Below are 57,671 nucleotides of genomic sequence, written 5' to 3'. Positions count from 1 at the left end.
CGGATATTCCATGATGTGCATTCCGGTCGGAGGAGACCATTGGGGATGCGGCAAGGAATCGAACGGCCAGATCGTGGAATCAAGTCCATCGCCGTCATCAGCCGCAAAGGAGAATCCCGTAATAGGAGACCTTGATCGAGATGGATTAGATGATGTTATGATAGGAGATCCGGATTTTGATCTTTTACGCATAAAACCTCAACCCAGTTTGCCGCCCGGCGATCCGGATTTTGATCTCCTGCGAATACAAGGGGGTGACGGCGGTGTGGGAGAAACAAGCGATAAGATCCGATCGGGAAGCGCGGAAAGAGACTCAATGTTCCAGGGACTGGAGTACACCGAAGGCGATTTGGAAGCATTCCGCGCCCGTTTGAATGCCTTGGAACAGGCAGGAAGGGTTGGGGTGCGCGGCTGGGACCCCAAGAAAAAAGAAGAGATACTCTCCCGTTCCGGAGACGTGAAAACCCCTTCGGACCTGGAAGTGTATACCGGCGCGGTCGTACTGAATGATCCGGCCATCAAAGGCATCAAGATAAAGGAGCATGTGGTGGAGCTCTCCTACCAGATGCCCGCGAAATTCCTCGGGATATTCAATTCGTCTCTTACGGCGGAGATTGGGGTTGATGCGGACCGCGTGAAGGTGCGTTTTCCCTGGCTCTCGTTTTTCTTCAGCAAGCCCGTGACGGCGGCCGACATCCAGACGGAAGTTGAGAAGGGCCTGGGCGGCGTGAAACAGACGATGCAAACGCAGGTGCGGGAAGCGGGTTCGGGGAGTGCCCAGGACGATACCCAGCTTGCGGATATCGACCTTCAAAACATGCTGCAGAAACAGTCGCGGACCCTGCAGATGCTCAGCACTATTTCCAAAATGATGCACGAGACAGCCAAGAGCATCATAGGCAACATCAGGGCGTAGAAAAAGCCACAGAGCCAGACGCAACATTGCGAGGGTGCATTATCCCTCGGATACTTTAGGCGGAATGGCTGTTGGGGTGCTTACGAGCTTGATTATTCGCAGGATACGTGTATGATGGGTACAGAAGCAAAAGATTCAAAATCGGCAATTCCCTATGACAAACAAGGAGCAATTTTTAGCAGACCATAACAGGCTATCGCCGCCAAATTTGCAGACAACCATGGTTGCGCTATCTTCCTTCCGGATAGAAAAAGCGTCATTGTTCAAAAATGACCTGTGGCCTACCGACAGGCTTCGCAGACCTTTTCTTCTGTGGCTTACCTCGCTTTCCGCGGAGAAGCTAAAAAGCATGGCCGCCTAACACTACTTTGTATTTAAAACCGCCCTTCGGGCGGTTTTTGAAGGACCCATCCAAAAAACAAACCTATGCTCATTGACGATGTCAAAGTTAAAGTGAAGGCCGGCAATGGCGGAAAGGGCGCTGTTGCGTTCAACAAAAATCTTATGAGCTTGGGTCCAGCCGGCGGGTCTGGTGGCAGAGGCGGCAGTATTTATTTTGAAGGCGTGTCGGACCTGAACGCATTGGGCCAATTCCGATACGCGAAAGATGTGGTAACGGAACATGGCGGCACCGGTATGCCGCAATTCCGCGATGGTTCCAACGGAGACGACCTGATATTGAAAGTTCCCATCGGAACGGTTATCCGAGAAATTGGAACGGACAGAGCCCAAGAGGTGTTGAAAATAGGGCAGAAGATACTCGTTGCCAAGGGAGGCATTGGCGGAAAGGGAAATTTTCATTTCCGTTCGGCACGCAACACCACGCCCACCCAGTACCAAGAAGGCCGGCCCGGCGAACATTTTACTCTGCGCCTGGAACTTAAGTTTATTGCCGATGTGGGATTGATCGGCCTGCCCAATGCCGGAAAATCAAGCCTGCTTAACGAACTTACGCGGGCAAAAAGCAAGGTTGCGAATTATCCGTTCACGACCCTGGAACCAAATCTGGGGGCCTACTGGGAGCTTATCTTGGCGGACGTTCCGGGGCTCATCGAAGGGGCGTCGGATGGGAAGGGTCTCGGCACAAAATTTCTGCGCCACATTGAGCGAACAAAGGTCCTTTTTCATCTGCTGTCGGCGGAATCTTCTAACGTAGTACGGGATTATAAAACAATAAAAAAAGAACTTGCCGCTCATAACAAAATGTTGGCAAAGAAAACCGAATTCCTCTTCCTCTCCAAAAGCGACACGATAGGCGCAGCAGAAATGAAAAAGAAAATAGCTTTGCTCAAAAAAATACAAAAAAACGTGTTACCGCTCTCTATTTATGATTGGGATAGCGTGGAAAAAGTAAAAAAGATACTTAACAAGATAAAGTCGGAAAAATAAAAGTATGTATTCCGTCTATCTTATTCGATGCAAAGACGGCAGTATTTACACCGGTATCGCCACCGACGTCAGGCGGAGATTTGCCGAGCATAAAGAGGGCAAAGGGGGACGCTATACCAGGTCGCATGGGGTTAAAAAAATTTTATATGCCGAGCGTTGCGGTTCTCGAAGCACGGCGTTAAAAAAAGAAGCCCGGCTAAAAAGTTTAAGACGGGATAAGAAATTGGAATTCATCCATTCCAAGAGAACGAAATAGACTTCATCCGCGACCATGCGCATTATTAAAGCCAAGAATCGACATTATACCGACCTGGAGTGGCTCAGAACCTACTGGCTTTTTTCTTTTGATACGTACCATGACCCGGAGAACATGAACTTCGGGAACCTGCGCGTGTTCAATGATGACATTGTCGCAGCAAAAACGGGTTTCCCGCCGCATCCGCACGCAAACATGGAGATAGTGACCGTCGTTCTTGAAGGAGAGCTCGCGCACGAGGATAATGCCGGGAACAAAGGGATTGTGCGTCCGGGTGATGTTCAGCACATGTCGGCAGGCAAAGGGGTTGTCCATTCGGAATTCAACCATGGGAAAACCTCGGTGCATCTGTATCAGATATGGCTCGGACCAAGAAAACAGCAAATTACTCCCGCATATCATCAGCAAACGTTCTTACCGAGTAAAGAAGAGAGTGGGCTTCTGCCGGTGGCCTCGGGCGAGAGTCTTCCCGGCGCAATTCCCATTACAGCCGATGCAACCGTGTATCTTGGAACACTTAAGAAAGCCGGCTTGGCTACCTTCAATGTCCGGCCTTCGCACGGCGCCTTCGTGTATGTTACACAAGGGACACTTGAGATCCATGGAAGCGAACTCTTACCGGGTGACCAGGCAAGAATATCCGAGGAAGGCATGCTGAACATCAAAGCAAAAGAAGCTTCTCGTTTTATTCTTATAGAAGTTGATCTTACATCTTAACTTGCGTAGTTACCGGAGATAAACTCGTCCAAATACCCTGAATGGCTCCCTGTGGGCTGTTTTTGTTTATCTTAACACGCATAAAAAGACATGAGTTCTAGACGGGATATCATCGAACGGTTAAAATGAGGGTTGGAGCCCCCGCGTGCAAAGAATCTTTTTTATGCTAAAATTTTTCAAAAAAAAGAAAACGAATCGAGGACCTATCGTGGCGATCTTTTTATTTGTGGTTTTTGGCGGAGCGGTTCTGACTTTTCAGCACAACCGGCTACTCAAAGAATTTTCGTCATCGGAACCGTATATCCGCCCCACCCCGCCTCCCATGCCGACAGAACTGAACGCGAACTTTATAACCCAAGTGAACGAATGTTTTATTCCTGTCGCCGCCGTTTACGGATATACCCTGCGCATCACATCCGGTTTTCGTACCATAAAGGAACAAGCCGAATTATATCAACAAGGACGGACCGTAGATGGGCATATTGTAAGCTGGGCTGAAGCGGGCAAGAGCATTCATAACTACGGATATGCGGTGGATGTGGTGGACCGGTGGAAGGGGTTTGATATCAATTGGAAGCGGCTTGCAAAGATCGGTCAATATTGCGCCCTGGAGCAGGTTGACGACCCCCATTTTGAACATCGAGGAGGGCTTTCGACCCAGCAATTTGAGATGGGGTTCACCCCATCACCCCTTGCGCTCCCCTGCTCGCTCATGAGTGAGCGGGCAAGACTCGGCCAGCCGCTTACGCGAGAAGACCTGCAAGACTGCTCCACGCCGGTATTCTGAAGGATATAAGCACCCTATGGGTTATATTCTTGTTCCAAGCATGTCGAGGAAGTTTGTGGTATGCTAATTAAGGTAGTTTTTACCGCTCCGTCGAGCATTTTATTACTAGGGCCATTCATATGAACTCATCTGAAAAATTTATTAGTGAGCCGATGCCGGGCATCCCCTGGCGTACAATCATCGTATCTCCCGATGAACGGTTTAAGGACTTCGCCAAGGCAGAGGGATACCATAAGCTCGATATAGAGGATTGTTATCATAAGCGGCAGATCGCCAAAGTCGTTGAGCGCAAAAATTACGTTTTCGTAGTGGCTAAAATTGCCCGTTTTGAGGTAAAAATCAATCAGCTCCATTTTGACGATTTCAACATGTTCATTAAACCAGAATCGCTGGTGACGGTTGAGGAACGTTCCGGAGCATTGGCCGAGCACGTTCGCGAACGTTTTTCCCAGTCCGCCGATGTTGACGCGACCGATACGCATCATCTTGTATATGCGATCCTCGACGAGATTATCGATAACTATCTGATAACACTTGATAGGATTGGAGAGGGCATCCAGGCCGTTGAGTCTGACGCATGGAAGAATCCCACACCGCAAACGCTTGAGCGAATATTCAAGATTAGGCGCACCCTTATTGACTTTCGCCGCAATGCCGGAGGTATGCGCGAGGTAGTGAGTACGCTTATCAGGCATCCGCGCGTTAAAACCGATGGCGATCTTGAGAATTATTACCGCGATCTCTATGAACACGTTATCCGCGTCATTGAATTCGTTGAAACATACCGCGACGTGCTTAACGGTTCGCTTGAAGTTTATGCCTCTACCATGGCACAACGCACCAACGAGATATCAAAGGTGCTGACGGTCTATGGCACGATTGCTCTTCCCTTCATCATTGTAACCGGAATGTATGGCATGAATATCCCGCTTCCGTTCCAACAATCTGCCCATTCGTTCTTTATCGTATTTGCATTGATGTCCGCATTGGCCGCAATCTCCCTTATATTCTTCAAAAGAAAGAACTGGTTTTAAAACAAGGATCAAAAATGCTGGGAGTTTCGGAGTATTGCAAGTGCCTTTTGGTCCTATTTCTTGGCAAAAATCACAGTTAAAACATCTAATGTTCTTATGGACGAACAAGGATTCAGAAAGAAATTGAATCCCGAACAATATAGGGTCATGCGCGAGAAAGGAGAGGAGCGGCCCTATACCGGCAAGTATTGGGATAGCGAAGCGAAGGGGACATACGTGTGCGCTGCCTGTAACAGCGTGCTTTTTTCTTCCGATGCCAAATTTGATTCGAACACCGGCTGGCCGAGTTTCAAGGAGCCCGTGGATATCAAGCGCCTTACGCTAACCCCTGTGATGCCTGCGGGCAAGATACAAAAAGAGGTGTCGTGTAAAGAGTGCGGCAGTCATTTGGGCTATGTGGTGAAGGACCCGGCCAAAGAAGGCCGGGTACAGTATCGCATCAATTCGGCAAGCCTTGATTTTGAAGAACCGATAGAGCTTGAGCTTGAGGAAGAGAGTGAAAAGAAAGAGGATGAAGAGAAAAAGAAGAAAGAGGCCGCGTCACAAAAGCGTCTCCAGGATATCTTAAAAAACATATTGGCTTTGCTTGCGGTAGCGGGAGTGGCCGGGGCGGCGGGGCTTGGGTATTGTAAAATGACCTGCGGCACCGCCAATGTGGATTCGGAAAATATAGGTTCCTCCCCTGCCGTAATCGGAGTGGAAGAATTGCCAAGCATCTCGCCGATTTCCTCTCCGATCCCATCCCCACAGCCAACCGCAGAACCATCAAAGGGACCGTCCCCCACGCCATCCAAAACGCAGACCTTAAATCCGGCAGACCCTGTAATTACAACGCCAAGGGCAATGACCGCAAGCTCTTCTGCGGCGTTACCCAATCCGCCTGAAGAATCACCGCCTCCAACAGGAATGCCCGTTTCAACACCCAGCCAGGGTACAGGGAGTTCAGACGGGACCTTATAAAGAATTCTTGTGCCACAATATAAGTATTAAAAAATCGCAGAACGTATGTTTTTTCATAAAGATACAAAACACGCAATTATCATAAACGCCTTGCTCAACGCGCTAGGGGCGGCTCTCTATGTTATCGCCGTGGCCTCGTTCATGTTCTATGCGCCGAAAAATTTTGGACCTCAAAAAACAGTTCTTGTTCCTATCGCAATGCTCCTATTGCTTGTGTTTTCGGCGGCTTTCATGGGTCTTGCGCTCTTTGGCAGGCCGATTTTGTGGTACCTTGACGGCAATAAAAAAGAAGCGCTTTCCCTTCTTTTCTCAACCCTCGCGATCTTTTTTGCGTTCACCGTTATGACGCTTTTCGTGCTTTTGCTTAGTTTGAACTGATTGGGAAACGGATTGGTAAATTCTTAGGAATATGAAAATATTTGTGAGAGCGAAACCGAACGCGAAAAATGAGCGGGTGGAACAGGCCGACAAGACCCACTTCAAGGTTTTGGTGAAAGAGCCTCCGAAAGAAGACCGGGCAAATAATGCGATCGCGCGGGCGCTTGCCCGGCATTTTGGGATTGCTTCCTCGCGCGTGAAGCTTGTCTCCGGCTTTGCCTCGCGGCAGAAAATATTTGAGATACCTGGCTTAAGTATCCGTGCTAACTAGGCGTGTGCGGGGACATCTTGGCAAGAACGTATCGTAGAACCGAAAGGGGTCGGCGATGCAGGAGAAAAGTTATTTGGGCGCTTCTTCGGAGTGCGCATGGCAGAGTTGTTGTAAGAGAATTTCAGCATCCATGGACTATAAGATTATTCTTGGCGCTATCGCGACTCTCGTAGCGTTTGTAAGCTACATTCCCTACTTCCGAGATGTTTTTCTCGGTACTACAAAACCGCATGCTTTTACGTGGCTTGTGTGGGGAACGTTGTCATCCATCGGGTGCGCCGGCCAGTTGGCGGGTGGCGGGGGACCTGGCGCATGGGTAACCGGATTTTCTGCTTTCGTAAATTTCATTATTTTTTTCTTTGCGCTGAAACAAAGCAAAAAGAACATTCTGCCGATAGACTGGGCAAGTTTGCTCGGCGCGGCTATGGCGTTAGTCTTGTGGTTTATCACGAAGAGCCCTCTGCTTTCGATCGTTCTGGTCACCATCATTGACGCACTTGGGTTTGTTCCGACGTTCCGCAAATCATTTACAAAACCCCATGAGGAAACATTACTCACCTTCTTCCTTAGCGTGGTCAAATTTGCCATCGGCTTGGTTGCCTTGAAACAATTTTCTCTTGTTACGGCTCTTTACCCCTCCTACCTGGTGCTTGCCAATGCGATTTTCGTGCTGATGCTGGTCATACGGCGTTCCCGGCTGGCCCACTGACCGTTCAAAGAATGGTTCCTCTCCAAGTAGCTTCTGCGACCAGTTTTATTTGTTCGATCCTGGCTGGCACGACGGTGCGCCGTATTTCTTACTGGGATACATCGTGTACGTTTTTTTAAAATGATGTATTATATATGTAGAATTCACGTTTATAATCCTTAAGGTCAAATTATGCCAAATCAAAAATTGTTAGACTATATTAAGCAGGCAAAAAACTCAGGTACTGCGGATGAAGCAATCCGCCAGGATCTTTTAGGTGCGGGCTGGCCGGAAGCGGATATCAAAGACGCTCTGGCAACTTATGACGTATCCGGCACACAGGAGGGTGCTTCCTCGGCGCAAGCCCCCCGGGAATACTCGGGACAAGTAAACCGAGCAACGATTGTGCCGGCGGTACAGTCGTACGAAACCGCATCCTCGTCGGTCTCCATGAAGCTTCTACTCACCGGCTTTGGCGTGGCGATCGTGCTTGCCGGAGGATATGCTACGTCCGCAAAATTTTACCTTCACACCTGGCCGTTTTCAATGGCTCCCCAAGTTTCTCCCTCGGCAAGCGCCGATCCTTCTCAATCTCAAACTCCTGGTGTTTCACCGGTTTTTCAAAAGGCAGGACTTAAAAAATTTGCCTCCGACGAAGAGTTCAAATCCTATATTTTGGATGCTATAGAACAACAAGGATTTGGAATGAAATCATTTTTGAGCGCAGGAAGAATGGTAGGCGCAACAGATGCACTCATGCCAGCCGCGATGCCGCTTAGCGAGGGCGGCGGGGGTGGACAAGCCGAACGCGTATCTCAAACTAACGTACAAGTACAGGGCATAGACGAGCCCGATATCGTAAAAACGAACGGCAAAGAAATATATTATTCCCAGCAATTTTCCCGGTATTATCCGATGCCTATGATACGCGAAACTCTCGAGATGCCACCGACCGATGTTCAGGGAATGCCGGCTCCAGACGCCAAAATGATTTCCCCGGAAATAGGGATGCCTATTCCTTATCCGACTCCCGCGCCGGCTCACACGAAAATCATCAAAGCTTTTCCGCCAAGCGAACTTGTAACTTACGCAAAAATTGAAAAAAACGGCACCTTGCTGGTTTCTAAAAATGTTCTTGTTGTTCTGCCGCAGTCGCATGGGCAGTATTATGGCTATGGGTATCAAAAATCGGAAGATATCCGGGGTTACGACATTTCAAATCCCTCAAGTCCCAAAGAAGTCTGGAAACTTGAATTCAAGGAAAGCACCGGCATGGTGGATGCCCGTCTCTATAAAGATAAACTCTACGTAATAACCCGCACCGGTATCGCATACGATAACCCCTGTCCCGTCGTACCGATGATTGTAAAAGGCAGTCCCCTTTCCATCCCGTGTTTTGAAATCTGGCGGCCTGTGGGTCCCGCGCCTGCGGATGTTACCTTCACGGCGATGGCCGTAAATCCCGCCGACGGAAACATAGAAGGCCGTATTTCTGTCGTGGGCTCAAGCGCTCAAACTATTCTTTCCATGTCGCCAAATGCACTGTATCTCACCCATCCTCTGGAGACAGATTTCGTGGAGATTGTCTATAATTTTTTCAACGAAAAAGGGAAAGATCTTATTCCAGGAGAAGTTCTCGAAAAAATTAGGAAGCTCAAAGATTACGACATCAGCCAGACCTCGAAAATGACCGAGCTTGCGCTTATTCTGCAGCGGCTGGAAAGCTCCGATAAGGATATACGGCTCAAGCTCGAAAACGAACTTCAGAATCGCGCTAAAGATTACTTCAAAGAACACGCTCGCGATTTGAGTAAAACCGCTGTTGTAAAAATCGATATCGCGGAATTTTCGGTCGTCGCATCGGGAGAGATTCCGGGCCAGCTTCTGAATCAATTCTCTCTTGATGAATATAAAGGCAATCTTCGGGTGGCAATCACTGTTGAAGGGAACAATTCCTTCGGTCTGGGATTCGGTTCCGGAATTGAAAGCATAAACGACGTCTATGTACTTGATGGGAGTCTTAATATCATCGGGTCGGTGAAAGACATGGGTCTTGGCGAGCGCATTTACTCCGCGCGGTTCGTAGAAGACAGGGGGTACGTAGTCACGTTCCGGCAGATAGACCCGTTCTACGTGCTGGACCTTTCCGATCCTAAAAATCCAAAGAAGGCCGGAGAGCTGAAAATTCCCGGATTTTCCTCTTACCTCCATCCGCTTGCACCCGCAAGGGTGCTTGGCGTTGGGCAGGAGCAATCACAGGTAAAAGTTTCGCTGTTCGATGTGTCGGATCCGGCAAACCCTGTGGAGAAAGCGAAGTACAATCTTAACGAATACTGGTCCGGCGTATCGCAAACGCATCATGCGTTCCTTGCCGACCAAAAACACAAGGTGTTCTTCCTGCCCGGGTCGCGCGGCGGGTACGTGTTCTCCTACGACAACGATGAACTCAAACTTGTTGCCACGCTTGCCGAGGTTCAAGCCGAGCGGGCAGTGTACCTGGACGATTATCTCTACATCCTTTCACCCCAGCGTATTACGGTATTCGACGAGAAAACCTGGCAGAAGGTAAAACAGCTTGATTTGCAGTAAGCGGAATACAAGACATAAAAAAAGAAGGCCGCTTCCTGTATGGAGCGGTTTTCTAGTCCTTTAAAATAGTGAAGCCCGGAGCATCGCGTGATAGCGAGTCCGGGCTTTATGCCTTGGCTTTCCCCTTGCACCGAAGCGCCAGAAGAAAAACCACGAGATTAAAAATCGTGCTCGATACTGGCTGTACCCACATCGTCAGACTGTGCCAGTTAGTGATGGCTATGACCGTCAGGCCAAAACCCAGAGCGAACATTCCCCAAGCCAGCCTGCTCTCATTTTGCGGGTTCTGCCACGCATTTCTCACCGTCGATGCTCCTGCGATAAATAGCGATGCGAGAAATGCGATCTGTGCCGTTGCTGGTCCAGACACTGCCCAGGCAACCACGCCCAGAGCTGATAGAAGCAAGCAACGCGTATCAAACGCGGTCCATTTTCTCTCCCCGTAGAACAGAAGAAGAATGAAGACCACGATTGTTCCTGTGGCCGCCGCGAGCATTCCCCAAACATCTTTTTTACCCGCCGCTATCTGGCTGGCTACCATGGCGCTGGCCAGAACAGACCACATGCCCCACGTGGCCAAACTTGGCCTAACTGTTTTGCGCACTATCGCTACATAGAGCGGAAAGTGCGCGCAAAAAACGACGAAACCGCCGATTTTGCCTATGTATTCCTGCAAGGCGCACCTCCGAGTTGTCAAAGTATACTACAAAGATAATATAGCACATAGTTATGCTTTTTGTCAAGTTTACCTGTTAACGAAACCGAATAGGGACTCTTAATTCATCCGCGTGTTCCGGAAGGCCGGAGGGGTTATCGCGCTCAAGCACAAGCGTTCCTGTTTCGGTTTCAGGGGTTTCAAACTCCAGGGTTACGCGGAAAGGAACAAAATTTTCTGTCATCCATTCTTCTTGGGCTTGCGCAGGCAGTACGACAAGAAGTTTTCCGTTGCCATCGAGGAGCTTTACGGGAAATGATGCTTCAAAAAACCAATAGCCTCGCGCTTCACCTGAAACTGTAAGGGGATTTTTCACGATACTGCCGGAAAGAGGATTATCAAGGCGAATAAGGCTCGATTTATCAGAAGCATCTCCGGGCTCTTCATTGCGAAGATAGCTAAGCTTATATATCACGCCTGCCTTATCGTCTGAAATGTATGCAATACCGCCGGGCACTGTAAGTATATCAACGGGACGGCCAAGCGCTTCGTTGTCGGCTGTAAGCCAGCCCGTAATAAAATCTTCCGTTCCCAGGTACGCTCCCTTCGCATCGAGTTTTATGCGCGCCACTTTGTATCCGGTGGGCTGGGTGCGGTTCCATGAGCCGTGGTAGGCGACAAGAAGGTTATACCAATACTCTTCCGGCCAGCCTTCTTCCGGGACGAATGCAAGACCCAATGGCGCAGAATGTGCCGGTAGATCGACAACTGAAGGCATTTCAAACGGATCCATACAGGGATTCCGGATATACGTATTTTTGTCGAATTCGGTGTCGTGGATGTTTTTGCCGTAACAGGTCGGCCAGCCGTAGTTTTTATCCTGCTCTACGATGTTTATCTCATCCGGCGGCAGATTGTCTCCCAGCCCGTCCCGGCCCATCTCGGTTGCCCACATCTTTCCGTCGACATAGCTCCAGGTGAAAAAGACGGCGTTCCGCAAACCACGCGCGAACTCTTTGAAATCGCTTCCGTCGCGGTTAAGAGAAAAAATTTTTGCATTTCGAGGATCTTCTTCGTGGCACACATTGCAGGTGGAGCCGATGGAAACATATAGCTTATTGTCGGGTCCGAAGCCGAGCGTGCGCGTGAAATGTCTGCCGCCCGAAGGGAGGTCAATGACTTTTTCCAAGTGGCCATCGGAGTATGTCGGCAGGCGCGAGATCTTGTCCTCTTCGGCGATGTAGAGCATCGTGCCGTTCTCGGGATCGAATGCAAGCCCGTGGGGACTCTTAAGCCCTTTTAACATTTCGGCGACTCTTACCACTTTCCCTTCGGCAACTTCTAGAAAAGAAATTTTTCCTTTCCCCGTTTGGCTTACCCAAAAATTCCCGAAACGGTCTTGCGCCATCACGCGCGCTCCGGGAAGGTTCTTTGCAAAAATAGAAATGGAAAATCCGGCAGGAATTGTAAGCGGCATTCCCGTGAGGTTTTGCGGTTCTTTCGCAGCTTTCTCGATAAGCTCCGCAATGTCCTTGGAGGGATTTTTGAAAGCGGGCAGAGCACCACGAATATATTTATGATATAGGATAATTCCTGCCACGCCGGTTATTGCAAGAACGACAACCAATATGCCGAAAAACAGTACTTTTTTCATAGCTCGTATTGTACCTCATTGTGTGCGCAGATAACATGGATTTGTCACTTCTCCTTAGAAAAGCGCCAGACCTTGACAATTATTATAAAGTAGATTATACTAGTAAATAAGAATTGCTCTCATTTTGCCCTGAAAGGAGATCGGACATGGGAAGAAAGGTAGGAAGAATCATCGATTCTGTCAGCTCCGGTGAGTCCATTTGCCGCTGTGGCACGCCAATGATCCCTGTGAGACTGATATGTGGGGGGAAGGGGCGAATGGTGTGGCGCCACAAGGAGTCATACTCGCCATCCGAAAAGGAGTGTTTGCTTGCCGGACAGAGGTTATTCGAATCTCTGGTCGCAGCAAGCGAGGCCGCAGATGTCGGGAAGATCGAGTCTGCCATCACGGCTTTGAAGGCCGAGGTTGGAGCGCTTGAGAAATCCTTGGCGGAGAAAATCTTTGGGGACTCCCTCACCGCAGGAGTGTACATTCAAAAATTTCGCATCGGCCTCGCCGAGGCGCACAATCGGATGGTTTTTCTTCGAGTGGCGCAAACGACCGAGACCAGTTGACTGTGGGCCAAAGGGCTACACCAGACGAACGGTGTAGCCCATATTTTTTAATACCAAAACCGCTCCTCGGCTTACCGATGGGCGGTTTTGACAATCTTCAAACCACTTTCTTCGTGCGGAACACTATGAATTTGTATCCGGAAAAGTTCCAGGCAAGGCTGATGAAAATAGACATTACTTTCACGGCATTAGCCCACTGGCGGATGTTGAGCCCGTAGGGCGGTTCGATAAACTTAGTCATTACCGTGAGAAATCCGCTCACCAGAACAAGCCCGACAAGCGCCACAACCACGAATTGCGCGAACTCACCAACCCGCGCAGGACCTTTTGAGCGGAATGTCCAGTATTTATTCCAGAGATATGAGTTTATGACCGCTATCGTAAATGAAATCGTGGTAAGAAGCCCCGCACGTGCGCCCCTTGGTTCGATATTCGTTAAGAGCACCAAGGAATTAAAAATCGCAAAATCAAGCGCCGTGTTAAAAAAACCGATTGCCGCATATTTGCCGAGCTGGAAGAGCGTCGGCCGTCTTCGCCCCAGGATTGCCATAACCCACAAACACCCAAGTGCCACAAGCGGCATCACGATGGGCAGGGAATACATGATGGCCTGCGGCACAGCAAGTTCCGCGCCCTTGCGCACCACCATAAGAAGCCAGGCGAATAATTCTCCTATAACAAGAATTGCAATGGTGTCCGAAAGCTTAAGCCCCCGGGATGCAACAGGCTGCCCCGCGCCTACGGGCGTCACCGGAATCGATGAAGCATTTTCCATAAAAACGTTCTCTTAATTAATAAAAAGGAGTTTTATTTATTACTTTCCCCGGGAGTCATCGCCGATGGCGCAGCAACAGGGCGGGCAAGCTGGGAACGCTCCAGGATCTCTTTTTGCACCACCTCTCGCGCTCTGCCGTACGTGAGACGCGAGAATTCTTTGAGTGCCTGGGCGGCTTGTAGATCCGGCTTCACACCCCGCTCCCATGGTTTATGTACAAGCGTGTTGAAGGGGCGGGAGGTCTGTCCGCGTATCATGAGCTTTACCACCGCATTGAAGTTGTCAAGATTCAAAAGGTCCTGCTGCGAAAAAGCCGGCTCAAATTGTTTGGCCAGATACTCACCATCATCCGCGCCGACGCGCAGCGCACACAGCGACCCGACATTGCCAAAAGCCGCGTTCTTAATATTCTCCGGAAGTTGCGCGATGAACTGGTGAGCCATAATAAGATTGAGGCGATATTTCCGCGCTTCGGAAAGAATAGTTGCAATGGAATCGGTCGTAAAATTCTGAAATTCGTCAATATACAAATAGAAGTCGGCGCGGCCTTCCTGGGTTATATCGCCCCTGGCCATAGCGGCCATCTGAAGTTTGGAAACAAGTATCATGCCTAAAAGCGAGGAATTCACTTCCCCCATTTTGCCCTTGGAGAGATTCGCAATGAGTATCTTGCGATTATCCATAATATCACGGATATTGAAGCCGCTTCGGGGTTGCCCAATGATATTGCGCATCATTTCATTCTCCACAAACCTACCGACCTTCGAGACCAAATACCCGAGCATCTCGGATTTATGGAATTCGCTGGTCTTGGCCATCTCTTTTTCCCAGAATGCCCGAACAACAGGGTCCTGAACTTTTGGCAGAAGCGAACGCACATAAGCCTCGTCCGTAAATATGCGCGGAATTTCCACGATAGTGCCGGGATTTTCCGGGTCGGCCATGAGCGTGAGCATGGCATTGCGCATGTTGTGCTCGAACATGGGACCCACAACCTCGGGTGGAAAAAGCTTCATGAATATCGCTATCATTTCCTGAACCGCAAAATCCCGCTGGTCTTCTCCTTTAGCTTCCAGCATATTAAGCCCGACGGGCCGCTCCATATCTCCCGGGTTGAAGTACACCACGTCCTTTATGCGCTCACGAGGCACAAGGCTAAGCGCAAGCTCCGCAAGATCTCCGTGCGGGTCAATAATGCCCACGCCCTCCCCTTTTTCAATGTCCTGCCGTATCATCTCGGAAAGTAGCGTTGATTTTCCGGTGCCGGTCTGTCCCACAACGTAGAGATGCCTCCGCCGGTCTTCTCGCAGCATGCGCACCGCGCGCGCCTGGCCGCGAAAAAGACTATCGCCGATGGTAACGCCGTCTCCCTCCTCCGCCTCGGGAAGATTTTCTGGCGGAGGAGCGGTCTTTGCCTTAAGCCACCCGATTCGGGGAGTCTGCAGCGTTGAGATAGGAAAGTGATAGAGACTCGAGATCTCTTCGGTATTGAGCAACATCGCCTCATCTTCGGAAAACACACGGAAAGAAAAGTTATAAAGAAGATTTCTAAGCGCACGGCCTTTGACGCGTCTGGGCTTAAAACCGTTCCATGCCGGATGAGAGAATTGCGCAAATGCATTCTCAAGTTGTTCAAGAATGCGTTCTGCCCGAAGTGCGTCCGGAGCGGAAGCGATAAGCCGAACATTGACCGAAAATCCCGCCTTGCTCGCTTTCCCTTCTATACCCTTAATGGTCTCCTGAGCCAGAGGCGTAAGCGAGGTTTTTGCTTTCTCGTCGGCCTCTTTCTTCTTTTTATCTTCCCCGCCTACGCCACCGGATAGTTCCTTCAAAAATCCTAAAAATCCTCCGGCCGCTTCGGACACGGCAGCTTCATACGACTTGCCCCGCTGCATGAGACGCGCGACCGCAAAAGCCTTCTTGTTCCAGCTATTACCCGCATGCTGCATGACCACTTGTATCGCGGCCCCCTCGCCTTCCCGTTCCAGTTTCGAAAGAGCGTTGGAGATATTGTTCAGCGGATCGCTTTCCAGCGTGACATAGGAACGCAGAGGCAGAAAATATCTCTTTGCAAGCGTAAGAACGGAACCCGCGTGCGTGCCGTGCGGATTGAAAATATTATAATCCTGTACCCGTTCCACCGAAGCGGCAGAGTAAAACCCATGTACGGTCCTCTGAATAAGCTCGGCCGAACGCACGGGTCCTGCGATATAAAAATGTATCTCTTCCCCAATGTGATGCACGGCCATCTCGAGCACTACGGCAGGCTGTCCGGATACGACGCCCTTCCATCCACCCTCATGCATCGTCGCAAATGACGAGATAAGCTGTTCCATCACCGCGATACGTTCCTTGTCCTGTTTGCGCTCTTCTCCCGAAATATCTTCCTTGGGCAGACGCACCAGGAACAGCGCCATGTTGAGAGATTTTATGAGACGTGCTTTCTCGCGCTTCATCTCCAGCAACATAAAAAGTATAAGCCCGATGATAACGAGCACGATGATAACGATAAAGATGGTAAGAAAAAATGCGGTCATAATTCCTTTAATTTCCCTCGTTCGACGAGTTGCCTATTCAGTTCCGTATCGTCACAAAGCACATCGTGGAACGCATCAAGCAAATATGCATCGTCCAGGCGCCTGGCAATGTCAACAGCATCCCCTAGGCTCCGCTCAAGAGCTACTTCAACAAGTGCTTTGAGTTGCCTATCGGTCTCGTATCCCTTCAATTCTTCCGCTTTCACATCATGAAAATGCACATCCATAGAAGATGGTGCGGGTATTGCGGTTGGTGGCGGAGGCACTCCCCCGGGACCCTTTCCCTGCGAAGATCCTTCAAGAATTTCTCCGGCCTCTTTGGCCTCCTTTACGCTCTCTGCGGAACCGGGCGGACGTAATCCTTCTCGTAAAAGCTGAAGTCGCTTTTCCAATATTTTGATTTCCTCTTCGTCGGCGAAGGGCTGTTGTTCTTGTGGTTTCCCGTTTACTGCATCCATACTGGATTATTAATTCGTTAAAAAAGCCTGGTCGTGCTGCGTGTGAACGTGGAACTGTTCTTCCTGCAATTCAATGGTAGAGTGCACGATGTGATAGTTTTCTAATTTCTTCCGAATGGCCCCCTGCAACACCGCGCAATCCTTCATGGCGCCGGGCTTAACAATTACTTTGAGCGCGCAGAGATGTTGTTTGCCATCCAGCGACCATACATGAATATCACAAATTTCCCGCACGTCCGTAATCGTTCCTAATTCCCGAAGAAGCTCTTTAAGCGAAACATTCGAGGGCACTCCTTCAAGAAATACATTCAGAAGCTCTTTGGAATTCCGCCATACGCCCCAAAGCACAAATACGGTAAATCCTATGGTGATGACGGGGTCAATTCTGTAAAATCCAGTAAAGTGCATAATAATTCCCGCAAGCAGAATGCCCACCCACCCCAAAACATCTTCAAGGAGATGCCACGATATCATCCGCTCATTCAGGCTCCCGCCTTTTTTCAATTTTAGACTTCCTGCAGTGTTTACAACGATACCCAGAACGGCAAGCCATATAATACCAACCGCATGCACCGGCTGAGGGTTTACAAGGCGTCCGATGACTTGAAAGAAAATGATTACCGAACCCCCCAGAAGCACTACAGCGTTTAAAAATGCCGCAAGAAGCGACATCCGCCGGTATCCGAACGTACGTTTCCAATCCGGCGAACGCTGCGAGAGGCTTTCAATCTTCCAGGATGAGAGCAGTACCATGCTGTCGCCAAGGTCGTGGAGCGCATCGGCCATTACCGCAAGACTGTTTGTCAAAGCTCCTCCGATAAATTCGACGACCGTAAAAGCGATATTAAGAATCGCCGCTATCTTCACCCCGTTAGAAGTCACGGACGCTCTTGCCCCGTCAGAGAGAGCTTTATCTTCGGCAGATATAGGATCCTCCGGAACCGGATCTCTGGTGAGGCGAGTCCGCATCCTACTTCTAACGGGGTTCACATTGCCGCTTCCTTCACCCGCATGATGAGAATGTTCGTGCGACACAGATGTTCTGCTTTAATGCCGTTTTTTATCGATCTTTTCAATCCTCTTAGACAGCAGGTTCGATATTGCAAAAAGAAGGACCATGAAACCGTACTCAAACAGTTTTCCAAGTTTACCTTTCTTTACAACCGCGCCAATTCCACCTTCTGCTTTTACATCTTTTTTGAAGGTCTCATCTTTCGACTTTAGCCAGTTTCTCATCCGTTCCCACCGCGACGGATCCTTTTGCACTGCCTTTATTTCTTTCTTTGCTGCTTCCGCCAATCTTTTCACTTCAGGACTCGATGCTTCCAATACTTCCACTGTCTGTTCAACTTTGGTAACCTGTCCCGGTGTTAATTCTTTGCCGCTCACTATAATTTTTCCGACTTCTTCTGCGGCTTTTTCTACTTCTGCCGTAACGCCTTCCTGATTGGCACTTGCCGGCCGTGCTTCCGAGGCGATGCTTCGCGATTGTCCACCTTCTTCGTTTTCAAATGAAGCTTCCTCTGCCGGAACGTTTTCTGTGGAGTCGGCTATACCTTGCTCCTTGTCAGATAACTCCCGCGATTCTCTTTTCGCGCGTTCATCCATCTCTTCAATGCGCTCCGCCCGTTGGCCTTCTCGTTCCATCCACCAAGCTATAAGTTCTTTAGCTCCGGGATCTGTGGTCAGTCCCTGCCTTTTCAGTTCATCACTAAGCTCGCCAAGACTATTTTCTGCCGCTTCACGCGTAATCCTATACCCCTCCGGGTTATGTTCGCGAAGAAGGCTTTCTGCATAATCCAAACTGGCGTCTGCCAGTGCAAAGGAATTTTCGATGCGTGCTCGCCATGTGGCATACGCCTCGGCGTCGCTTGCCGAGGTTTCTGGTGTTTTCTGTGACGGTATAATGTCGTTGTACTCCCGAGGCGCTTCCCTATTTGAGCCTTCTTTATCGAATGGCGGATCGAATTCAACCATATTATCTTATTATAGCATACTTTTGCGCTTTATCCCATGCATGTTGTGGAGGGAAATACTATACTATGTATGTGCAAAAAAACGTAAAAATTACACTACTTGCCATCGTTGTATTTGCGGCCATATTGCGATTTGCCGCGCTCGACCGCATCCCGCCAGGCATATACCCGGATGAGGCCATTAAGGGTATTGAGGGACTTGAGGCCGTTGAAACCGGGAATTTCAAATTGTTCTACGAAACGAATAACGGCCGTGAAGGACTTTGGATAAACCTCATCGGCCTTGCGGTGCGTTCATTCGGCACAAACCAGTTTTCTTTGAGGTTTTGGCCGGCGTTATTTGGAACACTGACCGTTCTTGGCCTATTTTTACTTACCCGGGAACTCTTCCGGGAAAAAGAGCATCCTGACCGCATCGCGCTGCTTGCCGCCTTTTTTCTTGCGACATCTTTTTGGCATCTCAATTTCTCCCGCATTGCCTTCCGCGCCATCATGGTGCCCATGCTCATGGTGTGGAGTTTTTATTTTCTGCTCCTGGCCTGGCGCAGAGCGCATGCATGGCGCTCTGCCATATTTGCCGTCATTGGCGGAGCACTCTTCGGCCTCGGCTTTCATACCTATATAGCGTTCCGCTTTGCTCCCTTTGTGGCACTGGTGTTGTTCGCTATAGAATACTTGCGCATACGCACAGCGCGCATCGGCCTCCGTTCGTTCCTTACCCGTACCGCATGGTGGCTAATAGCCGCGTTTCTTACAGCGCTCCCCATTGGACTTTACTTCCTCGCTCACCCGCAGGATTTTATTGGAAGGGCGGGCGGTGTTTCCATTTTTGCAACTGATTCCCCCATCCGCACATTCGGAAAAGTTCTTGTGCAGACGCTGGGCATGTTCAACATCCGCGGTGACTGTAACTGGCGGCACAATATGGCTTGCTCTCCGCAATTGCTCTTTCCGGTCGGCATCTTTTTCCTTATTGGTCTTTGGATTCTAATAAAAAATATTCGCCAAAAAATACCGGCATCTACCGCCTCTTGGCTGCTTATCGCATGGCTCGGCTTTCTTTTGGGTCCGGAACTCCTCACCTGGGAGGGCATTCCGCACGCATTGCGTTCCATCGGCATCATTCCCCCAGTGTTCATGCTCACGGCTCTCGGTGTAAACTATTTGCTAGAAAAGTTTTCAAATAAAAAGGTGGTTCCTGTCATGGTTATTGTCATCGTTATGGTCAGTGGGATTATAGAGCCTTATCGCTATTTTGGCGTTTGGGCCCATCACATCAACACTCCATATGCGTTCGCAAAACCCTACGTAGAGATTGTGCGCTATTTGAATTCCCTTCCGCCTTCTGCTACAAAGTATGTTATAGTGAACGAAGGAGGCACGCTTGTGCCGCATATAAATCCAAACGGGGAGAGAAAACTCATCCCTATGCCCGCCCAGACCGTGATGTACCTTTCGCTGAAGCAAGCTCCTATCACCTACCTTTTGCCGAAAGAGATAGAAAATTACACATTCCCCGTGGGGAGTGTTATCGCGCCGCTCAAGAAAGACGAAAAACTTTTTGAAAACCTCCGGAAGCGTGGCACTGAAGTTTCCGTCCTGAAATTCCAGTATTTTGAGGTAGGAATCGTGGAATGAGTAATATAAAAACTCCGCAAGTTTGCGGAGCCGGAATATCAGTTGCGCTTCCGGTCAGAAAGCCAGTTCCTTTCCGGAAAGACGCAGGGTGATCGTAGCTACGAATATGCCGAACAGTTCTCTTTCCGCCATGGTCAGATCGTGCCGATAAAGAAGATGGTAATTGCCGTGACGGCGCACTTCATAATGAAGCGCCTCATTCTGCCGCTCCAGAAAGAGCGTGCAGTGATCGTCATCAAACGCAATCTCGCTGTTCCGGGATTCTGCGGAAATAAAATTCGCCAGCGTCCGGAGTTCATTGGCGGAGAGGCGGAACATCTCCGTCGTAACAAGCGGATCTCGGACTTGTAATATAACTTCCGGCTTCCCAGGATGCATGTTGTAAACAGCCACAAGATGCAAAGAACCGACGGAAAATCCCAAACGGTGAAAAGGAACTTGTTTTTCTTCCACGTAGCCTCCTTAGAGATTCATCTAATCAGAATCATATGCTACCAAGAAAAAAGTTAATCGTCAATGGTATAGCCCTTGCCATGCTCGCGGTCATGGGTGGCTTGATGTTTTTGAGCATCGAGGATGATGCCATCATTATCGACGAGGATCCGCACATTGGCGCAGGCTATAGCTACTTGCGCACAGGAGATTTTAGATTAAACCCCGAACATCCTCCGCTCATGAAGGACCTTGGGGCCTTGCCGCTCCTCTGGATGAACCTGAAAGAACCCTGGGGCCACAAAAGCTGGGTAAGCGATATCAACGGGCAGTGGGAATTTGGACGGGCTCTTATATTCGGGTCGGGCAATGATGCCGACGCCATCACCCAGGCAGTTAAGATACCGATGATGCTTTTCACGCTGTTTCTGGGTCTTATCATCTTTTTGTGGACAAAAAAAGAATTCGGAGAAAAAACTGCGTTGCTGGCCACGTTCTTCTATGCCTTCTCCCCCACGTTCCTTGCGCACGGAAGATTCGTCACCACCGACGTTGGCGCCAGCGCCGGTTTTTTTGTAGCGACTATCGCCTTCCTGAGATTTTTGAAAAACCCAACCGACGGAAACGTGCTTTGGGCGGGACTTGCGCTGGGGTTTGCGTTCCTGGTCAAATTCAACACGTTCATGCTCCTTCCCATTTTTTTCATTATGATGGTGCTTTGGGTTATCGCCTATAAAAAGCGGCATGTCTCGCACATACCGCCCTCCCAGCATGCACACCTGCCATTCAGTGGACGCGGAGAAACACATGCTGAAGAGCACTTCGAGGACGAAGCGGAACGCCATGCGCATTTCTGGCCGATGCTTTTTAAGTTTATTGCCGTGGTCATCGTGGCGTACATTGCCATATACCCGCTTTATTGGCATCACACGCGCAACTACCCCAACGAGCGCCAGAAAGCGGATACCACGCAGATACTCACCACATATTCAGTTGGCGCCATGCGAGGACTCGCCGCCCTCATGCAAGAAAAGGATATCTACCCTCAATATGCTCCATATGTCCTTGATTTTCCGAAAAATCTTGTCATATGGGGTTCGGATAAACTGCTTCTTAAGCCCTACGCCGAATATTTCCTGGGGCTTCTCATGGTGTTCCAGCGCGTTGCGGGCGGAAATACTACCTATTTTCTTGGAGAGGTTTCCAAATATGGATCACCTTGGTATTTCCCCGTCGTCTATGCGCTAAAAGAACCTTTAACAATCCATCTGCTCACGATTATAGCGCTTATCTTCGCGCTCACGGGCGTGCGAGGCCTTCTGAAGGGAAGAGCGTGGTTACGAGCGCACTTTACCGAGATCGCCTTTTTGTTGGTTGCGGCATTCTACTGGTGGACGAGCGTGCGGGCCATTCTCAACATCGGCGTACGGCATATTCTTCCGGCCTTCCCTTTTATCTATATAGTGGTAAGTCAGCAAATAATCACGCTTTATAAAAAAATCGCATCCCCACCGAAAACCGACCCTGCCATAGGGGCAATTCCAGCAACAATGCCGGTGCCAAAAAACAGCATGGTTCTAATACGGTGGGGATTGCACATGATTCTGGGAGCGCTCATGCTCTGGCAGGCGCTTTCGGTCTTACGAGTCCATCCGTTCTATCTTGCCTACTTCAATGAGATGGCCGGCGGACCTGATGGCGGAGCCGAATATGTTACGGACTCCAATCTTGACTGGGGTCAAGATTTAAAGCGTCTCGCACAGTTCGTCGAGGAACGAGACATTAAAGAAATTTGGTTCGACTATTTCGGCTGGGCAGATCCCTATTACTACCTGAAAGAAAAACGCAAGTGGCTTTCGAGCAGCGACGGACCCAAAAAGGGGTGGGTAGCCGTTTCCGCGTCGTTCTACCAGGGAAGCCGACAAAATCCGAAGGAGGACTACCGATTATGGCTTACTCCCGATAAACTTGTTGCCACCATCGGGCACTCTATCTATGTGTTTTACGTTGAATAGTCATAAAATCTAAAAAGCAAAAAATCGGCGTTCCTGCCGATTTTTTATTTCAAATATGTTCCATGAACAAGCCTCTCAAATGGTCATGATGTCCCCTTCCTTTCTTACGACCGTCTCCTCTATTTTCTTGTTGAATTCATCAACGAGTTTTTGCACGTCATCTTTCGCCCTGAACTTCTCGTCTTCCCCGAGTTTCTTTTCATCAAAAAGCCGAGAAACCACGCGCAAGGTATCTTCGCGTTCTTTGCGGAGCCCGATGCGCGCCTCCTCCGCTTTCTCCTTCAATAATTTCACCAGTTGCTCCCGGCGCTCCTGTGAAAGTTTCGGGAGGCTTAACCGGATGCCATCGGCATTCACGATGGGATTGATGCCGAGCTTCGATTTTTGGATAGCCTCTTCAATGGGCTTCAACGCGGCCTTGTCCCAGGGCTGTATGAGAATTTCTGTAGGACCCGAAACATTGATAGCGGCCATGTGCTTGATAGGGGTTTTTGTGCCGTAATAATCCGCCTCAATATCCTCTACGAGCGCAGGGCTTGCCCTTCCCGTGCGCAAAGAAGCAATATCTTTCACAAAGATATCCAGCACATGTTCAAACTTCTTTTTGCAATCGGTGAGGAATTGATTTTCCATAAGAAAATTGGACATTAAGTGACTTATTCCGAATGGCGCTATCCGTTTGAAGATTATATCTACTCACGATACTACACATTCCTGGCCCATTAACATCCCGTTGATCTCATATTCGCCGCAGTGCGCATGACCGCAAGACGAAGTACTTACAATATCATAAATTTTGGGTATTCTATTTGAATTAGCATCGAGAAGAGTAGCTTCCCCTTTAGACATACGTGTTAGAAAATAAAAATATGTACTTGGGCTAAACTTTGTTACGTCAACCACCCCTCTTGCCACAGCCTCAACCCTCTTCTCTTCTAAGAAGGTTACATTAAAATCGAGTGTTTTTTTAATTTCTTGTTCATATTCGTTAAATGGAATGAGAATAGAAAATCCAGTTTCTTCCCAATCATTCGATCCAGAACTCCCAGGTTTAAGAATATTTGATTTTGCGTAAGGACCAGGTAAGTCCGTTTTAAGACGTATTTCTCTTTTTTCTACCTTATCCGAAGGACACCCATAATCATGTGGTGGCCTTGATAAGAAGGAAATCCCCACTGCTATAACAATAGAAGGAATGAGCAAAGAAATAAGCCAAAAAGAAATTGATTTCTCGTGTGAATGCTCCATAAATCTTATATTCTATTTGAAGCCCGGAGAACGAGCAGACACCCCTTACTTTCTTAACCCTGCCCACAGAATATCGCTGGACACGGGCGAGAACACGAGCACACGCACGTTCTTGGTCGTAGGCACCCTATGCACTTCCCAGCTTACGCCGCTATCCCTGCTTTTGTATATTTGCGAGGTGGCCGCAACATAAACGTTTTCCGGATTTTTCAGATCTACCAAAACCGAAAAAACGGGTAAAAGTGAAGGAGGAATAATAAGCGGAAACTCCTGCCAGGTCGCCCCGGCATCCGGGGTCTTAAACACCCCCGCAGATGTTGCCAAGTACAGCACATTGGCGTCCGTAGGATGGAATGTGAGCCCAAAAATGCCCGTGAGGCGCTGTCCTTTCGGGGGATTCACTTTAAGCTCTCCCCACGTTCCGCCGTGGTCGTAGGAGCGCTGGATTTTGGGAAGGTCCTTGCCCAGGAACGTAAGATACATGAAGTTCGCATCCTGCGGATGAATATTGATACGCCGAACTGGGCTGGGGAACCACTTTACTACGCTCCAACTTTCTCCCCGGTTTTGGCTCACAAATAAGCCACCTTCCGCGGTGCCAATATAAAGACGCTCCGAAACATCGGGATCCACAGAAACGGCGTAGACGGCCGATTTTGATTTTGGCGTCTGGTATACTTCTTTGAACGATTTCCCTCCGTCCTCGGTCCTCAAAACCCTACCTACCTCCCCGCGCGCAACCGCAAGATAAAAATACTGCGGGTCTTTGGGGTCAAACGCGATCTGATGGACCGTGGTGTCTTGCGTAAGAACGTTCTTTTCATCGGTTACCCGAACCCAGGGTTCCGAACCGCTTGTGGAGGTAAAAAGACCGTTTCCCGTTGAGGCAAGAAATATTTTTGTCTTATTTTGTGGATGAAAAACGATATCATTGACATCAATACTGCCAATGTTAGATTTTTCGCTGAATTTCACCCGTTGCTTCCAATTGACTCCGCCGTCTTCCGTTACAAATACGCCGCCATCGGCTCCGGTCTTGCCGAGGTTCAATGTCATGCCTGCGTCCGCTGGAGCGCCATTTTTCGAGCGCCCGAAAAGCAACGTAAGGCCGACAATGGCTCCAACGACCACAATACCAATGGTAATTACGATGACGATAGTGGCCTTCATCCCGTTAGAGGCAGGTCGCGGTCTTTTGAGACCGTGATACCTTGATAAATTAGTAAGAATTCACTAAAAAGTTTGTTTCATTTAAATCCTCGCTAGCGACCGCGGCCTCTAACGGGATTCATACCGCTACTATAAATTCATAAGAAAAACATCCAACAACAATCTGGGGTTCGCGTTCGTATGCATAAGCAATGCATCGGTGCGAATAAGTGCTCGGACGCGCGCACAGCATTTCCTGGCCACTATAGACTCGCGAGCGCACTCAAGCAGTTCTGTATGGAACAACAGGGCGGCGTATCGCAAGAGAGCTTGACGATCCCCGGCGCTTTTAGCATAACGCTCGCTTGCCTTGAAGCGCAATGCATACGGTATGTGCGAGACCTCGCTGAAAAACTTTTTAAATTCCACGGTCTGTTCTTCGGAGAACTCTTTCTTTTCTGACGCGGCGCCCGGCGGTGGAAACGAGACGCGGACTGCGCGCGAACGTATGGTCGGCAGCACAGCGCCATATCGTTCCGCAATAAGCACAATAACAGTTTTCCCCGTCGGCGATTCCAAAACCTTAAGAAGCGCAGAAGCCGCTTCCTTTGAGAGCAGTTCCGCTCCCTCGAGAATAGCTACTTTCCATCCTCCCATCCCCGCGGTGAACGAAAGCCGTTGCTTGAGCGTGCGTACTTCGTTAATACTGATTTCTTTGTGCTCGTCTGTATCGCAAGAGCGTTCTAACACTAACATGTCGGGATGCAGAGAAAGGCGCTCTCTTGGAGTATTAAGCAGGGTACCGGCTAGATCCATTGCAACATCCATTTTCCCAGCTCCCCTGGGTCCCGTAAAAAGATAACAATGCGCAACTCTCCCCTTTTCATGTGTCTTGAGAAGCCGCTCATATAATTGAGAAGGGGTGTTCATGATACCATGGTATCAAAAAACGGACACTTTCGCCACATATTCCTCGAGAGCCTATCTCAAAAATTCTTCTTGCCTGCAACCCCAGATTTTGGGCTGCGAGCCGCTTCTCGAAGACTCACCGTATTACTCTGTAATACGCCTCGCTTCTGTGGCGCGGCTCTCGCCTCAAAATCTGTAATTTCGCCTAAAAAGTATTTTTGAGATAGGCTCTGAACTCCTTTTGGAAACGCTCCGTGCGAAATTCTTCCGCTCGCTTCCGTATGAGCGCATGATCGTAACTTTGCAGATTCTCGCGAAGACGGCGAACGCCATCCGCAAGCGCCTCGGGAGCCGGGTCATCAAAGAACTCTCCCGTCACTCCTTCAATAACCGTCTCGCAAACACCTCCTTTGCGATACGCAAGTACCGGCTTTCCGGCCGCCATAGCCTCCACTGCCGTAATGCCGAAATCGTCTTCGCCGGGGAAAATAAATGCCCTGCATCGTTCCATCAATTCACTTTTTTTCTCCTCAGAAACAGGACCAAGAAATTGTACGGTAGGTCCTGCGATACGTTCGAGGTTCTTGCGCTCCACCCCATCTCCCGCTACCACCAGTGGAAGTTGGAGCTTGTTGAACGCCTGAACGGCCAAATCAACGCGTTTATAAGGAACGAGGCGGGATACGATGAGAAAATAACCGTCATGTGCTTCTGTCGGGCGGTACGCGTCAACGGCAACGGGAGGGTATATGACCGCAGCATCTCTACGATAATATTTTTTTATGCGGGCGGAGACCGTTTTTGAATTGGCAATGAAATAATGTACGCGGTCTGCGGCTGTGCGGTCCCAGAGCCGCAGATAGTGCTGTATAAGTCTTACCGGAAAACGGATTGTTCGTTTCTCACGCGTGTCGGTCTGGTATTCGTGCGTAAAATCCCACGCGTAGCGCATGGGGCTGTGGCAGTAGCAGATATGTGTCGTTCTTGCGCGCGTCACAACGCCTTTTGCAAATGCGCTTGAAGAGGAAATGACCAACTCGTAATCACGCAAATCAAACGATTCTGCGGCAATGGGAAGAAGCGGTGCAAGATACTTTGGTCGATTTTGAAAAAATTTTGGAAAGCGCTGAAGAAATGATATTATCACGCGTTCCTTCGGAAAAAGATGCCCGATCTTTTCCTCATCATACAATAGAGCATGAATCGGTGCTTCAGGAAAAACTCCTGCCATCGCGCCTAAAACCCGCTCTGCTCCGCCGGGATTGAGCAGGTAGTCGTGGACGAATGCGATGTTTCTATTAGAAAGTTCGGATGCCATACACGATAAGACTCATTACAATCCTCTAGCGTGGTTCTTCTTTGTATCTGACGTGGTAACGTTTCATATACTCTTCCCGGAGCTCCGTAAGTTTTTTGAGATCCAGTCCGAGAGTTTCTCCTGTTTTTTGACGATCGGCACTGTCAAAAATAACCACGTTTGAGTAACTTTTTATCCGTCATGCCTCCCGCTACCATTGCCGACGCGAAGTATAGCTCCACTCGTTGACCAAAATAAACAAGGTTGTCGTCGGCTATAGCAGGAACTGTGTATTTTTTATTCATAGTTTTTTTAAAATCCTCACCACTCCCCTGTCCGTCCCGCTGGGCGGGACTTCGCTTGGCTTCTTCTCTAAAATACGAACGACGCCGCGCTCCGCATCCACTTCCACCAAGTCGCCGTCTTTCAGTAATTTGGTGGCGACGCGCGTTCCGATGATGCAGGGCTTCCCAAGCTCGCGAGATACTATGGCCGCGTGGCTTGTGATACCGCCTTCGTCAGTTACAATCGCCTTTGCTTTTTTCATTAACGGCACAAATTCAGGCCGGGTCATTGCCGCAACGAGGATCTCTCCGTCCCGAAACATATAGAAATCCTTCTTTTTTATAATCACGCGTACTCTTCCCCGCGCCAGGCCCGTCGAAGCCGACTCGCCCCTCAACACTGAGGCGTCTTTAGGCGCATGCTGACGCTGGTAAGCTGCTTCTATCTCCTCTGCAGCTTCCTCCATGCTCTCTTTATAGTTTTTCCCATCCGTCGTGAATAGTACCGTTTTATTTAATCTGGCCGTGAGAGTGGGTACAAGAGCCCTTATGCGTTCCCTCCCCTTGAGGACGTCGCTCACCAGTGACACGGGAACCAGCTCCTTGCGTATGCCCCAAAGCTTGTAAAGATCTGATGTGAGGTTAAACAAAAGCACATCGCACTTCGTAATAAGCGTCTTACGGTCATCGCGCAAATAGCCGGCTAGATCCACAAAGACTAATATCTTCCGCTCGAATGGCGAGAGTTTTGAAACTTCTTTCCGCTTTGCCACTAAATTTTCTTTGGCTTCTTTTTTATTTTTTTCAAGCTCGCCTTTCAACGCGGAGATATCGAGCAGGCGCACCTTCTTTCGAACCTCGCTTGGTGAACATATGTGCACGTAATTAGAGTAGACGTACTGAAGTGACTCTGGTCTTTTCTTGTAGGACGCCAAAATATCATCCTTATTCTTGGTATGGAAGGAATACGAGTCGAGTATGTGCGATACCCGCCATACTTTAGCTAAATCAATCTCTATGCTTCTTTCCTTTAACACTTCTTCTATGGCCCGCTGGTCGAGCGCATCTAAAAAGAGTGTCTGCAGGTCTATCTCCCGCAAGAAAGTGTGTGTGCGACCAAGTTTGGCAAGCAATGCCGACTCATCAGTGTGGCCGCTGATATAATATGCGTGATAAAAATCATCTATCTCATGCTTGAGCACATGATACTTTTCATGAAAATCCTTTAGGTCTAGTTTTTTGTCCAGATACATCCGAAACATCATTTTAGAAACTTCCCGATACTTGCTAAGACTCCAATAAATGTTGAGGGTGGAACCGCTCTTAAGGCACAGCGCCGGATACACATTTTTCACCTTCCCTTTTTCATCATAGTAGTTAAACCAGTCAATCGCCACCAGTAACAACAAAAAATCCCCCTCTACTTTAAAGAGCTCGTCTTCTCCCAGAGCATTAAGAAACCTCTTTTCCAAAGATTCTTCTATGCCAACCGATTGCGACGTCGTAATCGGCCGTGATTGCTCGAGATCTCGCACGGCTCTTTTTAATATCTTGACTATTCCATGATTCGCATCCACTTCTACCAAGTCGCCGTCTTTTAACACCTGGGTGGCGATCTTTGTGCCAATAATGCAGGGTTTTCCCAGCTCTCTTGCGACTATGGCAGCATGGCAAGTAATGCCTCCTTCATCGGTAATAAATGCCACTGCATTACGCATGGCAGGCAAATAATCAGGGGTTGTCATTGCGGTTGCCAAGATCTCTCCCTTTTGGAGAAAAGGTATTTCTGATTTTTTCCGCAAAATACGAACTCGCCCCTGCGCTTTACCGCCCATAGCAGTTTGACCTGCAAACTCCGTAGCGCCCATAGGAACTTTTTCTTCCTCAATAACAATGGCATTTTCTCGCACAAATTCATGAACATTTTTATTAGTATACAGCCTGAATCCAAAATAAATATAATGGCGCTGACGTTCTTGCAATGTCTCTACTGAGGGTAGGGCATTTTCTTTTACTTCTTCTATCGCAAGATACTTCACCAGGTCTCCAAGGTCGGGATATAAACCGTGCAGGGTATTTTGTATTGTGTGATCCGTAAGCTCAAGAAAATCTGCTGACCGTTCTCGTAACGCCATGCCCAGGTTTTGCGATTTTTTGGATACATTTGTAAGAGAGGGCAAGAAGTAAGAGATGGAGAGTCCTACCCAAGCCCACGATGCAAGATCAAACAGGTCTGCGAGCTCTTGAACGGATAATACCCTTCCTCGTTTCCAAATAGCTTCCAGTTTATCCAAGTGCTTTCCATACCATTTCATTATTTCGGGCACAAACGCCGGGTCGCTATTGGCTTTGTTAGATATGAGCTCTCCCCATATATCGAAAATCTTTTCGTCGTAGTAGATGCCCACTACTCCCTCGTGTGCATCAAAGACAGAAAAAGGCACCACAGAATCAAGTTTCTCCTTTAGGAGCTCGCACTGCTGCTTTTCCCAGATCTGAATAGCTATAAGACAGTTTTCACGCGTGTATGTTTTTTTATATTGCTTCGCTCCGCGGGTTGATTTTAGAGTCGTAATTGGCCGTGATTGCACGATATAAAACTTGCCTTTCTCTCGCGCCCATTCAATATCGCACGGAAAGCCGTAATGTTCCTCGATGCGAAGTATAAGCGCGGTAAGTTGCAAAATTTCTTTGTCCGAAAGAGCCTGCTGCGCGCCTTTTGATTCGGGAATATCTATCCAATCGGTTTTTGTTTTTGTCCTTACAATGGCACGGGTCTGCACGGCAATGTTCTTGTCGATGATTCTTCGGGGCTCTTTTTCGACCACGTAACTATCGGGAGTAATTTGCCCGGAGACAATCGCCTCTCCCAAGCCGAACCCGGCTTCAATAATGAGCTGGTTGCGGTCCTCGGTGACGGGATGCACCGAAAAAGCAATACCCGAAACCTCGCTCTGCACCATTTTTTGCACCACCACGGCAACAGAAATGTGAGAACCATGAAGTCCTTTTTCGAAACGATAAAATATGGCTCTTGGCGTAAAGAGTGACGCCCAGCATTTTTGTACGTTTTGCAATAAATCCTTCTCGGTCGTATTGAGATAGCTTTCAAGCTGTCCCGCCCACGCGGCAGAAGCGCTGTCTTCGGCGGTTGCTGAAGAGCGCACGGCAACATAAATTGCATCAAGCTTCTTGAATTCTTTCTTGATTGCCGAGGCGATGTCTCCCGGCATCTTTGCGTTCAGAATCAACGCCTTGATATTTTCCGATGCGTCTTCCACCGTGTTGATACGCTTGTGGTCCACCTTGTGCAAAATAGAATCTATCTCGATGCCAAGATCGGTCTCGGCGCAGAACCTGTCGAATACCGAGGCGAGCACCACAAATCCCGGCGGCACTAAAATCCCCGCTTGCGTCATCTCTCCTAACGACGCCCCCTTGCCCCCTGCCAAGGAGACGTCAAGTTTAGAAAGTTGTTTGAAAGATTTTGTGAGTGTAGACATTTTCCAAGACTATGGTTTTATCAATATGTTGAGCGTTTCCTGTGCGCACTTCTCCCATGAAAAACGCTGCGCATTCTTATAGCCGGCAGCGATAAGATTCTCGCGCAATTTTCTATCTTCGGAAATGCGATGCATGGCTTCGGCAATGGATTCGGGGCTTGAAGGATCAATGAAGAGCCCTCCAGGGCCTGCCACTTCCGGCATCGCGGAGATGTTTGAAGTGATGACCGGCACACCCGCTTGCTGTGCTTCCAGAATAGGCAACCCGAATCCTTCGCACCATGAAGGGAATACGAATGCCTCTGCGTTGCGTAATAGCTCCCACTTCGCCTCTTCGGAAATATAACCGAGAAATTCAATCTGATTTTTCAGCTTATAGCTTATAGCTGATAGCTTCTTAGAACTAAATCCAAAGCCGATGCTACCAGCAAGTATCAACTTATGCGGTAATTTGTATTTTTCTTTTGCAATCGTGAAGGCCCGAATGAGACCGTCAACATTCTTTTTTTTCTCAATCCTCCCGATATAAAGAAAATAAGGCGTATCCATTCTTTTATTTGATATTGGATATTTGATATTGGATATTCTTTGTGGTGCTCCGTGATGCACAACCGTTATCTTCTCTTCCGGCAAGCGATAAAATTCCATAAGGTCTTGTTTTGTCGCGTTCGACACCGCAATGATGCAAGAGGCGCGCTTCACGGCATCCCTTGTCACCCATCTCAAGTACATGCGCTCTTGCCATGCGTAGTGATCCGGAAATCGCTCAAATTCAAGTCCGTGGATAGTCACTGCGGAATTTTTCGGCGCGGTTTTTGGTAACACATGCTGGGGAACAAAAAACACATCTGGTTTGTGTAGTAAAAGTTCTATGGCAAGACGACTCTGGGTCCAAAGAAACGGAGAGGAAAGAATTTTCTTGGTGATGTTTGCCGGATATTGATCGGCTCCGTTCTTGGCAAGATATAATAAAAAGCGGTGCGTGCCCGCTTCAGGAAGACCCAAAAGGTATTGCAAGAGATACCGTGTGTAGAACCCTACGCCCGTCGGATACGTTTCAGATAAGGCTTTGGCATGGATACCGATAAGCACACGGATTTCTAGGCTTTTGTTTTTGAGCGGAGTTCGAGGCGACCTGCGAGGAGCAGAGTAAGCTGTACTTAGAAAGTACAGCGTCGAGCACCGAAGCAGTCAACGAAGAAATCCGCCAAAAACAAAAGTCTAGCGTTTGGTCATCACCGCACGTTTGTAGAGTTCAAGGTTATTCAGTACATGTCCCGTGCCCTTGGCTACGCAAAAAAGAGGTTCAGGGGCCACCGTTGCAGAGATTCCCGTACCGTGTGATAAAAATTCACCTATGCCGCGAAGCAACGCTCCGCCTCCCGAAAGCATCATGCCTTTGTCGAGAATATCGGCGGAAAGTTCCGGGGGTGTTTGCGCAAGAACTTGCTTCACCGTCCGTAAAATGTCATGCAATTCATCGGAAATGGCATGTACAATATCGTTCGTGGTAACCTCTATGGTTTTAGGAAGGCCGTCAACAAGATCCCTTCCGCGAATCTCGGCAACACTATTCTCCGAACTCTCAACGGCAGCCCCGATGAGTATTTTTACCTCTTCGGCCGTCCGCTCACCGATTGCGACATTGTGGCTGTGTTTGATATAGTCCACGATGGCGCGGTCGATTTTATCCCCCGCAACACGCACCGATGCCCAGGTAACAATGCCGGAAAGCGCTATGACTGCGACCTCGCTTGTTCCGCCACCGATGTTCACCACCAGATGTCCGGAGGAATTCTGTACCGGAAGTCCCGCCCCGATGGCCGCAAGCAGAGGCTCTTTTACAATATATGCGGCCTTTGCTCCTGCTGATATAGCAGCCTCAATAACAGCCCTTCGTTCCGTAGACGTAATGCCCGCCGGCACCGATATGATCACTTCCGGCTTGAAAAAGCTTATGGGACCCGATGCTTTGCGGATAAAATAACGTAGCATGGCCTCGGTAACCCGATAATTTGCAATAACTCCATCGCGCATAGGGCGCGTAACCACGATAAAATCTGGAGATCTGCCGAGCATCTCTTTGGCTTCATTCCCCACCGCAAGTATGCGATTGTCGTCTCGGGAAACCGCAACAACGGAAGGCTCATTGATAATCACGCCTTTTTTGGGCACGAATACCAGCGTGTTTGCGGTTCCAAGATCAATACCGAGTTTTTTTGGCATAAAAAAGTTCAAAGTGTAAATCTCAAAATGGAAAATGACAATGTAAAATGCAAAACGGTGAAGGCGTGAAAGTTTTGATAAACTGAAACTTTCACAAGACTCAAAAATTTTTATTTTTGAATTTTGATTTTTGAATTTTTAAGCGTTCACTCGCTGTATATCCGCCCCTATCCCTCGTAGCCGCTCTTCTATTTTTTCGTATCCGCGGTCAATTTGGTAAATATTATGGACCGTGGTTTCTCCCTCCGCGATAAGTCCGGCTATGATCAATGCCATGCCTGCGCGGATATCGGGGCTGGTAATCTCCCGCCCGCGGAGCTGTGCCGGACCATTGACGAAAATTCGGTGCGGGTCGGCGACCGTGATCCGCGCTCCCATGCGTACCAGTTCTTGGGTCCAGTTGAGCCGTCCTTCAAAAATAGTCTCGAATACCCGGCTCTCTCCTTCCAGTTGTGTGAGAAATACCGCGGCAGGCGCCTGCAGGTCCGTGACAAAACCAGGATATTCGTGTGTAATAATTGACCTTGCTTTTAAGTTCTTGCGCCCCGTGGCATCTACCGTTAAGCTCGATTCCGTCTTCTCCACTTCTACTCCCGTATCTTGCAGTAAGGAGATGAGAGCGTCAAGATGCGCCGGATTGCAATCGGCAACGGTAAGGCGGCTCCGGGTTGCCCCCGCCATAAGCGCAAAAGAGCCGGCTTCTATTCGGTCAGGAATGACCTGAAACGTTCCGCCGCCAAGTTCCGAAACGCCTTCTATGGCGATGTGGGGCGTGCCGTGCCCCGAAATACGAGCGCCGCACGCATTCAAGAAATCCGCTAACGCCGCCACTTCCGGTTCCATTGCGGCATTTTTCAGCATGGTCGTGCCGCGGGCAAGAACGGCAGCCATCATGAGCGTTTCCGTGGCAGTCACGGAAACGACCGGAAAAAAAATGGATGATCCTCGAAGGCCGTTTTTTGCCCGGAGATGATAGAATCCCTTCGACAACTCTACCGAAGCGCCAAGCGCTTCATAACCTTTTAAAAAAATGTCTATCGGACGCTCGCCGATGACGCACCCGCCCGGGTGCGGAAACACGACTTCACCCATCCGCGCAAGGAGCGGACCGGTAAGCACCATGGAGGCGCGGATTCGTTTGGAAACTTCTGTATCGAGCGTTGTTGAGATAATGTTTTTCGCCCGGAGCGTTACAATATCTCCTCCCGACAACGTGTCGCTTACCTCAACGCCGAGCGCCCGCAAAAGCTCCAAAGTCCGCAAGACGTCTTCCACGAAAGGCACGCGCGTAATCGTCCACAGCTCTTTGCTCAATAGGGATGCGGCTAAAACTTTGAGGGCGTTATTTTTCGCCCCCTTGACCCTGATAGTTCCGGAAAGGTTTTTGCCTCCCCGAATGACGAATTTCTCTTGCGGCATGGTTTTAGTGTATCATAGGGTATAATGACACGAAAGACCCGACAAATATTATTTTGGAGCTGTTTTATCGTATTTGCCGTGACATCCCCCGCACTCGTGCTTTTTGCGCGCGGATATCGGTTTGATTTTGTCAAAAAAAAGTTCGTTGCCACCGGAGCGATCTTTATAAAATCAGATCCGGAAGGCGCAATTATTTCGGTTAATGGCATAAAACGCGGCTATACGCCAGGTGTTTTTGGAGATGTGCTCACAAAACCCAGTCTCATTTCCAATATCTTACCGGGCGAGTATGACGTCCGCGTGGAAAAACTCGGCTATGTGCCGTGGGTCAAAAAACTCACCGTGCGTCCCCGCCAGGTGACCGAAGCCCGCTCTATTTTCCTTTTTGCCGAGTCCAAACCAAAAACCCTGTACTTCACAAGTATTGCCGATTCGCTCGTCTCTCCGGATGCCAAAGAAGCTGTCGTGGTAAGCGAGGGAAGTATTACCTCTTGGATAGTACTTATCAATACTAAGAAGCCTTCGGAACAAAATACGGTTTATGCCGAAAAAAAACAGACGCGCGCCTCCCTAAACCCAAAAACTACACTGGAGTCATTCTCTCCGGATGACCGAACGCTCATGTTCAAAAAGGAACGGAAGGGAACATTACCTTCTCTTTTTACGGTATCACTCGACAAACCCTATGATCTGCGCGCCATGCCGAAGTTCCCCAGTCCGTCCGACAAACTGCAAAAAGCGGCTTTCACAGATAAAGAGCACGTAGTATTCCTTGATGCCCATCAGACGCTCTGGCGATGGAAAAACCTCTCAAGTGAGATCCCAACGCGCGCAAGCGCGTCGGCATGGGGTTTTGCCGTTCACAATGACAGGCTTTACACATTAGAGGGATATCCGCCAATGCTCTTTGCGTATACCGCCGATGGTACTGCAAAAACCCAGATATCCACTATGCCTGTTGATGGACGCACCGTCCCCGCGAAACTTTTTATTGAAACGCTACCGGATAACGCTTTGGCATTTCTCGTCATTCCCGAGGGCAGCAAAGACGGAACGGTTCGGCTCGCAGATAGGGACGGCAAGCTTCGGGATGTACAAAAAGGCGTAGAATCCTTCAGAATATCTCCGGACGGGAAAAAGATGCTTACGAAAACATGGAATGAGCTATGGGTGCATTATTTTGACGATATACTCACTCAACCGATTCATAAAAACGGCGAAGTGATGCTTGTTGGGCGATTCGGGACGGGCGTAAAAGAAGCACAGTGGCACCCAACATCCGGAGACTATATTCTTTACACCGTGCCTGACGGCCTTTTTGCAATTGAATTGGACGATCGGGGAGGTAAGCGAAACACTATTGAACTTGTGCGCAATGGGGATATCGCGCTTCGTTCCATCACGCGTGAAGGCCTTTTCTTCACGGCCCAGGAACATCTTGCATTCTTCTCCTGGAGACCGGAAGAGAAGTAAGGTTTTATTGTTTGTTGTTCGCATGGTTACACCGAAAAGTCGCGGTCGTTTTGTCCTGCGACAAAACACTGCTCGGCTCTCGCGCCGCGATTCCCGTCTTTGGCGGGAAGCCATGCTCACGGCGCTCCGAGACGCTTTTCTTATATAACCATGCTCACATACAACAAAACCTAAAAAGAAAGAAAATATTTTTAAGTAGGAGTTCCGCTGACTCGTCCACATATTGCGGAATCGCTTCGCGATTGAGCCAGTAATTTAATAATTTGACAGAAATGAAACACCGTGCTATGTTTCATATGCTGATAGAAAGGAGAATGCCTTGACAATCTTCACAATCTTGGTGTTTTTGTTTGGTCTTTACGTCGGCGGTCTTGCGGTTTACATTATCGCCATACCACACATTGCCGCATCTCTTTTCACGCAGGGAAAGCCCTGGCCATCCGGAAAAAGAGCGACAGTTTTCTATCCTTTCACTCTCTTCCTGCTATGGCTTTCATCTAACGAAAGACGTTGGAAGAAGATCCAGACCATGGCTAAGTCCTAACTACTCTCGAAAAAGAGAGCGCGGCACATCCATTGTGCCGCACTTTTGTTTTCAAACAAAAAATCGGCAGTTGGGAAACTAAAAAAACGACTGTAAATACTAAAATCGCTGGCTCAATCGGCAAAGCCGATCTGCCCGAAGGGCAGTGAGCTAGCGGAACTCCTTATAAAACATACCTCTCTCTTTAGTTTTTATTGCCTCCGAGCCTATCCATAAACGAAAAATGTCGCGGAGGCATTGCGGGCATGGTGTCCCGGTACTCCGGGACGAGTAATGCCGAGCGCCAAACAACAAAGCGCCCGCTGGGGCGCTTTGATTGTGTTTTTTCGTATGGATGGGCGAAGACGGGGCAATAAAAACTACTCTACCTCTTTGCCCACTGCGGACGACGCCGAGCCTTCTTCAGTCCGTATTTCTTGCGCTCTTTCTCGCGAGGATCGCGCTTCAAAAATCCGGCACGCTTCAGACGCTTGCGGAAGTTTTGATCAAAAAGAGTAAGTGCGCGCGAAAGGCCGTGCCGGACGGCTTCGGCTTGCGCATGAGTGCCTCCGCCAGCAACACGCACCGTCGCGCGGAAACGGTTCATTGACTTCAGTTTCTTGAGTGGATCTTCAACAATGAGGAAAAGCCGTTCGCCTGGAAAGTATGTTTTATACGGTTTGCCTTCTACCTCAATATTTCCCGCTTCTGCGGAATTCTGCGGATTTGAAGTGTAGAGCCGGACCCGGGCCGTTGCCCGTTTGCGGCGTCCCAATCCCTCAAAATACTTCTCGGGCTTCGGTTTTAATCCTACAGAAGGCTTTTGAGCAACCGACACAACCTCCTTTTTCACCGTAGAGCTTGCCGCCGGAATTTGCGAAAGATCCGATCCTTCAGCAGATTTTTTTTCTGCTGTTTTTTTTGAAGCAGCCGTTTTTTTAGGCAAAGCCTTTTTGGACTCTTTCCCTAGGCCTGGTTTTTTAGATATTTTGATCTGCGCTTTTTTCATATGTGATTTCCTCAATTACGGGTTCTTATCAAATTTTTTGTCCTGGGATTTTTCCAAAGACCCCCTCAAAAGCGTGAGCCTTCTCATGAGTCGAGAACGTAGACGATTATGCGCGAGCATGCCGTGTACCGCCCGTCTCAGTAATATGCGGGGATCTTTTTCGAGAATTTTTTTTACCGAAATACGCTTAAGGCCACCGGGATAACCGCTATGATGTATGCGCACGCCGTAGGCGGCTTTCTTTCCGCTCAAGCCCACCTGATCCACGTTATAGACAGTGAGCATTGCGCTTTCTCTTCTTTCGGGCCGGTATGCGGGAAGGTTTTTGCCCTGCAGGAGATATGCAACCCGGCTTGCGAGCCGTCCAAGCATTTTCCCTTGAGCGTTTATAGTAGTTTGAGAGGATTCCGAATTCATGAATAATGATTTAAACAAATTCGATAATAGCGAGCTTTGCCCCATCGCTCTTACGCGACTCTTGTTTTATGATACGTGTGTAGCCGCCATTCCTTGTTGAAAACTTTTTTTCCGTCTCATCAATGAATTTTTTCGCAACATCTTTGCCGAGAGCCGCAACGAGATACCTCCGGCTCGCAAGCGTTTCTTTCTTGGCGTGCGTTACCAGCCTTTCCACAATTCTTCTTAGCTCCCTTGCGCGCGCATCGGTTGTCTGTATTCTTCCATGCAAAACCATGGAGCGCGAAAGATCGCGCAAGAAAGCCTTGCGTACGTCTCGTTTTCTTGAAAATGTCCGTCCAACTTTACGTTTATTCATCCCGTTAGAGGCAGGTCGCGGTCTTTTACAACCGAAACACCTTGATAAACTATTAAAAATTCGTTAAAAATCTTATTTCATGCAGACCCTCGTTAGCGACCGCGGCCTCTAACGGGATTCGTTCCGCTGTTTACTTCTTCTCCGCTAACGTCAACCCCATTTTCCCGATGGCTTTCTTAATCTCTTTCACCGCTTTTTCTCCAAGGCCTTCGGTCGCAAGCAATTCGTCTTCCGTCTTCGCCGTTATATCCTGAATGGTTCTTAGATGCGCAGTCTCAAGAGCATGAGCTATTCTTGTTTTCAGCTTCAAATCCGCAATTCCTCCTTCCTCAGTCGATGAACTTACCCCTTGGAGTTTTTCCGTTTCTCCTTTCGGCCCCATGCCTTCCTGAGAAGATTCTGCACCCGCTACATCGATAAGCGCATCTGCTCCCCGAAGCTCTCTGAGCCGTTCAAAATGTTCGACAAGGATCTCCACTGCACGGCTGAACGCGGCTTCCGGGCTCATGGTGCCATCGGTTTCAATATCGAAGCGAATGCGGTTGAAATCCGTTCGATCGCCGATTCGCATGTTTTCAACCTCATAATTAACCCTCTTAATGGGCGAGAAAAGCGCGTCCAGTGCGATAAGACCCACTTCTACCTTCTCTCTCCGGTGTTCTTCAACAGGAACGTATCCGAGCCCCTTCTCCACTTCGAGTTCCATTTCCAGCTCCGCATCGCCAGAGGTAAGGGTTGCAAGATGTAGCTCGGGATTGGCGACTTCAAGATCCGAGGAAGTCTGGATATCTCCCGCCTTCACCTCTCCTTTGCCCTTCTTTGAGAGAGTAACGCGAAAAGTCCCCTCTTCTGCATGCATCAAAAATCGAACCTGTTTTAGGTTAAGCATGAGAATGGTTGCGTCTTCCATAACTCCCGGGATCGCTACAAATTCATGCGAAACACCCTTTATTTTAATACCGGTGATGGCTGCCCCGGGAAGCGATGAAAGTAAAACTCTCCGCAGGGCATTTCCCAGCGTCATGCCGTAACCGGGAGAACATCCCGTAATATGTATCTGTGCCCGATTCCCTTTCTTTTTAACAATTTTTGGAGGCTCGGGAAGAAGAATGATTTGCATATCTCAAACAGCAAATAACAAGTAGCAAATAGCAGGAAGCAGATTTGTTTTTTGTTATTTGTTTTTTGTTATTTGTTATCTAGAGTAAAACTCAATAATCTTCTGAATATCCGCGGGAATGGCCGCATCCGCAATTGTGGGAGCCCCGCTGACCGTTCCTTCAAGCTTTTCTTTGTCCAGAGATAGCCATGACGGCGGTGCATATTTCTTCAAACGAAGTGTAAGCTCGCCAAAAATCTTCTTTGGCCGGCTTAGTGTGCGGATGCCGACAACGTCGCCCATACGAACTTCGAAGGAAGGTATGGAAACCTTTTTGCCGTTCACCGTAATATGGCCATGGCTCACCAATTGACGCGCTGCGTTCCTTGAGGGCGCAAATCCCGTACGATAGATAACATTATCAAGACGATGCTCGAGCCTCTGCACAAGCATCTCTCCGGTTATGCCTTTGTGCCGCGTTGCTTCTTCCACATAACGCCGGAACTGGCGTTCTAAAATTCCATATACCCATTTTACTTTTTGCTTTTCCAGAAGTTGCGTTCCGAATTCGGACTTCGGACGTTTCCTTTTAGATCCGTGCATGCCGGGCGGATAAGGGCGGCGGGTAAAACCCGATTTAGGCGAAAAATCCCGCTCTCCGCGAAGGAAGAGCTTTGTTTGAGCTGCGCGCGATTTTTTATCTTTTGGACCGGTATAGCGAGCCATACTTAGCAAGTTCAAAATGCAAAATTCAAAATGCAAAACTTTGGAATATCGTGAAAGTTTTTCTCGCAAGAAAAACTTTCACTCCTTAATTTTGACTTTTGATTTTTGACTTTTGATTTATACCCTTCTGGGTCTTGGCGGTTTGCATCCGTTATGCGGCAAAGGCGTTGTATCTTCAATGGAAAGAATATTGTATCCGGCAGCAGCAAGCCCTCTCAAAGCCGCCTCCCGTCCAGCTCCAATGCCACTGACCTCCACTCGAATATCCCGCAATCCTAATTTCATGGTTTTTGAAGCAAGCGCATCGGCAACGCGCATAGCGCTATACGGCGTTGCTTTCTTCGGACCCTTAAACCCGAGCGCGCCACTTGAAGCCCACGCCAGAACGTTGCCATCCGTGTCCGTCAAAGAAATAATGGTATTGTTGTAGCTCGCGTGAACGTGAGCAATTCCTTGCGAGTACGACCGTCGGACCGAAGACGTCCGCTCCTTTACGCTTGCGGCCTTCGCCTCAAGCGCCTCGCCTTCTTTCAGCGATTCTTCCGTTGTCGGCGCAAAAATTTTTTTCTTTCCCATATATCAAAAATTTAGAAAAACATGAGATCGAGTCTGTCTGATTTTTCGGAACTCAAGAGGGAGTCTTACACTTTTAATTTAGGGGTGTTGAAACGGTCTCCCTCTTGGTGGAGAAAAATCGGACAGACGAGCATTTTAGGTTTTTTCGGAGGCCGACTTCCTGCCGCTTCCCATTGTGCGGCGCACATTACCCCGTCGTGTTCGGGAATTTGTTTTCGTCCGCTGTCCGCGGACCGGAAGCCCCTTGGAGTGCCTTAGACCTCGGTATGAACCAATATCCTTAAGCCGTTTAATGTTCATCATAATCCTTCGGTGAAGCTCTCCTTCAACCGGATATTTCTTTTCGATAATCTCGCGCAACGCGCTGACTTGGGCGTTATCCAGCGCATCAGTTTTGACATTAAAAGGAATATTAAGCGAACGAAGAATCTGCTGGGCCAGAGGCCTGCCGACACCGTATAGCGTCGCGAGTGCGACATCGATATGTTTTTGGGGAGGAAGCGTTGCTCCCGAGATGCGAACGACAGCCACGTTGTATAGCTTTTAGCTTTTAGCTTTTAGCCGATAGGAATTAAGAAACTTTCCTATAAGCTAGGAACCGGAAGCCATAAGCTGTCTTAGCCCTGTCTCTGTTTATGCTTGGGGTTTGCGCAAACTACACGCAATGTTTTTTTGCGACGAATGACCTTACACTTGGAACAGATCTTTTTTATAGACGGACGAACTTTCATGCTTGCGCTAATCACGAATGATGCGAATACCACGCGAATAACGCGAATTCGCGAATATTCGTGAATCTGTACATTCGTGTAGTATCTGTAAATTCGTGATTCTCTAGTTTCTTCTCACGATCCTCCCCCTCTTCGGGTCATACGGCGAGAACTCAACATCAACCTTGTCCCCGGGCAACACTCGGATATGGTTCATGCGCATGCGCCCCGAGAGATATCCTAAGGCCTCTGCCCCGTCTTCAAAACGCACTTTAAAAAGATCCCCCGGAAGGGCCTCTAAAACTAATCCTTCTTTTCGAGTCAGTGCGTTTTCGGGCATTAAAAATACAGGGGGAAGTATAGCAATATTCTCTTTTTCCGTCAACCGGCAAAAAAACAAAGAAAACGAGCTTTCTTGCTACCTAAGAAAGCCCACATTTCGCTTTTCAAGTCCGCTACTATCCCATTGTCGTTAATTAATATGTTAACAGCCTGGCCTTAAAAAAGCAAGTACACGTTGCTCTTGACGTTCAACTTATGTTTTGTTATGATGCAAGGCTCTTTTACAAGAGTTATATTCCGAAAGACTGAAAAGGAGATTGGGAAATGGAAAACGAGCATAGGGCTTTTCTCGAGAAACTTATCCGTAGCGGCCTCATCGCTCTTATTGTGGCAGTGCTCTGCTTTGGAATTTACGCCTTTAAATTTTTTGTAGATGCATCCTCAATCAGAGATCGTAACGATTTCTATAAGGAACTGGTAGCGCCGACAGCGCAAACAAAGAATAGTGATGCATACAACGTGGCGGCTATCCTTCGAACGCTTCCTCAAGAGATTTCCGCAAATGAGCTTGCCCTCATTCTGGACAAATCTCTTGTGCATGAAACTACCGCATACGGCAAAATAGTCCGCGAAGAGACCCAGACCGTTATCGCTGTCATGCGCGGACGCCTGCCGTATGAAAAAGCGTTTCGTGCCGAACCGTCTTGGGACTCATACTGGAAAAATGTCGACTGGTGGCTTTTGTGGATTTTCTATCCGCTATTTTCGCTTATTGTGGTCCTGGCGTATATTTTCGATGATGGCCCCGAACCTGATGTTCTTAAGAAACCTTGGCCGTACGCATGGGGATTAGTGCTTTTCCCCGGCACCATAGGAGCCATAATCGTGTTCGCTGTCATAATCGGCGCGGGGTGGACATGGGGGCACGTAGAAGGATGGTTCGTGAATTTCAGGCGCACATTCCGGCATGTACTCGCTAATGGCAGAATTCTCTCTATCCCGGAAGTCGAACCAGTGCCGCCTCTTCAGGACTTGCCTCGCCCGAGATGGCTTGCAAACTCAAAAAAACCCGAGACGATCCTGGAAACATCGTCCCTTGCGCGCACCGACACAAAGAGGCGTGAAAAAATAATTTCATCCGACGCGCGCGTTTCACAACTTCGCGCAAGGCGCGATGCGATACGGGAGCAGTGGATAAGAATTCTGGGATGGTATGATATTGACCTGCAGAAAATGCTTGCGGCAAACCGCGTCCAGGAGGCCCGGAGAACGACTGTGAGCCTTGAGGAGAATATACGCAGCGTCAGAGGCGACCTTCAGTCGCTTGGCACAAAGCTAGCGGGGGCGCAACGTAACGAAGCAGTTGCGCAACGCGACCAGGAGGAGCTGGAGAAGCTTCCTCCGAAACCCGACCCAGAGAAACTTTCTCGCTTCGAAGAAGCATTCCGGCTCCTGGAGGATTTTCCTGATGTTATGGCAATAAACGTGGAAGGCGAATGCATATCGGTTTTTACCGATACGCTCTACATCATGTACGACTCACGCCTCTTTGAGATAGGGAACTTCCGCATCGACTTTATCCGGAACGTTGGCGAGGGGTTTGGCATTTACATCCGCAATCTGGCAAAAGGAGATGGAGAAGTAGATTACCCTTATGGAAGTGACGGCGGTTTCTGCTTCGGCAATCTCACGGGCGATATCAATAATCTTCTTGCCGAGCGCGATATCCCCTCGGCGGTGGTGCACATACTCAAGAGCATCACGCACCTCAACAAAAATGATAAAAATAAATTACGTGATTTTAAGGAGGTTCCATGGAAATTGAATCCGGCGAAAGGGTAACGCGAGCTGCGCTTGTTGAAGCACCGGTTCCTTCGGGAGAAGACCTGATACTTACGGGTTTCCCCCGGGCAGTCATCACACTCGAAGCGCTGCAAAAGATCAAGTGCTACGTAGATCTTATGCCGCTCGAGATAAACGGGTTTGGCATCGTGGAAGTTGAAGGAAGCACCCTCTATATCACAAACCCTTTCATCCTTGACCAGCGCGTCTCCGGAGGACACGCCGAAACAGACTCTATGGCGTACAACTGCCTGGTGAGCCGCATGATACGCGAGGGCAAGGACCCTTCGCACATACGCCTTCAATGGCATTCGCACGTTTCCATGCCGGCATATTTCTCGCATACGGACCTCGGAACGATTGCCGACTACGAAGGATACTACGACTGGATGGTAAGCCTTGTACTTAACAAGCAAGGCGACTACCGATGCCGACTCGACGTGTACCGTCCCCTGCGCATTGCCCTAGCTCTGCCGCTTTTTGTCCGGATGAACGTAGCAGATGAAACCCTGACCGAACAGTGCCGAGACGACATCAATCAACATGTGCGGGAGGGATGGCGCGTAGCCGGCCTTCACATTCCTTCTCCAAAAAGCATTCTGGGTAAAAACACTCACCGAATGCCGGAGGGAGACCCAGTCATCTTACCGGTCGAACAGATTCTTGGCGAAAGAACGGAGGAAAAGACATGAACCACTTCAGACAAGAGCGCATCCTGCCTATAGACGCCATCGTATTTCCCGTAACCGTCATCGGCGCAGGAGGCATCGGAAGTCCGACAACATTGATGCTTGCCAAGATCGGGTTTGAGAATATCACGCTCATCGATTCGGATGCCATAGAGGACCATAACGTGCCAAACCATCTCCTGTGGGGACCGACGGACGCGGGCAGACCGAAGGTTGACACGGCGCATGAACGCGTGCTATGCTTGACCGGAATTGCTATAAAGAAACACGCCTGCTCATTTCCAAACGAATCGCTCCCGACACTTAGCGGCATCGTCATCTCGGGCGTCGATTCCATGGAATCCCGCAAAGCCATCTGGAGCAAGGTAGCCTGGAACAGCAAAATTCCAGTTTATCTCGACGCACGAACCGGCGTGGGTACAAAAGGCCAATGGATGGAAATACATACTGTCCGTCCCTCCTGCCTCGAGGATGTTGAGTTCTACGAAAAACATCTTCACGAGGCGCAAGACATCGACCCGGACCTTGCTTGCGACGCATTCCTGCCGGTGAACATGGCAATCGCCTCGCTCATCGGCTCGCAACTTACGCATTGGCTCATGCAAGAGCCTTACTGGCAACGTCTGGTTTTCAACCTCAAGAATTTGACGCTCATCCGCCAGGAAGAGCGTCAAAAATCCTAACCACAAAAAAGGAGAAACCCTTATGAGATCGGCACTATTGGAAGAACCGAAAACTGCAACCCCCATAATCCCCCTCGCCACTGCCGTCGCTCCTCCGCATTCGAATGCGGTAACGGTCACTATCGGCGACAAATCACATGCCCTCCCCTTTACCCCGGGAATGACCGTTGAAGACGCGCTCAAGACCGTGGGCGGCGCCAAAAAGGCGGACGGAAGCGCTACGGTGAACGAACGCGCATCCAATGGCGACACCGTGCTTCAGGCGGGAGACCTCGTCGTGCTTACGCCGAAGTTTGAAAACGGCGGAAGATAACAGACCCCGCGAAATACCGCAAAAACCGAAAGGACCCCAAAAAGGGTCCTTTTTTAAATTCACTGGGATGAGACCTTATACTATTTCTTCCCCGTAATAACCTTGATACGGCTTGAATCTGCCGGAAGCTGTCGTGACCAGAAAGGCCAGAGCGAGAGATTAACCCGGTCAATATGATTCTGCTCGGCAAAAAAGGCTTTTGCCTGATCAATGTCGGAATTTATAAGCCGCAAACGAAGATCGCCCTCATCGATGACTGCCTGTCTTCGCACGCTTATCAGTGCGGTAAGCGCAAGACGGCCAAGAGCGGCATCAAGCTGCCGAACCGTATAGGAAATTTTGCGGGTATCGGGCAGGGTGCGGTACTTTCCGCCAAGGTTTTCGGTAATATTCGGCTCAACGATCGCCAACACATCCTGCTCTCTAAAAAGATATGCTTGAGCGATTGTATGAACCGTGAGCGTAAATTTCTCACCCGGCTCTCCTTCCTTTGGAGAGACGCTTACTTCAGTGCTTGCAACAAGGAGCGCGCCTTCGCTATAGACAAGATCCGGAGGGAATTTCTTGCGCAATACCTCTTTCATACGATCTGATTCTCCGGAGATAAGGCTTGAGCGCGCCGCTTCAATATCCTTTTTCTCGACCACGCGCCCGGAACCCTTGAACCCTCCCGTCAGAGACTCATGGGATTCTCCATAAAATTTTCCATCCTTGGGCGTCCCGCTAAATCCGGGAATGGAAAACCGAGAAGGAGCAATGTTGTACTCGGCTCCTGCCTGGTCCGCCACAACCTCGATCTCTATGGACCCCGGCGTCAATTTTCCGCCCTCTACCTTTGCACCGGGAATAACAACGGCTTTGGGCGTGCGGAAGAGCTTTCCCGATTCTGAAAGAAACCGGGTCGTGGCGACAATAGGCTGCGGAGAGGAACTGAATGCGTTGTATACGGTAAGTTTGCCATGAGCCTTACTTACCACCTCGCGATCGCCGCTTGAAGGAAATTCTTTTGCGGTCGTCTCCTCAACCAGAAATCGTTCAAGAGGCAAAACAGCTTTTGCGATGTCGACTGAAGAAATTTCTGTGCGGCCCGAAAGGTCCATTTCAAATTCTACGGCATCCTCCTTGGGATAGATGGTAACGGTAGCCGAAGGCTTTATATATCTGATCCCCGCTCCTAAAATCCCAAGCACCAAAAGAACGCTTAAGGTCCAAATAAAGAATTTTTTTCCAATGCGCCGCGGCGTACGCCCGGAAGATTCTTCTTGATAAATCTCTTCCTTTATAGGTTTTTCTTCGGAAGCACCGTGTGCCAAAGGAGCAGATGGCATTTGGACAGATCTTCGCGGCGCAGCATCAGTAGCTCTTGTCGACGGCATGACGTCCATCGCCCGGCCTCGCCCGCCTCGCCGAGACAAGTCGAGGCTGGGTTTTTGCACATAGGAATTAAACTGGTCCGGAGAAGGTTTGGTAGTCATAGAAGGTGAGGAGTTAACTGATATGGGTATCTGCTGGCCTTTGACAATTTGTGGAACTTCTGAAGGCTGTGAAACCAGAGACCCCCCTTTTCCGCTTCCTCTCTGGGTGGGCCATTCTTCAAAGAATTTTTCTCCTTCGGAGATAACCTCAACAGCGATACCAGCTTTTTTTGCAAGACCCGCGCCAGAGGGGTCCTGGGTGGAAATCGTGAGTTTTTTATTGAGCTTTTCGCATTCGCGTTTGAGAAGTTTGAGATTCAGAAGATCGCGGAACAACAACGCCTCCCGAGGAACTACAAGAAGCACTTCCGGGGCATCCTGCGCGTCGATAGCGTCGAGTAATGAGGTGATCTCGTCTTCGCGATGTGCATATAAAATGTGGGGAGTGGGAGCCATTCAAATAACTCAAAAATTAAAAGTCAAAAATCAAAATTAAGGAGTGAAGGTTTTTCTTACAAGAAAAACTTTCACGATATTCCAAAATTTTGCATTTTGAGTTTTGCATTTTGAATTTCTTCTAAGAGTATGCCAGTCTTGTTGCGCGTTGCACAATGCGTGCCAGTTCGCCAGACGGACCCGTATCAAACAGGGAGACATAGGCCAGACAGCATATCGGCGTATCGGCGCTTGAAGTTGAGATTCCGGAAAACTTTTTCAAATCCTTATCTCCCTTAAAAAACGGTAGATCTGCTGGCGCAAGCACGACGGGGGTTCTTTTTTCCAAAAACGGTATTTGCGCAAAACGATCGGTCTCGTTAAGCACCCTGATCAGGTCCGGCAGATCGGCTCCTTCGCCATAAACGAATATAGCGGACGGAAAAATCTCCAAGGCCTGTGAAAATTCTTCCAAGGCCAGCTCCACGCCGGTCGCCCAAACGGACGAAGCCCGTTTCAAAATCCCGGAAATTTTACGGCTCACCTGCACGCTCAATTTCCCTCCTGCATACTGCCGCTGCATGTCTTCGGCTTCCTTAAAACCCAAGCCGAGATTTTCCCCAATACTGCGCGTAAAAAGATTTCTGCCGATTGAAAAAAGTTTCATCCCTAAAAACACGTTTTTTGAAACAACGGAGACGCTCGTGAGAGCTTCGTCAACGCCGATGAAAATACCAGAGTAGGGCAAACTTGTCGGTGCAAAAGACGCATGGGCGCGACACACGTTGTACGGCAATGAGCGCGGAAAGAGATTCTTAATCCCGAGAAGCTTCTTTATGGCTTGAAGAAATTCGAGATGAGGTTCCTCGGTGTAGAGGTTAAAAAGAGCGATTTCTATTTCCTTTCCCGCAAGGCCAACCGGATCGTTCACGCCATAGCCGTCAATGAGTATTTCTTCCAGGCGCGAAGAGACAAGCCGCAAATTCACCTCTGGGCCATTCTGCCGCAGGAGTTTCTCTCCGATACTCTCGCGACTTGCCCGCTCCGCTTTTTCCAGAAGATTTTTAAGCTCTGCCGCATCAATCTTTTCTTTCGGCTCATCGCGCTCGAAAACAGCCCGAAACGTTATACTGCGGAGAAACTCCGCTCCAAGCCCTACCGAGACATTCCGAACTTTGGCAAATCTCGGAAGTTTTTCCAGAAGCGTTTTTGCCGCGCGCTCTATGGCGCCCGCATCCACTGTAAGAAGCCCCGTCGCGCGGCCTTTGCGCTCCTCGTAGGGTACCTGCACAAGCTCTTCTAAAACCAGCGAGTCTCCTTCTCCATGGGAAAAAAGAAGTCCGCGCAACTTTCTTGACCCAATTTCAAGAGCAGCATAATGCTTTCCTTTTTCTCCCTTCTCTCCGAATAACGAACCAAAAATACCCATATAGCTATTATACCATAAGCGAGATATATGGCGTAGCGCACTGAGGAGTATTATGAGCCATGCCTAATATCTTCCTATAATCATCCTTCGGACGCTTGCAAACCAGCTATAAGGCTCTGTGAGAAGGGCCTTGAAGTGCAATGGGATGGCGCGATCGTTCACCGGAAGGCGCTCCAAAATCCATGGGTCAGACCCTGCGCGTACCAGACCGACATGAATTGATGTAGCGCTTTTGTAATCGGCGTCTTTCACGGCCTGCACGATGGAGGCGGTGTACTTCCCCCGTGGATAACAAAAGTGTTTTGCGCGTATACCGGCATGTTTTTCCAGATGGTCCCGCGATACCTGAAGCTCCCAATAGACCTTGGAGTTTTCAAGTTCCGGCATGTTCGTATGCGTATGCCCGTGCGATTCTATCTGCCACCCGGCTTCCCGCAAAGTTTTAATATCGTCCCAGGTCATCATGGGAAATTCTGGCATCCGCGCGGTCACATAACTATTGGTACGCCCGACAAATTCGGTTGCAATGTAGGCCGTTGCGGTAAAACCGAATGTTTGCAGAATGGGAAGCGCCTCCGTGAAGACGTTGCGGAATCCGTCATCGAACGTGATGATAAAACGCTTCTTGGGAATTCGATTTGCCTTCATGAGCTGGAGCAGTTCGTCGAGCGTCATGGTGAACCATCCGTGGCGAGCTAAATACGCCATCTGCCAGGCAAAATTCTGCGGTGTCGTGGAAATGGGGGAGCCGGAATTATCAATAGAGTGATATAAAAATATCGGCACTCCGCGTGAGGGAACAAATTTGTCCACGATTACGCAGGAGGCAAAAAATATATTTCGGATAAGTTTTTTTAGAGAATGCATAATAAAAAATTGCCGACAGATACTAAACTGACTGCTGAAAAACATTCTCATATTCTTCAGCAACCTCGCTCCATGTTCTTTGCTGGAGATGGGTCTTCTTTTTTTCGCGCAGTTCATCAAGAGCTCCCGGAACAAGCAAGGCTTCGAGCTTTGCCGAGAAATCTTCTTTTGACATCGGATTAAACCATGTAGCACTCTCCTTGAAAATCCCATAAAGACCGTTCTCTTGCGTTGCAAGCACGGGAGCGCCGGCGGCAAGAGCATCGGTAAGCAGATTGGGACTTACTTCGGAGAGCGAGGGAAGCACTACCAAGTCGCTACGGCTCATTTCTTCTAAGATGTTATCATGACTCGTAGGATCTTTGAATATAACAGCATCCCCAGCTTTTAGCTTATGGCTTATAGCTTTTAGGGCTTCGCCTTCAGGGCCCTCCCCAATAAGTGTCAGGTGAATGTTCGGATGTTTTTTCCTTGCTTCTGCAAAAACTTCAAGCAACATATGCAGATTTTTCAATTTGAGAAATCTTCCCGCATAGAGCAGTCGAATGGCGGATTTTGTTTGCGAAGAATTATTCAATTGCGAATTTCGGATTACGGATTTGGTTGAGGATGAACTTATAGGTCGTAATTCTAGAATCGGATGCATTATGGTATGCACCTTTTTCTCATCAAGCTCAAAAAGCGGCACATAGATATCGCGCAGAAGTGATGCAGTAAACACGACAGCATCCGCTCTCCGCAACAAAAACTTCATCACCCAATAAAGAATGGCAACCCGGAGCGGAGCGGAGGTTTGGAAATTGGAAATTGGAAATTGGAAATTACGACTTCGATAGAAGTCGCGCAATGTCCCGAAATATCTCCCCTCCTCAACCGCTCGTTCCCAAAAAAAATCTCCTCCAATCCTTATGGTAAGTGAAAATCTCTTTGCAAAACGCGCTATGTAAACTGGAAGCAAAATTTTTGGCGTGGCATGCGCGAGCACCACATCGTTATTTTTAATTTTTGAAAGCAGGGTAAAAAAACCGGGGCGTACTAAAACAGCAACGGCATATCCGCGCTTCTCTAGCACTTCTTTCAGCGACGCAAGATACACCCCCGGCCCACCAACCTCGGGAGAGTACACGCTGGTTATAATATTGATGCGCCTTTCATTCATGCGATGCTATCGTTTCGGCAATAAGTTTTTCAACTTCCCCGGTAATCCTCTCCCAGTCATAGCGCAGGACGCGTTTCTTTGCGGTTTCGGCGAGCTGACGCGCAAGCAACGGCTCGCGCAGAAGCTTAAGCATAGCCCCGGCAAGAGCTTGGGGATTCTCGGGCGGTACCAAAAGACCCGTCTGACCATCCTCTATAACTTCGGGTATCCCGCCAACGGCCGTGCCTACAGCCACGGTTCCCGCGGCATGCGCTTCCACAAACGCAATGCCCTGTCCTTCCCTGCGCGAAGCCCCCACAAACATCGAGGATGCCGCAATTTCTTTGGGAATATCGTGATGCGGAAGATTCCCTTTAAACACAATGCTTCTGGAGATGCCGAGCATCTTCACCTGCGTCTCCAATCTCTCCCGCTCCGGCCCATCACCGACAAGATATAACTTCACATCTGGAAATTCCTTCAGCACATACGGCATTGCGTCGAGTAACACATCCTGGCCTTTCACAGGAAAAAGTCTTCCTACGCAAATAATCTTCTTGGAGTCTTTTGTGACATGAACAATGCTACGAGCAAGATCAACACCGTTCGGGATGACCACGACGCGACGCGCACCAAGCCAACGCGCGCGGCTCGCAAGATGCTGGGAAATCGCGTGTATCGCGTCGGGCATTGTATGAATGAAACGCCGGAAAAACAGGTTAAATCCTATTCCGCGCCTCCAGTCATCCAGCGTCCCGGATTGCAAATTGAGAATAGCCGGCCGCCCTGCTGGGCGAGCCTCGCCGAAGGCGGGACGCCATGTAAAGACCTTGTACAGCGCAACGGCAATGCCCGCATAACTTTCCAATACTCCGTAAACAATATCATGCGGAATGGAAAACGATTTCACGAACGCCAAAATCGGATACAGGAACTTATCGTATTTCGTGCCCAGACCCATGCGCACAATGCGCATGCCATTGATAGTTTCCTGCCGTGGAAGAGAACGAGACAGCCAGGATGTCACCACAATAACTTCGTGGACTTTTGCAAGCCGCTTGCCTACTTCTTCCACAAACACCTCGGCTCCGCCTCTATACGGCGGGAAAAACGCCGAGAAGAATAGGATTCGAAGAGGGTTTAGGGGTGAGGGTTTAAGGGTGAGGGTACTAAAATCCACAGGAGATTTTCTTTCATCTCCTACATCCTCTACCCTAGACCCTCTACCCTTCTTCTTTTCCCACTCCTTTCCCCACGCAATGGCCCGCTTGATACCATCGGACAGCGCTACTTTTGGCTCGTATCCAAGAAGTTTTTTCGCCTTCGAGATATCCGCGACATAATGCGTGACCTCGCCCACATGCGAAGGTTTTTCGGATATACGCGGATTTCTGCCAAGTTCCTTTGCGATATATTCCACAAGCTCTCCAAGCGTATGCCCCTGCCCGTAGGCAAGGTTTATGGTTTCATTCTTCACTTTTCCGGACACCAATTTTTCTATGCCTCGCACAATACCGTCCACGCAATCATCAACGTAGGTGAAGTCGAGCGTTTTTTCTTTTCCAAATACCACAATGGGTTCGTCCGCGGATATTTTTTTTATAAAAAGCGGGATAACGCGTTCCATACGCTCTAGGTCATTATCGTATCGTCCGTACACATTAGAAAAACGAAACACCAGATACGGCATGCCGTAGCACCGGGCATAGGCATACACGAGAGCTTCTCCGGAAATTTTACTTGCCGAATAGGTTGATTCGGTATACGAGATATGGGTTTGCGATTCTTCCGTGGAATACCGGTGAACATCTCCGTACACTTCGCGCGAGCTTGCATAAATAATAGGAAGTTCGTTTTGGCGGCAAAATTCCGCCACGTTGAATGTTATGGCAATATTGTCAAAGGCCCGCCACGGCTCGGCAATGAGTTCGTGCACCTTTGCGTTTGCCGCGAGATGCACCACCACATCAAGCTTCTCGGGATACACCTGGTCTCCGATACCGCCCTTGAAGTTCACAAAACGTCCCGAGAGATCCTGAAGAATATAAGGAAACGCATCGGTCCAGCTGTTGGGTCTGCGGTCCACGCCAAAAACCTCATGCCCTTCCTTTTTCAGGCGAATGGCAAGATTTGTTCCTATTTCTCCTGATGAGCCGGTAATAAGGATGCGCATGGGCCTATTTTGCCATATTTTGAGTAAAAAGAAAAGACGTGGTAGTGTGGGAATATGCTGGAGACAAAAAAAAAGAAAATTCTATTTCTTATTACTCAATCTGAATTTGGTGGGGCGCAAAGATTTTTATTGGAGCTTGCGACCCATCTTGATACGGCTAAATACGAGAGTCTGGTTTCTTCCAAGCCCGGGGAGCTTCTGGACGTCCTGGAGGATAAACATGTCACCGTACAGCCCTTAAAATGGCTTAGGCGCGATATTTCCCCTGTATACGACCTTTTGGGCCTATGGGAGATTTTCAGGCTTTTAAGGCGTGAAAGGCCTGATGTATTTTTCTTGCTCTCTTCTAAGGCCGGCTTTCTGGGAAGTTTGGCGGGACGCTGGGCTCGTACCCCAAGAATCGTATACCGCATCGGCGGATGGGCATTCAATGACCCGCAATCGTGGTTCTTGCGTAAATTGTATCTTACGGCTGAAAAAATATCCGCGCGATGGAAAGACGTGATTATCGTCAATTCCCGGCATGATGCCGCTCAGGCAGAGCGTCTTGGCATAAAGCCGCGCGAGAAGCTCGTCACAATCTACAATGGCATTGACCCTGCTTCCCTGCAGTTCTTCGCGCGAGACGAAGCAAGAAAAAGGCTTAACGTGCCTCCTTCTGAGAAACTGATTGGCTGTATCGCTAATTTCTATAAAACAAAAGGATTGCCCGTGCTTATTGAAGTAATGGCAGAAATTCATAAAACCCATCCCGGCGTCAAGCTCGTTATCATTGGCGACGGCAGAGAACGACGACATATCGAATCAGAAATCGCAAAACATGACCTGCAAGACGTTGTTCTTCTGGCGGAACACCTACCCGAAGCCTGGAAATATCTAAAGGCTTTTGACATCTTCGTCCTCCCCTCCCTCAAAGAAGGTTTCCCGTGGGTTTTACTTGAAGCAATGGCGGCCGAAATTCCCGTTATTGCAACTTCGGTCGGAGCCATTCCTGAAATCGTCAAAAACGACGAGAATGGCATGTTGGTAGAGCCGGGAAATTCGGAAGCCCTACAACTGGCAATTTCGGAGCTTTTTAATAATGCATCCCTTCGAGATAAGTTCGCCTCACACGCCAAAGAAACCGTCGAGCAGAAATTCAAGCTTGATCGCATGATACAAGAAGTAAAGAACCTACTCTAGCCATATTGCTATAAATAAAAAAACTCCCCCGCCTAAGTGGGGGAGTTTTCTTATTCGCGAGAAACTATTTTCAAGCGAGTCGAGCGAAATACGAAGGTATTCTTTTGTATTTCCGAGCGAGTGCCGAAAATACAAGGTTTAATACCCTTTATTTTGCCCGCACATACTTCCCTGATACCCAACCCTGCACCGTGGAAGTAAATTGAATCCGATACCATCCATTCTGCGTCTCAAGAGCTTCAAATTCTTGGCTGGGCCTCATGTAGCCGATCCGTCTGCCCGAAATAGCTGGCAGCGTTCGTACATTCAGGGCTGAGACACCGAGCTTCAGCACTATCCTCTGTCCGGCCTGCGGGTTCGCGCTTGACGAGGGGGATGGAGAGGATGATAGCGGACCCGGCATCGTATAACTTATCCCGCTCGACCAATCCGTCAACATGCCATCGACATTTTGCGCCCGGACTTTAAACACATAAGTTTTGCCGGATTCAAAAGGTCCAAGTTGAAGATTTTGGGTGCTCACCAAACCACGCAGCTCACCCTGCGTCACATTGTACACTTGCCATGCGGTTAGGCCCTCTCCAGTGCCTGCGTCTCCTTCGGTTCGAATAAGTATGTTATTCGGCGGTAGCGGCTCGAAAACAAGTGTAGGAATTTTCTGCAAGGTAAGCGCTGCGGGAAATGTATTCGAAAATGGACCCGGCGTACCGTAATACATCGCCCGTATCTTGCGATTTTCATAGCGGGTATTTGCCGTAAGCCCCGTCTCCACAATGCTTGTTGCGTAATTAGCGACGGCCTGTTTGACACGCGGAGAAGTTTCATCCCCCACAAAAAGCTGGATCTCCGTTACCATGGCCCCGTTGAGATTAAATGTCCACTCAACGCTTGAAGGCGTGACCTTCCCTATGCCAAGAGACCCCGGCACAGAGGGGGTATATTGGGCACGGACAACGGTTGCCAAGGCGAAAAATAGAAAAGTAAAAAAGATGATTTTTTTCATGTTGATAAGTATAACAGAACAGCCTAAAAGCAATCAACCCCGATACTCCCTTATTTTGGCAACATTTTCAAAAATATTTCTGCTTCGCGGGCATATGACTCGTCGAGCTCCACGGCACGCGCCACCTCGCTCCTCGCATCACCGTACCTCTGCATGCCCTTATAAGTTGCCGCCAACACCGCATGCCACTTGGCGCTCTTTGGTTCCAGCTCAATAAGCCGTAAAAGAACCTTTTCCACTTTTTCATATTGCACCGTTTCACTGTATGCCTCAAATAACTGTTTGAATTCCGAAACGGACCCGGGTTCATATCCCTTCTTTTGCGCCTCATCCAGAACATCGGCGGCATTTCGATACTCGCTCAAGAAAAGATATGCGTTAGCCAAGGTTATGTGCGATTCAACGATATCTGGATTTAAGGCCACAGCCATTTTGAACGCTTCAATGCCCTCTGTGGTTTTTTTGAGGCCGAAAAGCAGCGTTCCTTTCGCATACCACACGCGCGGAACGTTTGGCGCAAGCGCTATAGCTTTCTCTATGGCCTCTCCGGCCTCTTCGTACACCTTTGCATCCCCTAAACTCGCACGAATATTCAATATCTCCCCTATGGCGAGATACGCTTCGTACTTAAGCGGTTCACGATATGTCGCTTCGTAAAGCCTATCTGCCAAATAGGTAAGCAGTTCTTCGTCAACGGGTATATTTCCTGCCCGCACTTCTCCTACATAATACCGCTCGAGCAGCAAAAGCGCTTCCCAGGTCACATACGAATTCTGAGCAATCGCTATCTGATACTCGCCAATAATTGCACGTACCCGTATGTCTTGGGAAATATTCTTTGGGGCCCTGGCATTCAGCGATGGATCCAGGCTAAAAGCATTGTAGATCGCCATTGCCGCTCTTAACGGTTTTACCGACGCATACCAGAAGAGCGGGATGAAAAGAATGATGCCAAAAAGCAAAGAAGTGCTCATGGGAACCTTGAAATTTGAATTTTGGAATGTGATACGCGCAACAGCCGAATGCATACTATCTCCAAAACCCTTTTTGGTCTCCGTTGATGCCGCAAGGAAGCTGATAAGCAAAAACAGCGGAAGATATGATTGGTGTACATCAAAAACGAAAAGATTGTGAACCGTATATGCCGCAAGGCCTGCGATGCCGATAAAAGCTGCTTTCCCGTCTTCATAAGATTTTCTACGTGTCTGTAAGAACGCCCAAACAAGCGAACCTAAAAACAGGAGATAGGCCGCAAGACCCACAATCCCGCCCATCACCAGCATATCAAGCATTTTGTTATGGGCACGGTCAAACCACTGGCGAGCCCGGAACTCGCTGATAAGCTTCGGGTCTATGTGCTTATTAAACGCGACATTGTAGCTCTCAAAACCCCACCCTAGCCATGGATGTTCGCGCCACGCCGAGACGCTTATGCGAATTGCGGTAAGGCGGCTTCGTACGTTCGGATCGGAAAGCGAGATATCGCGGCCCTTTGATATCCAAACACCGCCTGCGACAAGAAGCAGGATTGCGCCAATATAAGCTATTCGGGTCTTGGAGAAGCTCATTTTGCCAAATAACATCAGCGCCGCATAAATCAAAAAGCCAACCGCAAGACCCAGAAACGCGCCGCGCGTTCCCGTTCCAAAAGTTCCCACCGCAAAAACAATGGCAAGGGCGCCATAAATATACTTCTCCCTTCGTGATTGCGCATGCAAAGCAAGTAATGCGGCAAATAGCACTTCAAAAATCAAGAGTGAGGCAAAAAACGAAGGATTCCCGGCAGTACCCTCAAGACGCAAGTAGCCGGTGTCAAGGGCTCTAAAAATTCCCGCGACGATGGAAAGAACTCCAACACCCAGGAACACTTTCATAAGACCATAAAACCGCTCTGGTTTCATTCTAAAAATTCCTGAAAGTATCAGTGCAAAAAACATGTAATGGAAAATGCCGAATAACCCCTCCATCCGCTCTGCATTTGACCAGAAGCTTTTTGAGAAGCTTGCTCCGAAAATACTTGAGAGGACAAGGGAAAGGAAAAATACACAAAGCGCAAGCCACACAAAAGACTTTTTTGGACGAAATTCGGGGTTTGATGCGGCAAGCGGCATGTACAACACCGCCATGGCCTCGACCAAAATCCGAAAAAGCCACACCTTACCGAACACAAAGGGGTAAAGCGTCCGATCCCAAACCAGGAGAGGGGTGAGCAGTGCCAATACGGCAAGAGCAGATATTAGTTTTGGAGCAGTGCGAGAATAAGACATATATTTGTTCCGGATGGACAATTGCGGATGCCGGAGGCATCGGATCTCTAACGGGTCAAGCATACATAAAAGTATCCGCAAAAACAACCCCGCACTTATCGCGATAAGTGCGGGGTGAGCTCGTTAAAACGCATCAAGCCCCTCTCTTTCGAGAGGGGCTTGATCTTCCTCTAACCAGTTACAAGCAAGTTAAAGGGATTCAGTTCAGTCTTAGTAGGTGAGCGTGCCTCCGTTGACCGGGTACGAGTCGGAATGCGAGTACGGACCTTGTTCGACTGCGAACACCGGCGTGTAGTAGTACTCCACGTCACCCTCGTTCCACGTCGTTCCGGTGCTGAATCCGGTCGT

At 49.0% G+C, this 57,671-nt stretch carries 54 protein-coding genes (1 of these 54 running past the window's edge); 21 read left to right on the top strand and 33 right to left on the bottom strand.

What is annotated here, in order from left to right; genetic code table 11:
• The 11 genes from Q7S09_03000 to Q7S09_02950 form a co-directional block, all read left to right on the top strand.
• Positions 1–916, top strand: the 3' portion of a protein-coding gene (locus Q7S09_03000; protein MDO8558131.1) for a hypothetical protein. 341 nt of this gene lie to the left of the window's left edge; only the last 916 of its 1,257 coding nucleotides appear in the window; the start codon falls outside the window, past its left edge; it ends in the stop codon at positions 914–916.
• A 426-nt stretch (positions 917–1,342) separates the two neighbouring features.
• Entirely contained in the window at positions 1,343–2,305 is a 963-nt protein-coding gene (gene obgE, locus Q7S09_02995) for a GTPase ObgE (GenBank protein MDO8558130.1), read from the top strand.
• Positions 2,306–2,309: 4 nt separating this feature from the next.
• On the top strand, positions 2,310–2,561 hold the full coding sequence (locus Q7S09_02990; protein ID MDO8558129.1) for a GIY-YIG nuclease family protein: 252 nt from the start codon (positions 2,310–2,312) through the stop codon (positions 2,559–2,561).
• Between the two features lie 15 nt (positions 2,562–2,576).
• On the top strand, positions 2,577–3,278 hold the full coding sequence (locus Q7S09_02985) for a pirin family protein (GenBank protein MDO8558128.1): 702 nt from the start codon (positions 2,577–2,579) through the stop codon (positions 3,276–3,278).
• A gap of 163 nt (positions 3,279–3,441) precedes the next feature.
• Positions 3,442–4,065, top strand: a complete 624-nt coding sequence (locus Q7S09_02980) for a D-alanyl-D-alanine carboxypeptidase family protein (GenBank protein ID MDO8558127.1) — start codon at positions 3,442–3,444, stop codon at positions 4,063–4,065.
• Between the two features lie 119 nt (positions 4,066–4,184).
• Positions 4,185–5,099 carry a magnesium transporter CorA family protein gene (locus tag Q7S09_02975; protein MDO8558126.1) on the top strand — a complete coding sequence of 305 codons (915 nt, stop codon included), beginning with the start codon at positions 4,185–4,187 and terminating at the stop codon, positions 5,097–5,099.
• A 96-nt stretch (positions 5,100–5,195) separates the two neighbouring features.
• Positions 5,196–6,059 (top strand): peptide-methionine (R)-S-oxide reductase MsrB, encoded by an 864-nt coding sequence (gene msrB / locus Q7S09_02970; protein MDO8558125.1) that lies wholly within the window; start codon positions 5,196–5,198, stop codon positions 6,057–6,059.
• Positions 6,060–6,104: 45 nt separating this feature from the next.
• Complete coding sequence (locus tag Q7S09_02965) at positions 6,105–6,437, top strand: hypothetical protein (protein MDO8558124.1); 333 nt, start codon at positions 6,105–6,107, stop codon at positions 6,435–6,437.
• Between the two features lie 31 nt (positions 6,438–6,468).
• The gene (locus Q7S09_02960; GenBank protein ID MDO8558123.1) at positions 6,469–6,708 is read left to right on the top strand and encodes a DUF167 domain-containing protein; all 240 of its coding nucleotides are present in this window, start codon (positions 6,469–6,471) and stop codon (positions 6,706–6,708) included.
• 130 nt (positions 6,709–6,838) lie between these two features.
• Complete coding sequence (locus Q7S09_02955) at positions 6,839–7,417, top strand: hypothetical protein (GenBank protein MDO8558122.1); 579 nt, start codon at positions 6,839–6,841, stop codon at positions 7,415–7,417.
• A gap of 171 nt (positions 7,418–7,588) precedes the next feature.
• Positions 7,589–9,985, top strand: a complete 2,397-nt coding sequence (locus Q7S09_02950) for a beta-propeller domain-containing protein (protein MDO8558121.1) — start codon at positions 7,589–7,591, stop codon at positions 9,983–9,985.
• A gap of 106 nt (positions 9,986–10,091) precedes the next feature.
• Here the strand turns inward: Q7S09_02950 and Q7S09_02945 are convergent, their stop codons facing one another.
• On the bottom strand, positions 10,092–10,661 hold the full coding sequence (locus tag Q7S09_02945; GenBank protein MDO8558120.1) for a hypothetical protein: 570 nt from the start codon (positions 10,659–10,661) through the stop codon (positions 10,092–10,094).
• 76 nt (positions 10,662–10,737) lie between these two features.
• Complete coding sequence (locus Q7S09_02940) at positions 10,738–12,294, bottom strand: PQQ-dependent sugar dehydrogenase (GenBank protein MDO8558119.1); 1,557 nt, start codon at positions 12,292–12,294, stop codon at positions 10,738–10,740.
• Between the two features lie 257 nt (positions 12,295–12,551).
• Between Q7S09_02940 and Q7S09_02935 the strand changes: the two genes are divergently transcribed.
• Positions 12,552–12,848: a hypothetical protein gene (locus tag Q7S09_02935; GenBank protein MDO8558118.1), complete on the top strand. Its 297-nt coding sequence runs from the start codon at positions 12,552–12,554 to the stop codon at positions 12,846–12,848.
• A gap of 97 nt (positions 12,849–12,945) precedes the next feature.
• On the opposite strand, the gene Q7S09_02930 is transcribed toward Q7S09_02935, so the two are convergent.
• Genes Q7S09_02930 through Q7S09_02910 form a run of 5 tightly spaced genes read right to left on the bottom strand, consistent with a single transcriptional unit; the run spans position 12,946 to position 18,595 of the window.
• Positions 12,946–13,623: a GtrA family protein gene (locus Q7S09_02930; GenBank protein ID MDO8558117.1), complete on the bottom strand. Its 678-nt coding sequence runs from the start codon at positions 13,621–13,623 to the stop codon at positions 12,946–12,948.
• 32 nt (positions 13,624–13,655) lie between these two features.
• Positions 13,656–16,160, bottom strand: coding sequence for a type IV secretion system DNA-binding domain-containing protein (locus tag Q7S09_02925; protein MDO8558116.1), 2,505 nt, complete (start codon positions 16,158–16,160; stop codon positions 13,656–13,658).
• A complete protein-coding gene (locus Q7S09_02920) occupies positions 16,157–16,618 on the bottom strand; it encodes a hypothetical protein (protein MDO8558115.1) in 462 nt (153 codons plus the stop codon). Before Q7S09_02920 ends, Q7S09_02925 begins: the two co-directional genes overlap by 4 nt.
• 9 nt (positions 16,619–16,627) lie before the next feature.
• Positions 16,628–17,653 (bottom strand): cation diffusion facilitator family transporter, encoded by a 1,026-nt coding sequence (locus Q7S09_02915; GenBank protein ID MDO8558114.1) that lies wholly within the window; start codon positions 17,651–17,653, stop codon positions 16,628–16,630.
• Positions 17,654–17,665: 12 nt separating this feature from the next.
• The gene (locus tag Q7S09_02910; protein ID MDO8558113.1) at positions 17,666–18,595 is read right to left on the bottom strand and encodes a hypothetical protein; all 930 of its coding nucleotides are present in this window, start codon (positions 18,593–18,595) and stop codon (positions 17,666–17,668) included.
• A gap of 65 nt (positions 18,596–18,660) precedes the next feature.
• On the opposite strand from Q7S09_02910, the gene Q7S09_02905 reads away from it, so the two are divergent.
• On the top strand, positions 18,661–20,232 hold the full coding sequence (locus Q7S09_02905; protein MDO8558112.1) for a glycosyltransferase family 39 protein: 1,572 nt from the start codon (positions 18,661–18,663) through the stop codon (positions 20,230–20,232).
• Between the two features lie 54 nt (positions 20,233–20,286).
• Here the strand turns inward: Q7S09_02905 and Q7S09_02900 are convergent, their stop codons facing one another.
• Entirely contained in the window at positions 20,287–20,685 is a 399-nt protein-coding gene (locus Q7S09_02900) for a hypothetical protein (protein MDO8558111.1), read from the bottom strand.
• Between the two features lie 35 nt (positions 20,686–20,720).
• On the opposite strand from Q7S09_02900, the gene Q7S09_02895 reads away from it, so the two are divergent.
• Positions 20,721–22,679 carry a glycosyltransferase family 39 protein gene (locus Q7S09_02895; protein ID MDO8558110.1) on the top strand — a complete coding sequence of 653 codons (1,959 nt, stop codon included), beginning with the start codon at positions 20,721–20,723 and terminating at the stop codon, positions 22,677–22,679.
• Positions 22,680–22,754: 75 nt separating this feature from the next.
• On the opposite strand, the gene frr is transcribed toward Q7S09_02895, so the two are convergent.
• The 9 genes from frr to murA all read right to left on the bottom strand — a co-directional run bounded on the left by frr (position 22,755) and on the right by murA (position 34,714).
• Positions 22,755–23,312 (bottom strand): ribosome recycling factor, encoded by a 558-nt coding sequence (gene frr / locus Q7S09_02890; GenBank protein ID MDO8558109.1) that lies wholly within the window; start codon positions 23,310–23,312, stop codon positions 22,755–22,757.
• 63 nt (positions 23,313–23,375) lie between these two features.
• Positions 23,376–23,927, bottom strand: a complete 552-nt coding sequence (locus Q7S09_02885; GenBank protein ID MDO8558108.1) for a hypothetical protein — start codon at positions 23,925–23,927, stop codon at positions 23,376–23,378.
• 45 nt (positions 23,928–23,972) lie between these two features.
• Positions 23,973–25,097 carry a hypothetical protein gene (locus Q7S09_02880; GenBank protein MDO8558107.1) on the bottom strand — a complete coding sequence of 375 codons (1,125 nt, stop codon included), beginning with the start codon at positions 25,095–25,097 and terminating at the stop codon, positions 23,973–23,975.
• A gap of 129 nt (positions 25,098–25,226) precedes the next feature.
• A complete protein-coding gene (locus Q7S09_02875; protein MDO8558106.1) occupies positions 25,227–26,006 on the bottom strand; it encodes a hypothetical protein in 780 nt (259 codons plus the stop codon).
• A 184-nt stretch (positions 26,007–26,190) separates the two neighbouring features.
• A complete protein-coding gene (locus tag Q7S09_02870; protein MDO8558105.1) occupies positions 26,191–27,303 on the bottom strand; it encodes a glycosyltransferase in 1,113 nt (370 codons plus the stop codon).
• Positions 27,304–27,583: 280 nt separating this feature from the next.
• Positions 27,584–31,069, bottom strand: coding sequence for a PEP/pyruvate-binding domain-containing protein (locus Q7S09_02865; GenBank protein MDO8558104.1), 3,486 nt, complete (start codon positions 31,067–31,069; stop codon positions 27,584–27,586).
• A gap of 9 nt (positions 31,070–31,078) precedes the next feature.
• Positions 31,079–32,161: a glycosyltransferase family 1 protein gene (locus tag Q7S09_02860; GenBank protein MDO8558103.1), complete on the bottom strand. Its 1,083-nt coding sequence runs from the start codon at positions 32,159–32,161 to the stop codon at positions 31,079–31,081.
• A gap of 129 nt (positions 32,162–32,290) precedes the next feature.
• Positions 32,291–33,295, bottom strand: coding sequence for a rod shape-determining protein (locus tag Q7S09_02855; protein MDO8558102.1), 1,005 nt, complete (start codon positions 33,293–33,295; stop codon positions 32,291–32,293).
• Between the two features lie 138 nt (positions 33,296–33,433).
• Entirely contained in the window at positions 33,434–34,714 is a 1,281-nt protein-coding gene (gene murA / locus Q7S09_02850) for a UDP-N-acetylglucosamine 1-carboxyvinyltransferase (protein MDO8558101.1), read from the bottom strand.
• A gap of 24 nt (positions 34,715–34,738) precedes the next feature.
• Here murA and Q7S09_02845 point away from each other — a divergent pair, with 24 nt between their 5' ends.
• Positions 34,739–36,187, top strand: a complete 1,449-nt coding sequence (locus Q7S09_02845) for a PEGA domain-containing protein (protein MDO8558100.1) — start codon at positions 34,739–34,741, stop codon at positions 36,185–36,187.
• Between the two features lie 319 nt (positions 36,188–36,506).
• Positions 36,507–36,731, top strand: coding sequence for a hypothetical protein (locus tag Q7S09_02840; GenBank protein MDO8558099.1), 225 nt, complete (start codon positions 36,507–36,509; stop codon positions 36,729–36,731).
• A gap of 364 nt (positions 36,732–37,095) precedes the next feature.
• On the opposite strand, the gene rpsI is transcribed toward Q7S09_02840, so the two are convergent.
• The 9 genes from rpsI to infA form a co-directional block, all read right to left on the bottom strand.
• Positions 37,096–37,548, bottom strand: a complete 453-nt coding sequence (gene rpsI, locus Q7S09_02835; GenBank protein MDO8558098.1) for a 30S ribosomal protein S9 — start codon at positions 37,546–37,548, stop codon at positions 37,096–37,098.
• 186 nt (positions 37,549–37,734) lie between these two features.
• Positions 37,735–38,136: a 50S ribosomal protein L13 gene (gene rplM / locus Q7S09_02830; protein MDO8558097.1), complete on the bottom strand. Its 402-nt coding sequence runs from the start codon at positions 38,134–38,136 to the stop codon at positions 37,735–37,737.
• 10 nt (positions 38,137–38,146) lie between these two features.
• Positions 38,147–38,494: a 50S ribosomal protein L17 gene (gene rplQ, locus Q7S09_02825; GenBank protein MDO8558096.1), complete on the bottom strand. Its 348-nt coding sequence runs from the start codon at positions 38,492–38,494 to the stop codon at positions 38,147–38,149.
• A gap of 130 nt (positions 38,495–38,624) precedes the next feature.
• Positions 38,625–39,614, bottom strand: a complete 990-nt coding sequence (locus Q7S09_02820) for a DNA-directed RNA polymerase subunit alpha (protein MDO8558095.1) — start codon at positions 39,612–39,614, stop codon at positions 38,625–38,627.
• Between the two features lie 75 nt (positions 39,615–39,689).
• Positions 39,690–40,319: a 30S ribosomal protein S4 gene (gene rpsD, locus Q7S09_02815; GenBank protein MDO8558094.1), complete on the bottom strand. Its 630-nt coding sequence runs from the start codon at positions 40,317–40,319 to the stop codon at positions 39,690–39,692.
• A gap of 117 nt (positions 40,320–40,436) precedes the next feature.
• On the bottom strand, positions 40,437–40,895 hold the full coding sequence (gene rpsK / locus Q7S09_02810; protein ID MDO8558093.1) for a 30S ribosomal protein S11: 459 nt from the start codon (positions 40,893–40,895) through the stop codon (positions 40,437–40,439).
• Positions 40,896–41,030: 135 nt separating this feature from the next.
• The gene (gene rpsM / locus Q7S09_02805; GenBank protein ID MDO8558092.1) at positions 41,031–41,426 is read right to left on the bottom strand and encodes a 30S ribosomal protein S13; all 396 of its coding nucleotides are present in this window, start codon (positions 41,424–41,426) and stop codon (positions 41,031–41,033) included.
• An 86-nt stretch (positions 41,427–41,512) separates the two neighbouring features.
• Entirely contained in the window at positions 41,513–41,626 is a 114-nt protein-coding gene (gene rpmJ, locus Q7S09_02800) for a 50S ribosomal protein L36 (protein MDO8558091.1), read from the bottom strand.
• Between the two features lie 103 nt (positions 41,627–41,729).
• Complete coding sequence (gene infA / locus Q7S09_02795; GenBank protein MDO8558090.1) at positions 41,730–41,945, bottom strand: translation initiation factor IF-1; 216 nt, start codon at positions 41,943–41,945, stop codon at positions 41,730–41,732.
• A gap of 266 nt (positions 41,946–42,211) precedes the next feature.
• Between infA and Q7S09_02790 the strand changes: the two genes are divergently transcribed.
• Genes Q7S09_02790 through Q7S09_02775 form a run of 4 tightly spaced genes read left to right on the top strand, consistent with a single transcriptional unit; the run spans position 42,212 to position 45,414 of the window.
• Complete coding sequence (locus Q7S09_02790) at positions 42,212–43,729, top strand: hypothetical protein (GenBank protein MDO8558089.1); 1,518 nt, start codon at positions 42,212–42,214, stop codon at positions 43,727–43,729.
• On the top strand, positions 43,702–44,421 hold the full coding sequence (locus Q7S09_02785) for a hypothetical protein (GenBank protein MDO8558088.1): 720 nt from the start codon (positions 43,702–43,704) through the stop codon (positions 44,419–44,421). Before Q7S09_02790 ends, Q7S09_02785 begins: the two co-directional genes overlap by 28 nt.
• A complete protein-coding gene (locus tag Q7S09_02780) occupies positions 44,418–45,101 on the top strand; it encodes a ThiF family adenylyltransferase (protein ID MDO8558087.1) in 684 nt (227 codons plus the stop codon). Before Q7S09_02785 ends, Q7S09_02780 begins: the two co-directional genes overlap by 4 nt.
• Positions 45,102–45,123: 22 nt before the next feature.
• A complete protein-coding gene (locus Q7S09_02775) occupies positions 45,124–45,414 on the top strand; it encodes a hypothetical protein (GenBank protein ID MDO8558086.1) in 291 nt (96 codons plus the stop codon).
• 80 nt (positions 45,415–45,494) lie between these two features.
• Here the strand turns inward: Q7S09_02775 and Q7S09_02770 are convergent, their stop codons facing one another.
• From Q7S09_02770 to Q7S09_02750, 5 genes are all read right to left on the bottom strand, one after another.
• Positions 45,495–47,285 (bottom strand): hypothetical protein, encoded by a 1,791-nt coding sequence (locus Q7S09_02770; GenBank protein MDO8558085.1) that lies wholly within the window; start codon positions 47,283–47,285, stop codon positions 45,495–45,497.
• 121 nt (positions 47,286–47,406) lie between these two features.
• The gene (locus tag Q7S09_02765) at positions 47,407–48,693 is read right to left on the bottom strand and encodes a hypothetical protein (GenBank protein ID MDO8558084.1); all 1,287 of its coding nucleotides are present in this window, start codon (positions 48,691–48,693) and stop codon (positions 47,407–47,409) included.
• Positions 48,694–48,756: 63 nt separating this feature from the next.
• Positions 48,757–49,560, bottom strand: a complete 804-nt coding sequence (locus Q7S09_02760; GenBank protein ID MDO8558083.1) for a polysaccharide deacetylase family protein — start codon at positions 49,558–49,560, stop codon at positions 48,757–48,759.
• A gap of 22 nt (positions 49,561–49,582) precedes the next feature.
• Positions 49,583–50,719, bottom strand: a complete 1,137-nt coding sequence (locus Q7S09_02755; GenBank protein MDO8558082.1) for a glycosyltransferase family 4 protein — start codon at positions 50,717–50,719, stop codon at positions 49,583–49,585.
• Complete coding sequence (locus Q7S09_02750; protein MDO8558081.1) at positions 50,712–52,871, bottom strand: NAD-dependent epimerase/dehydratase family protein; 2,160 nt, start codon at positions 52,869–52,871, stop codon at positions 50,712–50,714. The genes Q7S09_02755 and Q7S09_02750 overlap by 8 nt, the downstream gene beginning before the upstream one ends.
• A gap of 54 nt (positions 52,872–52,925) precedes the next feature.
• On the opposite strand from Q7S09_02750, the gene Q7S09_02745 reads away from it, so the two are divergent.
• The gene (locus Q7S09_02745; GenBank protein MDO8558080.1) at positions 52,926–54,053 is read left to right on the top strand and encodes a glycosyltransferase family 4 protein; all 1,128 of its coding nucleotides are present in this window, start codon (positions 52,926–52,928) and stop codon (positions 54,051–54,053) included.
• 148 nt (positions 54,054–54,201) lie between these two features.
• On the opposite strand, the gene Q7S09_02740 is transcribed toward Q7S09_02745, so the two are convergent.
• A complete protein-coding gene (locus tag Q7S09_02740; GenBank protein ID MDO8558079.1) occupies positions 54,202–55,056 on the bottom strand; it encodes an SH3 domain-containing protein in 855 nt (284 codons plus the stop codon).
• Positions 55,057–55,106: 50 nt separating this feature from the next.
• Positions 55,107–57,323 carry an O-antigen ligase family protein gene (locus Q7S09_02735; GenBank protein MDO8558078.1) on the bottom strand — a complete coding sequence of 739 codons (2,217 nt, stop codon included), beginning with the start codon at positions 57,321–57,323 and terminating at the stop codon, positions 55,107–55,109.
• Positions 57,324–57,671: the final 348 nt, after the last annotated feature.

Source organism: bacterium, assembly GCA_030649025.1.
GTDB lineage: Bacteria > Patescibacteriota > Minisyncoccia > JAUYLV01 > JAUYLV01 > JAUSGO01.
The sequence above is the reverse complement of the archived record's forward strand: the minus strand, read 5'-3'. Positions and strand labels throughout refer to the sequence as shown.

Bases quoted from the DNA above. Each gene is read 5' to 3' on its own strand.
- obgE (MDO8558130.1), top strand. From the start codon at position 1,343: ATGCTCATTGACGATGTCAAAGTTAAAGTGAAGGCCGGCAATGGCGGA.
- Q7S09_02990 (MDO8558129.1), top strand. From the start codon at position 2,310: ATGTATTCCGTCTATCTTATTCGATGCAAAGACGGCAGTATTTACACC.
- Q7S09_02985 (MDO8558128.1), top strand. From the start codon at position 2,577: ATGCGCATTATTAAAGCCAAGAATCGACATTATACCGACCTGGAGTGG.
- Q7S09_02980 (MDO8558127.1), top strand. From the start codon at position 3,442: ATGCTAAAATTTTTCAAAAAAAAGAAAACGAATCGAGGACCTATCGTG.
- Q7S09_02975 (MDO8558126.1), top strand. From the start codon at position 4,185: ATGAACTCATCTGAAAAATTTATTAGTGAGCCGATGCCGGGCATCCCC.
- msrB (MDO8558125.1), top strand. From the start codon at position 5,196: ATGGACGAACAAGGATTCAGAAAGAAATTGAATCCCGAACAATATAGG.
- Q7S09_02965 (MDO8558124.1), top strand. From the start codon at position 6,105: ATGTTTTTTCATAAAGATACAAAACACGCAATTATCATAAACGCCTTG.
- Q7S09_02960 (MDO8558123.1), top strand. From the start codon at position 6,469: ATGAAAATATTTGTGAGAGCGAAACCGAACGCGAAAAATGAGCGGGTG.
- Q7S09_02955 (MDO8558122.1), top strand. From the start codon at position 6,839: ATGGACTATAAGATTATTCTTGGCGCTATCGCGACTCTCGTAGCGTTT.
- Q7S09_02950 (MDO8558121.1), top strand. From the start codon at position 7,589: ATGCCAAATCAAAAATTGTTAGACTATATTAAGCAGGCAAAAAACTCA.
- Q7S09_02940 (MDO8558119.1), bottom strand. From the start codon at position 12,294: ATGAAAAAAGTACTGTTTTTCGGCATATTGGTTGTCGTTCTTGCAATA.
- Q7S09_02935 (MDO8558118.1), top strand. From the start codon at position 12,552: ATGGTGTGGCGCCACAAGGAGTCATACTCGCCATCCGAAAAGGAGTGT.
- Q7S09_02930 (MDO8558117.1), bottom strand. From the start codon at position 13,623: ATGGAAAATGCTTCATCGATTCCGGTGACGCCCGTAGGCGCGGGGCAG.
- Q7S09_02925 (MDO8558116.1), bottom strand. From the start codon at position 16,160: ATGACCGCATTTTTTCTTACCATCTTTATCGTTATCATCGTGCTCGTT.
- Q7S09_02920 (MDO8558115.1), bottom strand. From the start codon at position 16,618: ATGGATGCAGTAAACGGGAAACCACAAGAACAACAGCCCTTCGCCGAC.
- Q7S09_02910 (MDO8558113.1), bottom strand. From the start codon at position 18,595: ATGGTTGAATTCGATCCGCCATTCGATAAAGAAGGCTCAAATAGGGAA.
- Q7S09_02905 (MDO8558112.1), top strand. From the start codon at position 18,661: ATGTATGTGCAAAAAAACGTAAAAATTACACTACTTGCCATCGTTGTA.
- Q7S09_02895 (MDO8558110.1), top strand. From the start codon at position 20,721: ATGCTACCAAGAAAAAAGTTAATCGTCAATGGTATAGCCCTTGCCATG.
- frr (MDO8558109.1), bottom strand. From the start codon at position 23,312: ATGGAAAATCAATTCCTCACCGATTGCAAAAAGAAGTTTGAACATGTG.
- Q7S09_02885 (MDO8558108.1), bottom strand. From the start codon at position 23,927: ATGGAGCATTCACACGAGAAATCAATTTCTTTTTGGCTTATTTCTTTG.
- Q7S09_02880 (MDO8558107.1), bottom strand. From the start codon at position 25,097: ATGAAGGCCACTATCGTCATCGTAATTACCATTGGTATTGTGGTCGTT.
- Q7S09_02875 (MDO8558106.1), bottom strand. From the start codon at position 26,006: ATGAACACCCCTTCTCAATTATATGAGCGGCTTCTCAAGACACATGAA.
- Q7S09_02870 (MDO8558105.1), bottom strand. From the start codon at position 27,303: ATGGCATCCGAACTTTCTAATAGAAACATCGCATTCGTCCACGACTAC.
- Q7S09_02865 (MDO8558104.1), bottom strand. From the start codon at position 31,069: ATGTCTACACTCACAAAATCTTTCAAACAACTTTCTAAACTTGACGTC.
- Q7S09_02855 (MDO8558102.1), bottom strand. From the start codon at position 33,295: ATGCCAAAAAAACTCGGTATTGATCTTGGAACCGCAAACACGCTGGTA.
- murA (MDO8558101.1), bottom strand. From the start codon at position 34,714: ATGCCGCAAGAGAAATTCGTCATTCGGGGAGGCAAAAACCTTTCCGGA.
- Q7S09_02845 (MDO8558100.1), top strand. From the start codon at position 34,739: ATGACACGAAAGACCCGACAAATATTATTTTGGAGCTGTTTTATCGTA.
- rplM (MDO8558097.1), bottom strand. From the start codon at position 38,136: ATGAATTCGGAATCCTCTCAAACTACTATAAACGCTCAAGGGAAAATG.
- rplQ (MDO8558096.1), bottom strand. From the start codon at position 38,494: ATGAATAAACGTAAAGTTGGACGGACATTTTCAAGAAAACGAGACGTA.
- Q7S09_02820 (MDO8558095.1), bottom strand. From the start codon at position 39,614: ATGCAAATCATTCTTCTTCCCGAGCCTCCAAAAATTGTTAAAAAGAAA.
- rpsD (MDO8558094.1), bottom strand. From the start codon at position 40,319: ATGGCTCGCTATACCGGTCCAAAAGATAAAAAATCGCGCGCAGCTCAA.
- rpsK (MDO8558093.1), bottom strand. From the start codon at position 40,895: ATGGGAAAGAAAAAAATTTTTGCGCCGACAACGGAAGAATCGCTGAAA.
- rpmJ (MDO8558091.1), bottom strand. From the start codon at position 41,626: ATGAAAGTTCGTCCGTCTATAAAAAAGATCTGTTCCAAGTGTAAGGTC.
- infA (MDO8558090.1), bottom strand. From the start codon at position 41,945: ATGCCCGAAAACGCACTGACTCGAAAAGAAGGATTAGTTTTAGAGGCC.
- Q7S09_02790 (MDO8558089.1), top strand. From the start codon at position 42,212: ATGGAAAACGAGCATAGGGCTTTTCTCGAGAAACTTATCCGTAGCGGC.
- Q7S09_02785 (MDO8558088.1), top strand. From the start codon at position 43,702: ATGGAAATTGAATCCGGCGAAAGGGTAACGCGAGCTGCGCTTGTTGAA.
- Q7S09_02780 (MDO8558087.1), top strand. From the start codon at position 44,418: ATGAACCACTTCAGACAAGAGCGCATCCTGCCTATAGACGCCATCGTA.
- Q7S09_02775 (MDO8558086.1), top strand. From the start codon at position 45,124: ATGAGATCGGCACTATTGGAAGAACCGAAAACTGCAACCCCCATAATC.
- Q7S09_02770 (MDO8558085.1), bottom strand. From the start codon at position 47,285: ATGGCTCCCACTCCCCACATTTTATATGCACATCGCGAAGACGAGATC.
- Q7S09_02765 (MDO8558084.1), bottom strand. From the start codon at position 48,693: ATGGGTATTTTTGGTTCGTTATTCGGAGAGAAGGGAGAAAAAGGAAAG.
- Q7S09_02760 (MDO8558083.1), bottom strand. From the start codon at position 49,560: ATGCATTCTCTAAAAAAACTTATCCGAAATATATTTTTTGCCTCCTGC.
- Q7S09_02755 (MDO8558082.1), bottom strand. From the start codon at position 50,719: ATGAATGAAAGGCGCATCAATATTATAACCAGCGTGTACTCTCCCGAG.
- Q7S09_02750 (MDO8558081.1), bottom strand. From the start codon at position 52,871: ATGCGCATCCTTATTACCGGCTCATCAGGAGAAATAGGAACAAATCTT.
- Q7S09_02745 (MDO8558080.1), top strand. From the start codon at position 52,926: ATGCTGGAGACAAAAAAAAAGAAAATTCTATTTCTTATTACTCAATCT.
- Q7S09_02740 (MDO8558079.1), bottom strand. From the start codon at position 55,056: ATGAAAAAAATCATCTTTTTTACTTTTCTATTTTTCGCCTTGGCAACC.
- Q7S09_02735 (MDO8558078.1), bottom strand. From the start codon at position 57,323: ATGTCTTATTCTCGCACTGCTCCAAAACTAATATCTGCTCTTGCCGTA.